Annotated in this window: 58 protein-coding genes and 1 riboswitch (2 of these 59 running past the window's edge); of the genes, 38 read left to right on the forward strand and 20 right to left on the reverse strand. The window is 64.3% G+C overall.

Annotated features, from left to right (window positions below; all coding sequences use genetic code 11):
• The 11 genes from ACIPV6_RS12345 to ACIPV6_RS12395 all read left to right on the forward strand — a co-directional run.
• A protein-coding gene (locus tag ACIPV6_RS12345; protein WP_400271158.1) for a hypothetical protein crosses the window boundary here: on the forward strand, positions 1-42 show its end. Its footprint begins 717 nt before the window's first position; only the last 42 of its 759 coding nucleotides appear in the window; its start codon lies off the left edge, out of view; it ends in the stop codon at positions 40-42.
• Positions 39-1559, forward strand: coding sequence for a phage baseplate assembly protein V (locus ACIPV6_RS12350; RefSeq protein ID WP_400271159.1), 1521 nt, complete (start codon positions 39-41; stop codon positions 1557-1559). The genes ACIPV6_RS12345 and ACIPV6_RS12350 overlap by 4 nt, the downstream gene beginning before the upstream one ends.
• Positions 1560-1566: 7 nt before the next feature.
• Positions 1567-1905 (forward strand): hypothetical protein, encoded by a 339-nt coding sequence (locus ACIPV6_RS12355; protein WP_400271160.1) that lies wholly within the window; start codon positions 1567-1569, stop codon positions 1903-1905.
• A 13-nt stretch (positions 1906-1918) separates the two neighbouring features.
• Positions 1919-2353, forward strand: coding sequence for a GPW/gp25 family protein (locus ACIPV6_RS12360; protein WP_400271161.1), 435 nt, complete (start codon positions 1919-1921; stop codon positions 2351-2353).
• Complete coding sequence (locus ACIPV6_RS12365) at positions 2350-4968, forward strand: putative baseplate assembly protein (RefSeq protein ID WP_400271162.1); 2619 nt, start codon at positions 2350-2352, stop codon at positions 4966-4968. Before ACIPV6_RS12360 ends, ACIPV6_RS12365 begins: the two co-directional genes overlap by 4 nt.
• Positions 4961-5551 (forward strand): phage tail protein, encoded by a 591-nt coding sequence (locus ACIPV6_RS12370; protein WP_400271163.1) that lies wholly within the window; start codon positions 4961-4963, stop codon positions 5549-5551. Before ACIPV6_RS12365 ends, ACIPV6_RS12370 begins: the two co-directional genes overlap by 8 nt.
• Positions 5544-6014: a hypothetical protein gene (locus tag ACIPV6_RS12375; RefSeq protein ID WP_400271164.1), complete on the forward strand. Its 471-nt coding sequence runs from the start codon at positions 5544-5546 to the stop codon at positions 6012-6014. The genes ACIPV6_RS12370 and ACIPV6_RS12375 overlap by 8 nt, the downstream gene beginning before the upstream one ends.
• A 36-nt stretch (positions 6015-6050) precedes the next feature.
• Positions 6051-6986 carry a PASTA domain-containing protein gene (locus tag ACIPV6_RS12380; protein WP_400271165.1) on the forward strand — a complete coding sequence of 312 codons (936 nt, stop codon included), beginning with the start codon at positions 6051-6053 and terminating at the stop codon, positions 6984-6986.
• Between the two features lie 43 nt (positions 6987-7029).
• A complete protein-coding gene (locus ACIPV6_RS12385) occupies positions 7030-8256 on the forward strand; it encodes a pyridoxal phosphate-dependent aminotransferase (protein WP_400271166.1) in 1227 nt (408 codons plus the stop codon).
• A 136-nt stretch (positions 8257-8392) separates the two neighbouring features.
• Positions 8393-8851 carry a carboxymuconolactone decarboxylase family protein gene (locus ACIPV6_RS12390; RefSeq protein WP_400271167.1) on the forward strand — a complete coding sequence of 153 codons (459 nt, stop codon included), beginning with the start codon at positions 8393-8395 and terminating at the stop codon, positions 8849-8851.
• Positions 8852-8867: 16 nt separating this feature from the next.
• The gene (locus ACIPV6_RS12395; RefSeq protein ID WP_400271168.1) at positions 8868-9743 is read left to right on the forward strand and encodes a sigma-70 family RNA polymerase sigma factor; all 876 of its coding nucleotides are present in this window, start codon (positions 8868-8870) and stop codon (positions 9741-9743) included.
• 97 nt (positions 9744-9840) lie between these two features.
• On the opposite strand, the gene ACIPV6_RS12400 is transcribed toward ACIPV6_RS12395, so the two are convergent.
• The 3 genes from ACIPV6_RS12400 to ACIPV6_RS12410 all read right to left on the reverse strand — a co-directional run bounded on the left by ACIPV6_RS12400 (position 9841) and on the right by ACIPV6_RS12410 (position 11792).
• Positions 9841-10647, reverse strand: a complete 807-nt coding sequence (locus ACIPV6_RS12400; RefSeq protein WP_400271169.1) for a hypothetical protein — start codon at positions 10645-10647, stop codon at positions 9841-9843.
• 82 nt (positions 10648-10729) lie between these two features.
• Positions 10730-11572, reverse strand: a complete 843-nt coding sequence (locus ACIPV6_RS12405) for a zeta toxin family protein (RefSeq protein WP_400271170.1) — start codon at positions 11570-11572, stop codon at positions 10730-10732.
• Positions 11529-11792, reverse strand: a complete 264-nt coding sequence (locus tag ACIPV6_RS12410; protein WP_400271171.1) for a hypothetical protein — start codon at positions 11790-11792, stop codon at positions 11529-11531. Before ACIPV6_RS12410 ends, ACIPV6_RS12405 begins: the two co-directional genes overlap by 44 nt.
• A gap of 75 nt (positions 11793-11867) precedes the next feature.
• On the opposite strand from ACIPV6_RS12410, the gene ACIPV6_RS12415 reads away from it, so the two are divergent.
• Positions 11868-12017 (forward strand): hypothetical protein, encoded by a 150-nt coding sequence (locus tag ACIPV6_RS12415; protein ID WP_400271172.1) that lies wholly within the window; start codon positions 11868-11870, stop codon positions 12015-12017.
• Here ACIPV6_RS12415 and ACIPV6_RS12420 read toward each other — a convergent pair.
• Positions 12009-12509: a hypothetical protein gene (locus ACIPV6_RS12420; protein WP_400271173.1), complete on the reverse strand. Its 501-nt coding sequence runs from the start codon at positions 12507-12509 to the stop codon at positions 12009-12011. The genes ACIPV6_RS12415 and ACIPV6_RS12420 overlap by 9 nt on opposite strands.
• A 2-nt stretch (positions 12510-12511) precedes the next feature.
• On the reverse strand, positions 12512-14473 hold the full coding sequence (locus ACIPV6_RS12425) for a primary-amine oxidase (protein ID WP_400271174.1): 1962 nt from the start codon (positions 14471-14473) through the stop codon (positions 12512-12514).
• A 121-nt stretch (positions 14474-14594) separates the two neighbouring features.
• Between ACIPV6_RS12425 and ACIPV6_RS12430 the strand changes: the two genes are divergently transcribed.
• Positions 14595-15185, forward strand: coding sequence for a TetR/AcrR family transcriptional regulator (locus ACIPV6_RS12430; protein ID WP_400271175.1), 591 nt, complete (start codon positions 14595-14597; stop codon positions 15183-15185).
• A 268-nt stretch (positions 15186-15453) separates the two neighbouring features.
• Positions 15454-16080: a hypothetical protein gene (locus ACIPV6_RS12435; protein ID WP_400271176.1), complete on the forward strand. Its 627-nt coding sequence runs from the start codon at positions 15454-15456 to the stop codon at positions 16078-16080.
• An 89-nt stretch (positions 16081-16169) separates the two neighbouring features.
• Here the strand turns inward: ACIPV6_RS12435 and ACIPV6_RS12440 are convergent, their stop codons facing one another.
• Positions 16170-16808, reverse strand: a complete 639-nt coding sequence (locus ACIPV6_RS12440) for a LysE family translocator (RefSeq protein WP_400271177.1) — start codon at positions 16806-16808, stop codon at positions 16170-16172.
• A 176-nt stretch (positions 16809-16984) separates the two neighbouring features.
• Here ACIPV6_RS12440 and ACIPV6_RS12445 point away from each other — a divergent pair, with 176 nt between their 5' ends.
• The 4 genes from ACIPV6_RS12445 (at position 16985) to ACIPV6_RS12460 (ending at position 20029) form a co-directional block, all read left to right on the forward strand.
• Positions 16985-18397, forward strand: a complete 1413-nt coding sequence (locus tag ACIPV6_RS12445) for an aldehyde dehydrogenase family protein (protein ID WP_400271178.1) — start codon at positions 16985-16987, stop codon at positions 18395-18397.
• A 146-nt stretch (positions 18398-18543) separates the two neighbouring features.
• Positions 18544-19401, forward strand: a complete 858-nt coding sequence (locus ACIPV6_RS12450; RefSeq protein ID WP_400271262.1) for a prephenate dehydratase — start codon at positions 18544-18546, stop codon at positions 19399-19401.
• A gap of 65 nt (positions 19402-19466) precedes the next feature.
• Positions 19467-19742 carry a type II toxin-antitoxin system Phd/YefM family antitoxin gene (locus ACIPV6_RS12455; protein WP_400271179.1) on the forward strand — a complete coding sequence of 92 codons (276 nt, stop codon included), beginning with the start codon at positions 19467-19469 and terminating at the stop codon, positions 19740-19742.
• A complete protein-coding gene (locus ACIPV6_RS12460) occupies positions 19739-20029 on the forward strand; it encodes a type II toxin-antitoxin system RelE/ParE family toxin (RefSeq protein WP_400271180.1) in 291 nt (96 codons plus the stop codon). Before ACIPV6_RS12455 ends, ACIPV6_RS12460 begins: the two co-directional genes overlap by 4 nt.
• 10 nt (positions 20030-20039) lie before the next feature.
• Here ACIPV6_RS12460 and trxB read toward each other — a convergent pair whose 3' ends face one another.
• Together trxB and ACIPV6_RS12470 are read right to left on the reverse strand one after the other, a co-directional pair.
• Positions 20040-21017: a thioredoxin-disulfide reductase gene (gene trxB, locus ACIPV6_RS12465; RefSeq protein WP_400271181.1), complete on the reverse strand. Its 978-nt coding sequence runs from the start codon at positions 21015-21017 to the stop codon at positions 20040-20042.
• Between the two features lie 81 nt (positions 21018-21098).
• Positions 21099-23264 carry an MMPL family transporter gene (locus tag ACIPV6_RS12470; RefSeq protein WP_400271182.1) on the reverse strand — a complete coding sequence of 722 codons (2166 nt, stop codon included), beginning with the start codon at positions 23262-23264 and terminating at the stop codon, positions 21099-21101.
• A 148-nt stretch (positions 23265-23412) separates the two neighbouring features.
• Between ACIPV6_RS12470 and ACIPV6_RS12475 the strand changes: the two genes are divergently transcribed.
• The 6 genes from ACIPV6_RS12475 to ACIPV6_RS12500 all read left to right on the forward strand — a co-directional run bounded on the left by ACIPV6_RS12475 (position 23413) and on the right by ACIPV6_RS12500 (position 27597).
• The gene (locus ACIPV6_RS12475) at positions 23413-23976 is read left to right on the forward strand and encodes a MarR family winged helix-turn-helix transcriptional regulator (RefSeq protein WP_400271183.1); all 564 of its coding nucleotides are present in this window, start codon (positions 23413-23415) and stop codon (positions 23974-23976) included.
• Positions 23977-24092: 116 nt separating this feature from the next.
• The gene (locus ACIPV6_RS12480) at positions 24093-24908 is read left to right on the forward strand and encodes a methyltransferase domain-containing protein (protein WP_400271184.1); all 816 of its coding nucleotides are present in this window, start codon (positions 24093-24095) and stop codon (positions 24906-24908) included.
• A gap of 91 nt (positions 24909-24999) precedes the next feature.
• On the forward strand, positions 25000-25359 hold the full coding sequence (locus tag ACIPV6_RS12485) for a YciI family protein (RefSeq protein ID WP_400271185.1): 360 nt from the start codon (positions 25000-25002) through the stop codon (positions 25357-25359).
• A 3-nt stretch (positions 25360-25362) separates the two neighbouring features.
• Complete coding sequence (locus ACIPV6_RS12490) at positions 25363-25953, forward strand: sigma factor (RefSeq protein WP_400271186.1); 591 nt, start codon at positions 25363-25365, stop codon at positions 25951-25953.
• Positions 25919-26605 carry an RNA polymerase sigma factor gene (locus tag ACIPV6_RS12495; protein ID WP_400271263.1) on the forward strand — a complete coding sequence of 229 codons (687 nt, stop codon included), beginning with the start codon at positions 25919-25921 and terminating at the stop codon, positions 26603-26605. The genes ACIPV6_RS12490 and ACIPV6_RS12495 overlap by 35 nt, the downstream gene beginning before the upstream one ends.
• A gap of 8 nt (positions 26606-26613) precedes the next feature.
• Positions 26614-27597 (forward strand): aldo/keto reductase, encoded by a 984-nt coding sequence (locus ACIPV6_RS12500; RefSeq protein ID WP_400271187.1) that lies wholly within the window; start codon positions 26614-26616, stop codon positions 27595-27597.
• On the opposite strand, the gene ACIPV6_RS12505 is transcribed toward ACIPV6_RS12500, so the two are convergent.
• Both ACIPV6_RS12505 and ACIPV6_RS12510 read right to left on the reverse strand, forming a co-directional pair.
• The gene (locus ACIPV6_RS12505; protein ID WP_400271188.1) at positions 27564-28037 is read right to left on the reverse strand and encodes a hypothetical protein; all 474 of its coding nucleotides are present in this window, start codon (positions 28035-28037) and stop codon (positions 27564-27566) included. The two genes, ACIPV6_RS12500 and ACIPV6_RS12505, sit on opposite strands and share 34 nt — an antisense overlap.
• Before the next feature lie 77 nt (positions 28038-28114).
• Complete coding sequence (locus ACIPV6_RS12510; protein ID WP_400271189.1) at positions 28115-29206, reverse strand: DNA polymerase IV; 1092 nt, start codon at positions 29204-29206, stop codon at positions 28115-28117.
• 171 nt (positions 29207-29377) lie between these two features.
• Between ACIPV6_RS12510 and ACIPV6_RS12515 the strand changes: the two genes are divergently transcribed.
• Positions 29378-30004, forward strand: coding sequence for a LysE family transporter (locus ACIPV6_RS12515; RefSeq protein ID WP_400271190.1), 627 nt, complete (start codon positions 29378-29380; stop codon positions 30002-30004).
• Between the two features lie 3 nt (positions 30005-30007).
• Here ACIPV6_RS12515 and ACIPV6_RS12520 read toward each other — a convergent pair whose 3' ends face one another.
• A complete protein-coding gene (locus ACIPV6_RS12520) occupies positions 30008-30991 on the reverse strand; it encodes a LacI family DNA-binding transcriptional regulator (RefSeq protein ID WP_400271264.1) in 984 nt (327 codons plus the stop codon).
• A 257-nt stretch (positions 30992-31248) separates the two neighbouring features.
• Between ACIPV6_RS12520 and ACIPV6_RS12525 the strand changes: the two genes are divergently transcribed.
• From ACIPV6_RS12525 to ACIPV6_RS12535, 3 genes are read left to right on the forward strand one after another with little or no spacing between them, the layout of a single operon-like run.
• Positions 31249-32271, forward strand: coding sequence for a nucleoside hydrolase (locus tag ACIPV6_RS12525; protein ID WP_400271191.1), 1023 nt, complete (start codon positions 31249-31251; stop codon positions 32269-32271).
• Positions 32271-33704, forward strand: a complete 1434-nt coding sequence (locus ACIPV6_RS12530; RefSeq protein WP_400271192.1) for an MFS transporter — start codon at positions 32271-32273, stop codon at positions 33702-33704. The genes ACIPV6_RS12525 and ACIPV6_RS12530 overlap by 1 nt, the downstream gene beginning before the upstream one ends.
• Positions 33701-34648, forward strand: a complete 948-nt coding sequence (locus ACIPV6_RS12535) for a ribokinase (protein WP_400271193.1) — start codon at positions 33701-33703, stop codon at positions 34646-34648. The genes ACIPV6_RS12530 and ACIPV6_RS12535 overlap by 4 nt, the downstream gene beginning before the upstream one ends.
• 80 nt (positions 34649-34728) lie before the next feature.
• Here the strand turns inward: ACIPV6_RS12535 and ACIPV6_RS12540 are convergent, their stop codons facing one another.
• Positions 34729-35040 carry a hypothetical protein gene (locus tag ACIPV6_RS12540; RefSeq protein ID WP_400271194.1) on the reverse strand — a complete coding sequence of 104 codons (312 nt, stop codon included), beginning with the start codon at positions 35038-35040 and terminating at the stop codon, positions 34729-34731.
• A gap of 99 nt (positions 35041-35139) precedes the next feature.
• On the opposite strand from ACIPV6_RS12540, the gene ACIPV6_RS12545 reads away from it, so the two are divergent.
• The 3 genes from ACIPV6_RS12545 to pabB all read left to right on the forward strand — a co-directional run bounded on the left by ACIPV6_RS12545 (position 35140) and on the right by pabB (position 38500).
• The gene (locus ACIPV6_RS12545; protein WP_400271195.1) at positions 35140-35748 is read left to right on the forward strand and encodes a TetR/AcrR family transcriptional regulator; all 609 of its coding nucleotides are present in this window, start codon (positions 35140-35142) and stop codon (positions 35746-35748) included.
• 107 nt (positions 35749-35855) lie between these two features.
• A complete protein-coding gene (locus tag ACIPV6_RS12550; protein WP_400271196.1) occupies positions 35856-36404 on the forward strand; it encodes a low molecular weight protein-tyrosine-phosphatase in 549 nt (182 codons plus the stop codon).
• Positions 36401-38500, forward strand: coding sequence for an aminodeoxychorismate synthase component I (gene pabB, locus ACIPV6_RS12555; RefSeq protein ID WP_400271197.1), 2100 nt, complete (start codon positions 36401-36403; stop codon positions 38498-38500). Before ACIPV6_RS12550 ends, pabB begins: the two co-directional genes overlap by 4 nt.
• Before the next feature lie 23 nt (positions 38501-38523).
• Here pabB and cls read toward each other — a convergent pair whose 3' ends face one another.
• Positions 38524-39996, reverse strand: a complete 1473-nt coding sequence (gene cls / locus ACIPV6_RS12560) for a cardiolipin synthase (protein ID WP_400271198.1) — start codon at positions 39994-39996, stop codon at positions 38524-38526.
• An 85-nt stretch (positions 39997-40081) separates the two neighbouring features.
• On the opposite strand from cls, the gene ACIPV6_RS12565 reads away from it, so the two are divergent.
• Both ACIPV6_RS12565 and ACIPV6_RS12570 read left to right on the forward strand, forming a co-directional pair.
• A complete protein-coding gene (locus tag ACIPV6_RS12565; RefSeq protein WP_400271199.1) occupies positions 40082-41023 on the forward strand; it encodes an aminodeoxychorismate lyase in 942 nt (313 codons plus the stop codon).
• 238 nt (positions 41024-41261) lie between these two features.
• Positions 41262-42755 (forward strand): amino acid permease, encoded by a 1494-nt coding sequence (locus ACIPV6_RS12570; protein WP_400271200.1) that lies wholly within the window; start codon positions 41262-41264, stop codon positions 42753-42755.
• Positions 42756-43037: 282 nt separating this feature from the next.
• Here ACIPV6_RS12570 and ACIPV6_RS12575 read toward each other — a convergent pair whose 3' ends face one another.
• The 4 genes from ACIPV6_RS12575 to ACIPV6_RS12590 form a co-directional block, all read right to left on the reverse strand.
• Positions 43038-43520 (reverse strand): carboxymuconolactone decarboxylase family protein, encoded by a 483-nt coding sequence (locus tag ACIPV6_RS12575; RefSeq protein WP_400271201.1) that lies wholly within the window; start codon positions 43518-43520, stop codon positions 43038-43040.
• 126 nt (positions 43521-43646) lie between these two features.
• Positions 43647-44711, reverse strand: a complete 1065-nt coding sequence (locus ACIPV6_RS12580) for a PLP-dependent cysteine synthase family protein (protein WP_400271202.1) — start codon at positions 44709-44711, stop codon at positions 43647-43649.
• Positions 44705-46318: an aromatic amino acid ammonia-lyase gene (locus ACIPV6_RS12585; RefSeq protein ID WP_400271203.1), complete on the reverse strand. Its 1614-nt coding sequence runs from the start codon at positions 46316-46318 to the stop codon at positions 44705-44707. Before ACIPV6_RS12585 ends, ACIPV6_RS12580 begins: the two co-directional genes overlap by 7 nt.
• Before the next feature lies 1 nt (position 46319).
• Positions 46320-47648 (reverse strand): NtaA/DmoA family FMN-dependent monooxygenase, encoded by a 1329-nt coding sequence (locus ACIPV6_RS12590; protein ID WP_400271204.1) that lies wholly within the window; start codon positions 47646-47648, stop codon positions 46320-46322.
• Between the two features lie 122 nt (positions 47649-47770).
• On the opposite strand from ACIPV6_RS12590, the gene ACIPV6_RS12595 reads away from it, so the two are divergent.
• From ACIPV6_RS12595 to ACIPV6_RS12610, 4 genes are all read left to right on the forward strand, one after another.
• Positions 47771-49462 carry a SulP family inorganic anion transporter gene (locus ACIPV6_RS12595; protein WP_400271205.1) on the forward strand — a complete coding sequence of 564 codons (1692 nt, stop codon included), beginning with the start codon at positions 47771-47773 and terminating at the stop codon, positions 49460-49462.
• An 81-nt stretch (positions 49463-49543) separates the two neighbouring features.
• Positions 49544-49657: riboswitch (SAM riboswitch) on the forward strand.
• 13 nt (positions 49658-49670) lie between these two features.
• Entirely contained in the window at positions 49671-49937 is a 267-nt protein-coding gene (locus ACIPV6_RS12600; protein ID WP_400271206.1) for a DUF1737 domain-containing protein, read from the forward strand.
• Complete coding sequence (locus tag ACIPV6_RS12605; protein ID WP_400271207.1) at positions 49934-50344, forward strand: rhodanese-like domain-containing protein; 411 nt, start codon at positions 49934-49936, stop codon at positions 50342-50344. The genes ACIPV6_RS12600 and ACIPV6_RS12605 overlap by 4 nt, the downstream gene beginning before the upstream one ends.
• A 2-nt stretch (positions 50345-50346) precedes the next feature.
• Entirely contained in the window at positions 50347-51555 is a 1209-nt protein-coding gene (locus ACIPV6_RS12610) for an O-succinylhomoserine sulfhydrylase (protein ID WP_400271208.1), read from the forward strand.
• An 85-nt stretch (positions 51556-51640) separates the two neighbouring features.
• Here ACIPV6_RS12610 and ACIPV6_RS12615 read toward each other — a convergent pair whose 3' ends face one another.
• From ACIPV6_RS12615 to ACIPV6_RS12625, 3 genes are all read right to left on the reverse strand, one after another.
• Positions 51641-52828 (reverse strand): glutamate--cysteine ligase, encoded by a 1188-nt coding sequence (locus ACIPV6_RS12615; RefSeq protein ID WP_400271209.1) that lies wholly within the window; start codon positions 52826-52828, stop codon positions 51641-51643.
• Between the two features lie 139 nt (positions 52829-52967).
• The gene (locus ACIPV6_RS12620) at positions 52968-54491 is read right to left on the reverse strand and encodes a UDP-N-acetylglucosamine 1-carboxyvinyltransferase (RefSeq protein WP_400271210.1); all 1524 of its coding nucleotides are present in this window, start codon (positions 54489-54491) and stop codon (positions 52968-52970) included.
• 119 nt (positions 54492-54610) lie between these two features.
• Positions 54611-55339: a siderophore-interacting protein gene (locus ACIPV6_RS12625; RefSeq protein WP_400271211.1), complete on the reverse strand. Its 729-nt coding sequence runs from the start codon at positions 55337-55339 to the stop codon at positions 54611-54613.
• A 102-nt stretch (positions 55340-55441) separates the two neighbouring features.
• Here ACIPV6_RS12625 and ACIPV6_RS12630 point away from each other — a divergent pair, with 102 nt between their 5' ends.
• Positions 55442-55663: the start of a penicillin acylase family protein gene (locus ACIPV6_RS12630; protein WP_400271212.1), read on the forward strand. 1902 nt of this gene lie beyond the right edge of the window; only the first 222 of its 2124 coding nucleotides appear in the window; the start codon lies at positions 55442-55444; its stop codon lies beyond the right edge, outside the window.

The raw sequence follows: 55663 nt of genomic DNA on the forward strand, positions 1-55663 counted from the left end.
AACGGACCCCTCGCAGTCCCGCCGGTCGGTGAGGCACCGTGAGGCAACTCCAGGGCCTCCCGGAACTCATCGTCACGCTCGGCAGGCGCAAGCTCACAACGGCCGAAACAGCGGCCATCGTGTCCGTCAACGTGCTCAGTTCCCTGGCGAGGCCGGCCCAATGCCTCATCACTTGGCGCCCGGGTCCAGGCAGGACCGCTGCCGCACGCGGCGGAGTAGACCCCGCGCCCGGCGATGCCCTCCGGGTTGAACTTGGCGGCCAACGTACGCCGCTGTTCGCGGGTGAGGTCACGGTGGTGGAGTACAGCTACGGAGCTGATCTCGGCCAGGAAATCCGCATCCGGGCCTACGACGCCCTGCATCGGCTGAGAAAACGCCAGTACACCCGGCTCCACGCGGACGCGGACCTCGCCACCTTGGCCAAGACCCTCTGCGACGGGACAGGACTGAACGTGGTGGGCGGCGGCGAGCGCCTGGGAAACGTCTACCAATGCGCCCGAACGGACCTAAGCCTGCTCGTGGAACAAAGCGCCCGCGTTGGCGCCTATCCCGTGGTCCACGATGGCACCCTGGCCCTCACCGGGCTCGACGGCGACGGCGAACCAGTGGATCTCATGCTCGGCTCCACGCTCCATTCAGCGGAGATCGAAGTGAGCCAGGAACCCGCCTACGCCAGTGCCGCAAGCAACGGCTGGCGCGCCGAGGGCGCGTCCACCCACCAGGCAACAACCAGTTCCTCCAACGCCAAAGCAAGTGTCTCTGCCGACCCGGGCCTGGCCAGCGTGGGCGCGGGCGGTCCCTTCCGGAGGGACAACGAACTCCTGGACAGCACTGCGCTCGCGGATGGCCTGGCCCACGCGGAGTTGGACACACGGATGGCCGGACAGGTGACGGGTGTTTTCGTCGCCGAGGGCAATCCACGGCTCAGGGCGGGCGGCAAGGTCAGAATCGCGGGCGTTGCCTCGAATATCGAGGGGACCTACCTGATCGCGAGCGCCGCGCACCGGCTGGACGGGACGGGCTACGAAACCACGGTGACCACCCGGCCACCCGCCGCAGCACCGGAACGCAGGCCCGATGTCTTCACGCTCGGGATCGTCGTGGACACCGAGGATCCCGAAGCGCGGGCACGAACGCAGGTCCGGTTGCCGGCCTTTCCGGACCTCCAAACAGCCTGGGCGCCGGTCCTCGCCCCCGCGGCCGGTCCGGACAAAGGCCTCGTGGCAACTCCCGCTCCGGGCGACACCGTCCTGGTGCTGCTCCCGGCAAGCGACCCGGCCCAGGCAATCATCGTGGGCGGCCTGTACGGCAGCGAACAGCCGCCGGACCACAACGCAGGGACGCCCCGGCACAGCCGCTACACCTTCCGGAGCGCTGACGGCCAGGAGTTAATGCTCGACGGCGGTGCCCGCACCATCAGCTTCACGGACGGGCACGGGTCATCCGTGGAACTGGGACCGGACAAACTTCGCATCACGGCAGCCACGGACCTGGTCCTGGAAGCCCCGGGCAAAGCCATGAAGATCCGCGCGAAGACCGTCGACTTCGAGGAGGCCTGAAGACACCATGAAGATTCTCGTCAAGGAAGCCATCCTCCGTTGTGGCCACGACGGCAAAGTGGAAAACGTCCCCTCCCAGGAATGGGTCCGCGTCAAGGACTCCGCGATCCTGGTAGCCACGGATCCACAAGGCCGGGACATCAGCATGTGCCCGAACGTCGGAATCAACATCAAGCCGTGCAACAAGACCTTGCCTGTGACCAAGGGGTACTCCACATTCATCAGGATTGCCGGCAAAGCCGTGTGCCTGGATACGGTGGAGGGTTTCACGGACGGGACGCCCCCAGGCGCGGTTAAGTACAACGTCCGCCGTCCGGGCCAAACGTTCGTGGAGGCCGGCTCATGACGAGGAGAAGGCCGTGAGCGCCCCCAGATACAAGTCCGTGGCGTTCATCCACCCGGACTTCGATGCCAGTACCGGACTGCCCGGGCTCAAGACCACCCCTGCGGGCAGGCTCGCGACGGTTACGGACGCGGCCTCGGTCCGGCAGGCCCTCCTCCTGCTGCTCAGCACGCGGCCCGGCGAACGGGTGAACCGTCCGAGCTACGGCTGCCACCTTTTCCGCCTCGCGTTCGCCCCCGCCGATGACACCACCGCCGGGCTCGCCATCCACTATGTGGCCAAGGCCGTGGAGCAGTGGGAACGCCGCATCACGGTCCTGTCCCTTGATGCCTCACGCTCAGCCGAAAGCCCCGAGATCCTTGAGGTCAGGCTGAAGTACCGGGTCAGGACGTCCCAGCTCGAGGACGAAATCGTCATCGCCTTGCCCGTGGAATCCGGAGGTGCAGCATGAGCCTTCCCGTGCCGAACCTGGACGATCGGAGCTTCGCCGAGCTCGTAGCGGGTGCCCGCGAACGGATCCAGCAGATCGCCCCGGAGTGGACCGACTTGTCGGTGCACGATCCCGGAATCACCATCGTGGAGGCCTTCGCCTACCTGACAGACACGCTGATGTATCGGCTGAACCGCGTGCCGGACAAGCTCTATGCCGTCTACCTGAACCTGCTCGGCACGTCCCTCTACCCGCCAAGCTCCGCGGAAACCATGCTCGAATTCAGCAGGGCATCGGCCGCGAACACGGACCAGGAAATCCGCATCCCCCGCGGCACCCAGGTCAGTTGCCCGCCCGGCGTCCCCGGCGCACCGCAACCGGTCTTTACGACGACGGCGGCAGCCACCCTGGCGCCCGGCCAGGCCAGCGTTGTGGTCCCGGCAGCCGATGTCACCATGTACGACGCCATCCCGATCGGTACGGGAACGGGCAGACCGGGCCAGAGCTTCGTGATCCCGAACGCCCCGATCGTTTCGGGCGCGGGCCTGGCTATCGCCGTCGAAGTTCCGGCAGGGACGCGCCTGGGCAGCGGCGAGGCGGTGCTGGTGGATGGCAGACCCTTCCGGTACTGCAAAGAGGTGGAGGCGTTCGCCGACGCGAGCCCTGGGGAGATGCCGGTACGGATCGACCGGAGTGCCGGCGTCGCAATGTTCGCCTGGTGGGATGAGGAGTCCGCAGGCCGGACGCCAACCGTGGTGCCGGATCCGGGTGCCGAGGTCCGGGCCTGGTACCGCAGCGGCGGGGGTGCCCCGGGCAACGTGGGAGCAGGGCAACTGACCGTGCTGCGGACACCCGTTCCCGGCGCGAAAGTCACCAATCCGGAGCCTGCTACCGGCGGCCGTGACGGCGAATCCCTGGAGAATGCGTTGCGGCGTGCGCCGCAGGACTTCCTGGCACGGGACCGGGCCGTAACCGTCCGCGATTACGAAGTCCTGGCCCGACGGCATGCCGGCGTTGGCCGCGCGCGTGCCTTCACACGCAAGGACCTGTGGGCCTTCGCTCAACCCGGCGAAGTCGAAATCGTCCTGGTCCCGTTCGTTCCGGGGAGCCGGGACGCCGCGGCGCAGCCCTTACGGGCCGCGGATCTGGAGGCCCACGCCCGCGACCAAGTGCGCTCTGACGTGGAACAATACCTGCGCAGGCGGTCCACGGTTGGCGCCGAGCCTGTAGTGCGCTGGGGCCTCTACAAGCAGGTGCTCGTGGACGCACGGATCGTGGTCCGTCCCGATGAGGACGCCGAGGCCGTGAAGTCCCGGATCGTGGGCCGCCTGTCTGAAGGCATCAGCCCGCTGAGCCCGGATTCGTCGTCGTACGGTTCAGGTTTCGGCAAGCCCCTCCGAGTTTCGAACCTGTACCGGGCCATGGAAGAAGCCGAGCCCGGCGTGCAATACGTGGACCGGGTCCGCCTGGAAGTGGACAAGGTTCCGGACACGGACGCCGTGGGGCTGGTGCAGGCGGAGGGCCAGGACAATACGTGGTTCGTGGCGCAGGACGGGATGCTGTTCAGGACCACCAACGCCGCCGACGGCTGGGAAGCCTGCGCCGAGTTCACTGCCGGTGACGCTGCGGCGGGCTCGAAGGAAACTGTCCGGGCCATCGCCCCCTTCCGCACACCCGCTCCAGGCCGCGCCGGGCCGGAACGGCATCCCGGAATGGTGGCAGTCAGCACGGTCACGGACACGGTCTCGCGCATCTACATCAGCGACGACCTCGGCGAATCCTGGCGCAAAGCAGCGGAACTGGGGTTCGTCGTCGCGGATTTGTGCTGGGTGGACCGCCAGGGTGAGCCACTGCTCCTGCTGGCCGGCGAGCGCGGCCTGTACGAACTTCCCGTCAGCGAAGGGGCCATTCCGGTCCAGAACGTGGTGGACACCTCGCAACCTGACCGTGGCTTTTATGCAGTGGACGCCTTGGTGGATATTCGGGGCCGGACCGGCGTGGTGGTGGCCGCCGAGGCCTCGGCCGGCGTGTGGCTTTCCCCCGACGCCGGAACCGCCGGGAGCTTCAAACAGGTGAAGGCGGCCGGCGAGGACATCCGCTGCCTGACGGTCCAGTACGACGGCGGCGCCAGCTATGTGTGGCTCGGCCGCGCGGTGCCGGAGGGCACCGGGACGGGATGCCTGCGGTTGAAGATCGACGAGTTGGGCCGCACGGACTTTGACCAGCAATTCATGAATTCGTGGGAGCAGTTCAGTGCAGGTTGGACCGGCGGCAGTTGTTGGGGTGTGCACGTGATGGGCAACGCTGCCTACGCGGCCACCCAGAGCGGCGGCGTACTCCGGCTTCAGCTCGGGCAAGCATCGGCGCAGTGGAGCGTTCCGGACGTCAACTGCAACCTGCCGTTGCGGGACCGGACCCGATTCGAACCCGTACGTTCGGTGTCCGGAGCGGTCCTGCCCGAAGGGGGCGCTTTGGTGCTCGCTGCCGGCCCCAAGGGCGTGTACCGGAGCAAGGACAGCGCTGTGTCCTGGGAGAGCTGCACTCGCCGGGTAGTGGAGGACGTCGTGACCCTGCCGGACACGTGGCTGTTCTGCTCCGGAGACCACAGGATCGAGGTGGTCCACGGCAATGGCTGACAGCTCAAAGCTCCTCCGGGTGCTGCCCGAAGTGTTCCAGGTGGCCGCCGACACCAGCCCACCCATGCAGGCCCTGCTTGCCGTGGCCGAGGACATGCACGCGCCCGTCCGTGAAGTCCTGGACCGCATCCATACCGTTCCGGATCCCGGGCGGGCTCCGGCGTCGTTAATTCCCTTCCTGTCCCGCTGGGTGGACCTGGACTGGCTGACCTTGCCCGGACCCGAAAGTTCGCGCACCGGCAGCATCCCCGTCGCCCGGCAGCGGGACCTGATCGCCGCTTCGGCGCAGCTGTCCTCACGCCGCGGCACGGTTGATGGGCTCACCCGGTTCCTGCACCTGGCTACGGGAGTTGCCGGGTTCGGTGTCGAATCCGTGCCCGGTGCTTTCCATATCAAAGTGCTGGTTCCCACTGCCGCCGCGGATCAGCTGGAACTGGTCGGCAGGATCGTGAAGGGCGTGAAGCCTGCGCACGTGACGGACGAGCTTGTTGTGCTGGCAGCAGGTGAAACCGGCGAGCCCGGCCAATCCGGTGATCCCGCCGTACCCAGCGCAGGCGGCCAGCCCGGTGATCCCGGTGAATAAGGAGAACCGGACTCCCATTCTGGTTGTCCTTGCCTGCGGAGTGATCGCCATCCTGGTGCTGGTGTTCGGCGTCAGTTGCGGCGGGAACAACAATGCGGCTGGTGACTGGCAGGCAGGCTTCTCCGGGGCTGCCGCAGGGGGACGGCTCACGGGCACGGATTTATTGGTGACCGGCGGATCCTGTTCCGTCTCCGACACACAGCTCACCGTCACCGGATCCTGTGTTCTCGACGTGAAGGAATTCGGTGGAGGCCTGTTCTACTTCGGACCGCCAACCAAGCGGGCACGACTGGTACCGCAGCAGCCGGTTACCGTAGCCCTCTTCATCCAGGGCACCCGCGCGGAGCAGGACTCAGGGCCCGGAAAGTCCGTGGACCTGACGTTTGGAACCTCGGGTGGACAACTGGGCGTAACGTGCCGTGCCATCGGGACGTGTGTTCTGCTGCTCCAGGAGGCGGGCTGACATGGAATTATCCACGCGGACAAGAGGAGTTAGGCCATGACCACCATCACCATGACGTTGAGCTCCCCCGATGTGATCCTGAAGGACGGCAAAGGATCACTGACGGCCTCCGTCACCAACGGCTCACCCGGACCCGAACGGGTGGTCCTCGGCGCCTTCCCCGGGCAGGTGACCAATCCGCCGTCGAAAACGTATACCACCATCCCCAACCCGTTGCGGACCATCGCGGCCGGGGCTACCGAACAATACGTGGTCAACTTTGACACCGCCGGCGCTGCCGCGGGAAGCTACCCCGTCAAGCTGATCGCCTACTCGGCAGACGACGCACCGGAGGACTACGCCGATCAAGCCCACGTGGTCACGCTTAACGTGCCCGCGGCGGAGGCACCCAAACCGGCGCCGAAGTTCCCGTGGCTATGGGTGATCATCGGCGGGGTGGTGCTCCTGGCGATCATTGGCGCGATCCTGTTCTTCATCTTCAAGGACGCCAACGTGCCGGACGTGAAATCCAAGCCGGAAACCGAGGCCGTCAAAATCCTCACGGACGCCGGCTTCAAGGTCTCCACCAACCCAACAGAGAGCGCTGAAACGGAAGGCACGGTGGTCACCCAAACCCCCGCCGGTGGCGAGAAAGCCGGCCGTGGGAGCACGGTGAACCTGCAGATCGCCGAACCCGCCAGACCGACTGTCCCGGATGTCCTGGGCAAACGGATCGAGGATGCCAAAGCGGCCTTCCAAGCAGCGAAGATCCAGCTGGACTTCACCCAGGGATCGCAGTGCTTCGGCTCCGCCTTTGAGCCGCTGTTCCGGCCGTGCATTGTGGTGGGCGTGAACCCGGACGTCGGAACCAAAGTCAACGTCAACGCGCTGGTGCTGGTGCGGACCGAGCCCCGGTCCATCATCGTGGTCGATCCCCTGCCCAATATCTGCATGGTCAATCCGCAGTTCTGCGTCCAGAGGCTGCAACCTTGAGACGGGTTTACGCGCACGGGCCCGGGACATGAAAAGATCAACCATGCGTCCGATGCAGCACTCCAGCAAACTCCAGAACGTCCGGTACGAACTCCGTGGGCCCATCCTCCAAGCAGCCAAGGCCATGGAGGCTGAGGGTCACCGCATCCTCAAGATGAATCTCGGGGACACCGCACCGTTCGGGCTGGAAGCGCCGGAGTCCGTGGTGGTGGACATGATCCACCACATCCGCGGCGCGCAGGGGTACAGCGATTCCAAAGGCATCTTCTCCGCCCGGACCGCCATCTCGCAGTATTACCAAACCCGCGGGCTGATGAACATCGGTGTTGAAGACATCTTCATCGGCAACGGGGTCAGCGAACTCATCTCCATGACGCTGCAGGCCTTCATGGAGAACGGCGATGAAATCCTCATCCCCGCGCCGGACTACCCACTCTGGACGGCCACCGTCACGCTTACGGGTGGCAAAGCAGTGCACTACCTCTGCGACGAGGACGAGAACTGGTGGCCGAACATGGCCGACGTCGAGGCCAAGATCACCCCTCGCACCCGCGGCATCGTCATCATTAACCCGAACAACCCCACGGGCGCGGTCTACCCCCGGCACATCCTGGACCAGTTCGCTTCCTTGGCGCGAAAGCATGACCTGGTGCTGTTCTCGGACGAAATCTACGAGAAGATCCGCTACGTCGATGCCCCACACATCCACACGGCCTCCATCGCGGACGACATCTGCGTACTCACCTTCAGCGGACTCTCGAAGGCTTACCGCATGCCCGGGTACCGCGCCGGATGGGTTGCCGTTACAGGTCCGTTGGCCGCCACCGCCGCGTACCGCGAATCGCTGGAACTCCTGGCGTCGCTGCGTTTGTGTTCCAACGTTCCGGCCCAGCACGCCATCCAGACTTGCCTGGGCGGCTACCAAAGCATCGAGGCCCTCATTGCTCCGGGCGGGCGCCTCCGCGAACAGCGGGATCTCGCCTGGAAGTTGCTCACTGCCATCCCCGGAGTTTCCTGTGTACCTGCGGCCGGTGCAATGTACCTGTTCGTGCGGCTCGATCCCGAGATCTACCCCATCGAATCGGACGAGAAGTTCGTCCTCCAACTCCTCCAGGAACAGAAGATCCTGGTCTCCCACGGCACGGCCTTCAACTGGCCCACCCCGGACCACTTCCGGTTCGTGATCCTGCCCAACGTGCGGGACATCGAAGAAGCCGTGCGCCGGATCTCCCACTTCCTCGCGGCGTACCGCAACCGCCCCGCGGACTAACCCAACTAAGTCGCAGTTCAGGTCGTTCCCAGCGCTGGGAACGACCTGAACTGCGACCCAGTTGGGCAAGCTGTCACACTTCCGGGCTCCCTTCCGACATCCCTGATGTAAGGAACCATTGAGGAAAGGGAACACCATGCCACGCATCAACATGGGCCGGAGCAACAAACTTGGCTATGCCGCCGTCATCGGTTTGGAAGGCTATGCCCGCAAATCCGTCGATCCGGAACTCTACGAGCTCATCAAGCTCCGCGCCTCCATCCTGAACGGCTGCGGATTCTGTGTGGACATGCACGCAACCGAGGGCGCCAAGCGCGGCATCCCGTCCCGTAAGTTGCACGCCGTCGCAGCCTGGCAGCATTCAAAAGTCTTCTTCGATGCCCGCGAACAGGCCGTGCTCGCCCTGACCGATGCCGTCACCCAACTGGGACCGGACACCGTAACCGACGAGATCTGGAACGCCGCAGCAACGCACTTCGACGACGGCCAAATGGGCGCTCTGATCCTGGCGATCTCCACCATCAACGTGTGGAACCGGATTGCGATCAGCACACAGATGGAGCCACCGCTGGACGAGAAGAACCCCTTGGTCTGAGCGGTAACGTGGCAGCATGACGCTTGCAGTCTCGGCCACGGCGGCGTGGCAAAGCGAACGCAACCGCCTCCTGGGCATCGCTTACAGGATGCTGGGCGATTTCGGGCATGCCGAGGACGTCGTCTCGGAGGTTGCGATGGACGCAGTCCGGCAGGAACGGCGTTCCAGCGTGGACTCGTGGCCGGCCTGGCTGACCACGGTGTGCGTTCGGCGCTCCGTAGACCGGGTGCGGCAGCTCGCGGCAATCCGGGAGGACTACACCGGGCCTTGGCTGCCCGAACCGGTTGACACGGCCCAGCTTCCGGAGGAGACACTCGCCAACCGCGAGCTGTTGTCGCTGACCTTGCTGCATCTTGCCGAGCAATTGGCACCCGAGGCGCGGGCGGCCCTGGTGCTGCACCGCGCCTTCGGGATGTCCGCCCCGGAGATCGGGGAAATCCTGGACAAGACGCCCGCTGCCATACGGCAGATGATTTCGCGCTCCGAACGCCGTTTGGACATCGACCCCAACGCACCCGCCCCTCGGGCCAAGGACCGCGCCGCCTTGGAGAAGCTGGTGATCGCCATTGAGAACGGCGAGATTGACACTGTGGTTGCGATGCTGGACCGGGATGCCGTGCTGTGGGCCGACGGCGGTGGCAAGGTCAAGAGCGCCATGAACCCACTGTTCGGTGCAGCCCGGATCGCACGGTTCTTCGTGGGCATCCTCGGAAAGGCCGCCGCCACGCAGCCCGTCACCGCGGACCTCATCGATGTGAACGGCGGGCCGGCGCTCGTGCTCAGGCATTCGGGCCGCGCCGACGTTTTAGTGCTCGACGGCGGCCCTGACGGCAGCATCCGCGGGTTGCGGCAGGTCTCGAATCCGGACAAGCTGACGCGGGTTTCGCTGTAGCTCTGCCGCGAAACCGCGGGAAAGCTGCCTGCTCGCACGGAAACTTCCAGACGAACCAGCAGGCTTCCCGCGAACCCGGCACTCCAATCCCCTGAGATCAGTCCCCCGCCGAACCACTCACCCGCAGCGCATTGATGATCGCCGGAATGGATCCGATCAGCATGATCAATGCCCACACCAGCGCAACCACCACGGTCACCAGGGCCCAAAACTGGTCGCCGACGGACACCAACGGCCCCGGCAGGAACCCGTGGATCAGCCCAAGGACCACCTGCAGCAGCACCGAGATCACCAACAGGATCACCAGCCCGGTAACTTTGAGGAACTTCGGCTGGCTCAGGATCAGCAGCACCGCGAACACGATCTTCAGCAGCAGCAACAGCCCGAGGATGGCCGCGGCCTGCCCCTTGGGAAAGCTCCCCCACAGCGCCAGGTAGGCAATGGTTCCGAAGGGCGTAGCCACGAACAGGCCGATCATCAGGAAGAGTTTGGCCAACGCGAGCAAAGCCGTGAGGAACGCAGCGATCACCCACAACAGCGTCACGATCAGCGTTGCAATTCCCTGCACCCGCCCGTACGTGCGCAGGTTCATCATGAGGCTGAGCCCCAGCATCACCACCGTGAACAGCAGCAACCCATCCAGGAACGCGAGAAAGCCGATGCCCGCCCCCGGAGGATCGGCATCGGCTTTCTGTGTTTTGAGGAACACCTCCAGCGGGACGCCCAGCTTGTCGGCGTCCCCCGGGGAGACAGGGTCGACGGCGGTCTGGCCCAGGACCAGGGCCATGCCCACCTCGGTCAGGACTACTACAGCGAAGACCACCAGGGCCGCGATGAAGAATGGACGACGCAACGCATCCGTGTCCGGCCCGCTGCGGATCCCCTCACGAATTGACCCCGCCATGGCTCAATTGTGGCACCAGGGATTTTCGTGGCAAGGGGTGACTGCCAGCCCTGCGCCCTGATCTGTCCTCCAGTTGACGGTGCTATTCGAAGGTGATTACGTTGCTGGGCCTGACCTTGCCGGTGGCTTGGTCGACATCGAAACGCCGTAGCGTACCGCGGCCGACGGTATCTGCGGCCATCTTCGCCAGTTTCAGTGCATTGGCTGCGCAGATCGACTCTGGGCCGCTGGCGTAGCAGTGCTCGATGACAGCATCCGGCACGAATCTTCCGCCCATCACAGGATCTTGCAACCTGCCTGACCACCACCGCTGTCGCGCTCGTTCGATCGCGGTTTCCCTGATTGTCTCGACATCAACAATGTCCACTTCCTCGTAGCGGGACACGAAGAGCTCGTCAATGTACTGCGCGGGCAACTTTTCCCAAGACAACGTGCCGTCGATGATGACGTTCTCGCCTGTAGCGAGTGCCATCTGTCTGACGAGGTTGGTTGTTCTCGTGGAAATAGTATGAACGTGGGAGGCCAGCTCCCGTACTCCTACGGGCTTGCCGTCGGGCAGTGTGTATTTGTGGCGGTAACCCAACAGACCGTGACGTTCAGCGTCGTCCAGGATCAGGTCTTTGGCATCGTCGGGGTCAATAAGGCGGTAGCCCTTGAGGTCCAACGTCTTCAACGCCTCGGTCTTGCCTGCGCCAGGGGGACCGGCGGCGATAACAACCGCATGGCCCGCCGTCATAACATCCTGCTGCCGGGCCATGAACGCCTTTGCCAAGCGGACCACTGTTGCGTCGTCAAAGTAGGCCAAAAGAAGGTCCGGAGCTTGCTCCAGATCATTACCCGGACCATATAGGTCGGTCAGCGCGGCATGAACAGCCTCCCTTTCAGCGGCCAACAGCCGCCCTGACCTCATTGAACTCGGACTCATTCAGAAGATCCTGAGCGAACGCTCCTACAACCTGGTCCCATGTTCCGGGAAGCCGGCCCTCATGCGGGTACGGGGCATCCTCACCATCCGTGTAGGTCAGGGATTTCAACTTTTGGAGAAGTTCCGCCCTAGGGGTGTCGTAAGCGAACGCGCGAAGGATGAGTTCCTCCGGCTCGTCGGCCGACAGGACCTCCGGGCGACGTTCGATGGCCTTCAGCATTCGATGCACTTTTGCCTGACTGGTCACCAGGACATCAGCGATCTCACGCTGGTTCATCCCCCGCGAGGAGGCGTTGTGAACCGCACGCAGTTCATCAAGCAGATCCACGCGCTGCCGGGCCTGACGCTGCAACGCGCCTCGGTGCAAAGCAGCAATATCGTTGTTCATCACGATCACGGCGACCTTCTTTCCTCTTACTCAGTCTATGCCCTTGATTCAAGGTGAATCAATCACTCGGACAACAGACGAAACGGCAGAACCAGGACGGCGGCCAATCTCGAGGCCTCCACAGCCGGCCCGGCGCCTAAGCCGGGCCACGAGCGTTGCGGCGAGCAACGCCGTCGTGATTTCCAGGCCGATCACCAACAAAAGTTGGGCGGCCCCGTTGGTATCAACAGCGCCCGACGCCGGCCTGCCGCCGTGCGCGTGTCCGGAACCGCCCGCTCCGAGCAGCAACACGGCGTGCAGGGCAACCATGGCAAGGGCTGATCCGGTCACTTGGTGGAGGGCACCAAGCCGGCTGTGGCGCCAAATGTGGACCGTGCAGGGCACGCAGACCGCCGCGAGGGCCACCATAACCAAACCGATCCAGGCGTCGTGGTGACCCGAGGCAGCGAGCCAGAGGTGGGTCACACAGGAGACGGCAGTGATGGCGGCGCAGATCCGGGGGTGAAGGACGGGTCCGGAGGTGCGGACCCTTCCAATACTGATGGCCATGGCTAGTGGCAGTGCCCGGAGGCTTCGCCGTGCGCTGTCTCAGCAGCAGTCTCAGCGGGAGCCGTGTGGCAGCTCGATCCGGAGCTGTTCGCGGGCACGTCCAGCACGGGGCTGCGGTCAAAGAAGCCCTCGGGGCGCAGCTTGAAGCCGACAGTGTCCACGGGCATGATCGGCCAGTCCTCGACGCGCGGGAAGTGGGTCAGGCCGAAAGTGTGCCACACCACGATGTCCTGGCCATCGATGTCGCGGTCCTGGGCCACGTAGGCCGGGAGTCCCGCGCCGCCCGAGTGCTGGTTGACGAAATCGCCCGTGGGGTAGCGCTCCTCGTCCGCGTAGCGGGTGACCCAAACGTCCTTGGTGGCGAAGGCCGCGCGCTTGGCAATCGAGGAACCGGGGTCGGCCAAGAGCGTGGGCTGGTTCTCGGCGTGGAGCTTGTAGCCAACGGGTTCACCCAGGCGGTTCTTCGATTCCGGGTTGGAAATGATCCAGGTGCGGCCAACCTTGGCGTCGGATTCGCGGACACCCTCGGATTCCTTGGCCAGCAAAACGCGCTTGCGGGAGAAGGCGTTGCCGCGCTCGTTGCCCGGCCCCATGGCCTGGCGGACCACGTCTTCTTCCTCCACGCGGTTGGTGAAACCGTCGATGGCCATATCCAGGCGGGCGCTGAAGAGGTGCTGGTGGAAGGGTGCGCCCAGGCCCGGAGCGAGCTGGGAGATGTTGTCCGAGCCGCCTTCCGGGAACGCCGAGGTGAAGACGATGCCGGTGGCCTTGGCTTCGAATTCGATGGTGCCGTCCAGGTAGAGGTACCAGTAGAAGCCGTAGTCATAGTTGCCGATGGTGGTAAAGAAGGAGATCACCAGGCGGCGGTTGCGGCGGGTGTAATTGATGCCCGTCCACAGGTCCGAGTGCTTGGAGAGGATGCCCCAGTCTTCCTCGTGCATGCAGATGCCGTTGCGGATTTCGCGGGGGTTGCCGAAGGCGTCGCTGATGACCGGGCTCAGGTAGGTGATGTCGCCCAGGCAGTCGCAGCCCAGTTCCAACGAGTTCGCGTATTGGCCCACCAGGTATTCGCCGGTGTCGAAGTAGTTCTGCCACGACCGGATCGGGGACGGATCTCCGTAGGGAACCACCATCTCCGCGATCGACGCGCGGTTGATGATAGGGCGCTTCTTGTCGCCGTCCTTGAAGGCCAGGTTGTGCAGGACCACACCTTCGCGGACGTCGAAGCCAACATCGACGCTCCACTTTTCCCACTCCACGTGGTTGCCGCCCGTGACGGTGAAGCTGGGGCCTTCGGGCTGGGTTATGTTGATGGGCTTCTGCGTTTCGCGGAGGGGCCCGGTCAGCTCTGGATCGGTGTAGTTGCCGTGCTCAGCAGGGATCGGCATCACGCCGAGGTCGATCACCTGGGTGACTTCCTTGTTCACCACGTCCACGTAGGCCACCAGGCCGTCAACGGGATGGGCCCAGGCGCTGTCTTCCGGGAAGTCCTGTACGAAGGCCAGGCCACGGAGGATGCGCCGGCCGCGTTCTTCTTCGTACTCAAAAACGCCCGCGGACAGCGGGGCAACGCGTACCTTTGCCACGTCGAGGTCGCGGGCAGCGAGGGCAGCCAGCCACCGCTCATCCGTCGTCAGGAGCGTCTCCACAACCTCGAACTCTTCCTCGAGGACCGGCAGTTCGCCGGAGAGTTTGGTATCGAGTTCGACGGCGGACAGGACCTCCCCGCGGGTGGCGGAAACGAGTACGTCGGTAGGAGCTCCACCGGAAATGTCGTGGATGAACACGCGGAACCGGCGGTCGGGTTCCGAGGCGCCGCGGGACGGATCCACCAGGCCGAGATAGGCGATCCGCTTGGCATCACCGAAGTGTCCGGCGGCCTGGAGGATGCCCTGCACGGTGGTGATCTCTTCAGCTGTGGCCAGGCCGTATTGGGTGGAAACGTGAGTTGCTGTGGGCGTCATGGCTGCCTCTTGTTTGGACCCCTGAAGGTCAGCGGTTTATTTTCTATAGTTGTAGAGAATAATCAAAACGTAAGATGGGTCACAAGACCTTTCGCCAATATTTTTCCCAGGAGCCCACGCCGTGCCAAAGATTGTGGACCACGATCAACGACGCCTCGAACTGGTGGACGCAACCTGGCGGATCATCGCAAGGCTGGGCATGGAGGGCGCCACCATGCGGGAAATCGCCGAGGAGGCAGGCTTCGCCAACGGCGCCCTCAAACCATACTTCCCCACCAAGGACCTGCTGCTAACTTCCGCCTTCGGGCACGTTTTCAATCGAACCAACCAGCGCATCGCGCTCGTGACGGAGGGACTCTCAGGGCTTGCAGCGCTGCGGGCTTTCTGCACGGAGGTACTCCCGCTGGACGAGGAACGCGTCAATGAAGCCCGCATCGTGATCCCGTTCTGGCAAAAGGCACTCAACGACGCCGACATGGCCGCCTTGCATAGCGAATCCATGAGCCAATGGCACACCACCATCAGTGCCCATGCGGCAGCAGCCCGGGCGGCCGGCGAGATCGCCACCCCCATCGGGGACACCGCCGTCGCCGACCACCTGCTCAACATGATGCTGGGCGCCCAAATCGTGGCAGCGCTGTCCCCGGCGGAACACTTCTCAAACGATCTCGAGGGGCAATTGGACAACTATCTGGCGCTGCTGGCCGCCTGAGTCAGGTTCAGCCCGTCCCGGGATTACACATTCCTGGCGGAAACGCTACGAATCTGTAATTACCTCATATGGGCGCGGCGACCTAGTGATAAGGGGTCTCGGCTCATATCCAGTTTCCTCGTCCGCGTCATAAACCAAGCTGCACCTACTTGCATCCACGGCTTGCGTATATGGTTCGAAAGGACTTGAACGGCGCCCTGTTATGTCCACGGCAGACAGAGCACTCTACGGGCATTTCGACATCAAACAAACTGGGGACTGAATCGTCATGAAATTTTTCAGAGCAAAGGTTCTGCTCTGGCCTCTGGTGCTGATCATCATGCTGGTTATTGCGGGAATGGGCACGGCTTTCGCTTCCGGCGGGCTGAACGCTTTGGCTCTCAGTTCGCTGTTCTCAAGCAGTTCCACCGAACGCGATACCCAGGTAGTCCAAGCCGTGACACGTGTACAAGAAGTTGCCCTTGTCAGTCTTCACATTGAGGGCGTCGCGAGGCACGAAAGCACAGGAGAGATTCTCGGCGTCGCGGTACCTGCAAGTGAGAAAACGACACTAATCCAGTACAAATTCGACGCGAAATTGGGCCTAGATGGGTCACAAGTGAAGATCGTGCGCACCGGCACAGACTCGTACCGGGTGACTATCCCCGAATTCATCGGCATCGGTTTCGACGACCCCGTTTTCGAAGATCCTATGGAAAGCAGCGAAGCTCTTAGTTGGCTAACGCCTTCAGCCGTTCAAACCCGCATAATCAACAATATTCTCAGCGACGAGAACAAGCGAAAGTACATCACCCAAAACGAAGCGGCACTGAAAGAGCAGGCACAGGCGTTCTACTCCGGGATCATCGCAAGCGTCGATCCCGATGTAGACATTGATTTTGAGTTCCAAAGGTAGCGTCCAAAGCGCCCGGTCCTGCGCGCCTGACGCGATACTTTTCGTCCCCTGCAGTTGAAGACGCGACTCCTACGCGGAGAAAACCGAGCCTAGCTCGTAGCCCCCGACGCCACTACTCCCACACCCAGTCCCGCAATGATTCCGCTGGACGTACGTTCGACGACGGTGCTCACCTTCGGCTTCTTCAGCCACCGCATCGCCTTGAACGCCACCACGGCGATCATCGAGAGATACGCGAAGGCAATCACGGCCACCACGACGCCCAGGATGAGGGACGTGCCCATGGTGTCGCCACCGTGCGGGATGAACTGCGGAACCACGGCCAGATAGAACAGGCCCACTTTGGGGTTGAGGAGCGTCGAGAGCGCACCCGCCCCGAGGGCCGAAAGGCGGTTGTACGGCAGCGGCTCTTCGGCCGACCCGGCGGCACCGGCTTTCGCTGCGCGTCGGGACTTGATGAACGAAGAGATCCCCAGGTACAGCAGGTACAGGCCGCCGGCAATCTTGATCCAGCGGAACAACTCCGCCGACTGCTCCAGGATCGCGGCGAGGCCAACCCCCACCAGCGCGGCCCAGACGATCGCACCGATGGCCGAACCGGCTGCCGCGGCAATCCCCGCCGACGGTCTGTTCAGCGCGATGCGAAGCACCGGGAAAGTGTCCGGACCGGGAGTCACGGACAGAACCAGGCAAAGACCGGCAAATGCAGCGAGGGAAGCGAGAGTCACAAGATCGATTGTGGAGCATACCGGCAGGTAGCGAAAGCCAAGGGAACCTAAAGCGTTCGCTTGCCGTCAAGGCCTGTTCGTCCAATGACAAGACCACTCCACGTGACGCCAACCACACTGGAAACATCGTCGCGCGCCTCACCGGCCGCCAAGACTTACTACCGAGCGGAGTACCAATGGAGACTTACGACGCCCTGCTGGCCTCGATCACCGCAGCCCCTGGCCAGAGCAGCCGCACCATTTTCGATCCCGCCACGGGCGAAGCCGTCGGCGAGGCCCCGGTCCACACGGTCGAGGACCTCGAAGTCGCCATCGCTACTGCCGCTGCCGTCCAACCCGCGTGGGCTGCGCTGGGCCACGACGCCCGGTCCGCTGCGCTCCTGAAAGCAGCCGACGCCGTCGAACGCTCCGCCGAAGAACTCGCCCAACTGCTCTCCCGCGAGCAGGGCAAGCCGCTGAACGGCCCGAACGCCCGCTTCGAAGTCGGCGCCTGCGCCGCCTGGCTGCGCGCCACGGCCGGCACCCCGCTGGAACCGGAAGTCGTAGTGGACGACGGCGAAACCCGCGCCGAGCTGCATTACCGGCCCATCGGCGTCGTGGGTGCCATCGGCCCGTGGAACTGGCCCATGATGATCACCGTCTGGCAGATCGCCCCGGCCCTGCGGATGGGCAACTCAGTGGTGGTCAAGCCCTCGGAATACACGCCGCTGTCCGTGCTCGCGCTGATCTCGATCATCAACCAGGAACTGCCCGAAGGCCTGGTCTCCGTAGTCTCCGGCGGCCGCGACGTCGGCGAGGCGCTTGCTTCCCACAAGTCGATCGGCAAGGTCATGTTCACCGGCTCCACCGCCACGGGCAAGGCAATCATCCGCTCCTCCGCGGACACCGTCAAGCGCCTCACGCTCGAGCTTGGCGGCAACGACGCCGGCATTGTCCTGCCGGACTCGGACCCCAAGGCCATCGCCGAGGGCCTGTTCTGGGGCGCGTTCATCAACACCGGCCAAACCTGCGCGGCGCTGAAACGCCTCTACGTCCACGAGTCCCAGTACGAGGCCGTGTGCACCGAACTCGCAGCGGTCGCCGCCGCGATGCCCATGGGCAACGGGCTCGATGAGAACAACGTCCTGGGCCCGCTGCAGAACCGCCAGCAGTACGACATCGTCGCCCGCCTGGTCGATGCGGCCCGCGATTCCGGCGCCCGGATCCTCGTCGGCGGGAACCCCGACGCCGACCAGCCGGGCAACTTCTACCCCACCACCCTCGTGGCGGACATCGACAACGACAACCCCCTCGTAGCCGAGGAACAGTTCGGCCCGGCCCTGCCGATCATCAAATACAGCACCATTGACGAGGCCGTCGCCAAGGCAAACGCGCTCGACGTCGGACTCGGCGCCTCAGTCTGGTCCGCCGACCCGGCCGCCGCCCGCGAAGTCGCCGCCCGCATCCAGGCCGGAACGGTCTGGATCAACAAACACGGCGCCGTGGACCCCCGCGTCCCGTTCGGCGGAGCCAAGCAATCCGGCTACGGCCTCGAATTCGGCGCCGAAGGCCTCAAGCACCTCGGTGTTCCGCAGATCATCAACGGCTAATTGCCCTTCCGCGTCACCCAACTGGGTCGCACTTGAGGTCGTTCTGAGCGCTGGGAACGACCTGAACTGCGTCCCAGTTGGGTGCCGAAGGCCATACGGTGGACGCTTTTGCGCAGCCCTATGCCCCGCATGAAACCATGAGCACCATGTCCCAGAAGATCGCGTACCAAGGCGAGCCCGGAGCCAACTCGGACCTCGCTTGCAAGGAAATGTTCCCCGAACTCGAAAGCGTGCCCTGCGCCAGCTTCGAGGACGCTTTCGAACTCGTCTCCACCGGGGAAGTAGATCTTGCAATGATCCCGATCGAGAACTCCATCGCGGGCCGCGTGGCGGACATCCACGTCCTGCTTCCACAGTCGAACCTGCAGATTGTTGGGGAATACTTCCTTCCCATCCGCTTCGACCTGCTGGGCGTTCCCGGCAGCACCATCGAGGACGCCACGGAGGTCCACAGCCACATCCACGCGTTGGGCCAGTGCCGGCGCATCATCCGCGAAGCAGGCCTGAAGCCCGTGATCGCCGGGGATACCGCAGGGTCTGCCCGCGAAGTCAGGGACTGGAACGATCCCCGCAAGCTCTCACTCGCTCCACCGCTGGCCGCCGGGCTGTACGGACTCGACGTCCTGGCCTCCGGCGTCGAGGATGATCCCACCAACACCACCAGGTTCGTGGTCCTGGCCCGCGAGCGCGCGCTTCCCACCAAGGAAGAACTGCCGGGTCCCGCGATCACCACGTTTGTGTTCCGCGTCCGGAACGTCCCCTCGGCCCTCTATAAGGCGCTGGGCGGGTTCGCCACCAACGGGCTCAACATGACCCGCCTTGAGAGCTACATGGTGGGCAACGAGTTCGCCGCCACCATGTTCATCTCCGACGTCGAAGGCCACCCCGAGGATGCCCGCCTCCGGCGCGCCCTGGAGGAGTTGGAATTCTTCACCACCGAGGTCCGCGTCCTTGGTGTTTATGCCGCGGACGGCTATCGCGAGCGGAGCACGGTCAGCGCCTGATGGCCCAGGCAGAGCAGGCCAAACATTAGGCTAGTTATTGGCCTAATGTTGGCTAGAATCGTGTCATGAAGACTATTCCCCTCAGCGAAGCCAAGGACAAACTTTCGGCTTTGGTTGAAGAAGCCGACACCACCCACGAAATCATTCAGATCACCCGACACGGGCACCCTGCCGCTGTCCTGATGTCTGCAGATGATTTGGAATCACTTCAGGAAACCATCCACTGGCTGTCCCAACCTGGCATTCACGAAGATCTGGCCCAGGCTCGTCGCGATATTGCAGAAGGCAACACGATCAGCGCCGATGATCTGCGCCGTGAATTCGGGCTGCCACCCCGGTGAGCGATAGCAACACAGGAAAAGAGCATTGGAAAGTCCAGATCACGAGTCCGGCACTAAAGACTTTTCGTCGGCTTCCTGAGAAGGCCGCGGCCGCAATCGTGGAATTCGTTTCCGGGGCTCTGGCGGCCAACCCCCACCGGCTCAGCAAACCCTTGACCAATGAGCTCATCGGCATGCGCACGGCCCGCCGTGGTGACTACCGCGTGTTGTTTACCCTCGACATCGAGGAACACGTGCTCTACATCCATCGAATTCAGCACCGTGCTGACGTCTACAAGCCTCGCTAACACGCCGGTACTAGAAATGCGTCGGCTCCTCAACCAGCGCCGTCGCGATGCTGTCCGCATCCTCCAACGCAGCCAGGTAACGCTCGGCATCCAAAGCCGCTGAACAACCCGTGCCCGCCGCCGTGATGGCCTGGCGGTAACGGTGGTCCACGGCGTCCCCGCAGGCAAAGACGCCGGACAGGTTGGTGCAGGTGGTGGGCGAGTCCACTTTGATGTACCCCTCGGCGTCGAGGTCCACCTGACCGTCCAACAGTTCCGTGCGTGGCAAGTGCCCGATCGCCACGAAGATGCCCGTCGCGGCTTGTTCCCGGGTTTCCCCGGTGCGGGTATCCGTCAGCGTCACGCCCGTAACCTTGGCATCACCATGGATGGCCGTGACCGCCGAGTGCCACGCGAAGCCGATCTTCGGGTTGTCCTTGGCCCGCTGAGCCATGATCCGGGAGGCGCGCAGCTCACCCTTTCGCACGACGACGGTCACCGACTTTCCGAACCGCGTCAAGAAGGTCGCTTCCTCCATGGCGGAGTCACCGCCGCCCACCACGACGATGTCCTGCTCGCGGAAGAAGAAGCCATCGCATGTGGCACACCAGGAAACACCGTGTCCGCTAAGCTTCTTCTCTTCCGGCAGGCCGAGCTCCTTGTAGGCAGAACCGGTAGCCAGGATGACCGCCGTAGCTTCGTGCGTCTCCCCTGCTCCGGTGACCACCGACTTGAGGTGGCCTCGCAGCGAAACGGAAGTGACGTCGTCGAACACTATCTTTGCGCCGAACTTTTCCGCCTGGGCCTGTAGTCCGTCCATCAGCTCCGGCCCTTGAATCCCCTCAGGGAAGCCGGGGAAATTCTCCACTTCCGTGGTGTTCATGAGCGCCCCGCCGGCGGTCACCGATCCTGCCAGGACCAGCGGTTCCAGCCCGGCCCGCGCGGCGTAGATCGCGGCCGTGTAACCGGCAGGACCGGACCCGATGATGATCAGCTGTTCCTTGCTCACGAGAATCTCCTTGGCTGGGCAGGCATGACGCCGGGCGGGTACTTGTTCAAGTGCAACAAGTACCCGCCCGGCAATCAAGGGCTAGCGGACGCCGGACGCCTCGCGCTCCTTCACGGAAGCGGCCGACGCACTACGCCCCAGCTTGCTCGGCCACCAGATCTTGTCCCCGATGTCGTAGGCCAAGGCTGGAACCAGCAGCGAGCGCACCAGCACGGTATCCAGCAGCACGCCGAAGGCCACGATGAACGCCAACTGCACCAGGAACATGATGGGAATGACACCCAGGGCAGCGAACGTCGCGGCCAGGACCACACCGGCGGAGGTGATCACCCCACCCGTCACGCCGAGTCCCCGGAGGATGCCCGGCCGCGTTCCGTGCTTGAGCGATTCCTCGCGGACACGGCTCATGAGGAAGATGTTGTAGTCCACGCCCAGGGCAACGAGGAACACGAAACCGAACAGCGGAACCGTGGCATCGGCACCGGAGAACTGGAAGATCCCGTTGAACACCCATGCCGAGACGCCCATGGCCGCGCCGTAGGAGAGGACCACGGAAAGCACCAGGAGCACCGGCGCCACCACCGACCGGAGCAGGAGCATCAGGATGAAGAGGATGACCACCAGCACGATCGGGATGATCACTGTCAGGTCTCGCTGGGCCGTGGTGTTGGTGTCCAGGGCAGTAGCGGTGACGCCGCCAACCAACGCTGCGGAATCGACGTCGCGCACAGCAGAACGCAGCGACTTGACCGTGTCTTCGGCTTCGATCGAGTCAGCGGCGCTGTTCAGCGTGGCGTTGATGAGCACACGGCCGTCACGGACTGCGGGATCAGCCGGTGCGCCCGGTGCGCCGGTGATCGGCACGCTGCCCTCGCCCAGCAGGTAGGCGTCGCCTACGCCGTTGGTGGCCTTGACCTTGTCCAGCACCTGCTGCGCGGCGCCTTGGGAGGCAACCACGACGACGGGGCTGCCGCTGCCGGCGTCGAAATGCCTCGCCAGCGCGTCCTGGCCGTCGACGGCGTCGGACTTGGCCAGGATGACGTCGGTCTGCGGCACGCCGTTGGCCTTCAGCTGAAGGACACCCGCAGAGGCCACGGCCAGGAGCAGCACGGAGACGATCCACACCACGCGGGGTCGGCGTGAGACCAACGAACCCACGCGCCGCCACAGGCCCTTTTGCCCCTCGAGGCCGGTGACCAGCTCGGGTTCGCGTTCGTCGTCGGCCAGCAGCTTGGGACGGAACGGCCAGAAAGCTGCGCGGCCCAGCAACGCCATGAACGCCGGCAGGAGGGTAAGCGCGGCGAAGAGCGAACAGACGATGCCCGCCGCGGCCACGGGACCGAGGGCCTTGTTGGAGTTCAGGTCGGAGAAGAGCAAGCAGAGGAGCGCGATGATCACGGTGGCACCGGAAGCGAGGATCGGCTCGAAAGATGCCTTCCACGCCGTCAACACCGCTTGCGTCCGGTTGGTGGTGTGGGTGAGGGCCTCACGGAACCGGGCAACAAACAGCAGGGCGTAGTCCGTGGCGGCACCGATCACCAGGATGGACAGGATGCCTTGGCTTTGCCCATTCAGTTGGATCCACCCGAGCTTGGCCATGCCGAAGACCAGCAAAATCGCGGCGCAGAGGGCGAAGACGGAGGTCAGGAGCACCGCGATCGGCAGCACGAGCGAGCGGTAGACGAGCAGCAGGATCACGAACACCGCGCCGAGTGCCACGAGCAGGAGGATGCCGTCGATGCCGCCAAAGGCGTTGACCAGGTCCGCCGTGAGCCCGGCCGGGCCGGTGACATAGGCCCGCATGCCGTCCGGAGCGCCGGGCTGCACCACATCCCGGAGCTCCTTGACCACGTCACGGAGCTCGTCGGATTTGGCGATGGGCACAATGTACTGCACCGCCTTGGCGTCTTGCGAAGGGATGGGTCCGACGACGGCGCTCCCCAGCTTGAGTGCCTCGATGTCGGCTTTCAGCTGGGCTGCTTCGCCCAGTTGGGCCGGGGTGAATGCGGTGTCGCTTTCGACGATCACCACCGCGGGGATTTCGTCGGAGTCGCGGAACTTGGCCTGCCAATCACCGGCTTCGGTGGCTTCTGCACCGGCTGGCAGGAACGAGGCTTGGTCGTTGGAGGACACTTCCTCCAGCCGACCGAACGTTGGGCCGCCGACCCCTGCTATTCCGAGCCAGGTGATGACCAGCACCACCGGGATCAGCCACCGCAACCAGAACGGCACTTTCTGCGTCTTCATGGGTCCTTACTTTCCGAGGCACGAGTATTTATTAGACTATAGAGTATCTCTATCATGGAACTAATCAAGCGGTAGCCGACTCCGATGCACTGCAGTGCGGAGACGGGGAGTAGTATCCGGAAGGCAGCAAAGACGTAAGGAGGCGCTGATGTCGGATACGTGGGACGAGCGCCCAAAGGATTCCACTGTGGACGCGAGTGGCCGCGCCTCGGTGGGTGGCGCGCCGGAAGGTGCCGGGCCGCCGTCGGGCCTTCCCCAAGACCTGGTACGGCTCCTGCAGGACTTCACCCTCGAAGCCAACCACTACGTGGACGCCGCTGGCGGCCGCAATGACATGCACAGGACCGACCTCAATGCGCTGGCAGTGGTCATGCGCCATTCGGCTGCCGGTCGCGTGGTGACGCCGGGCGTGCTGCGCAGCGAACTGCGGCTCAGCTCCCCCGCGACCACCGCATTGGTCGATCGCCTGCACGCCTCCGGGCACCTCACCCGCGAGCGCCTTGGCACGGACCGCCGCCAGGTCCAACTGCACATGACTCCCAAGGCATATCGTGACGGCAGCGCCATGTTCCTTCCCTTGGCCATGCGGATGGGGAAGGCCATGGACGCTTACAGCCCGGACGAGCTGGAACTGGTCCGGCGCTTCATGACGGACATGGTGGAGGCCACTATCGACGCGCGCCACGAAGCCACCAGCCCCGAACCCAACTAAGGGACACCAAACGTCCCAGTGAGCGCTCAGTGGAGCATGTGCTGTCCCCCAGTTGGGCGCCGCGTTCCACCCGCGCGTTCCACCCAAACACACAGGCCAAGCTGTAGCGTTTCCCTATGAACGAGCAGCAGCCTGAAGATGTCTATACCCACGGGCACCACGAGTCGGTTGTCCGGGCCCACGCCTCACGGACAGCCGAGAATTCGGCCGCGTTTGTTATCCCCCATCTCACGCCCGGGACGTCGGTGCTCGACGTCGGCTGCGGACCCGGCAGCATCACGTGCGATTTCGCGGGGCTGGTTTCGCCCGGGCACGTGACGGGTTTGGACCGCTCGGCGGACATCATTGCCCAGGCCACCGAGCTGGCGAAGGACCGCGGCGTAGAGAACGTCGACTTCCAAACGGGGAACATCTACGATCTCGACTTCGAGGACGAAACGTTCGATCTGGTCCACGCCCACCAGGTGCTCCAGCACCTCACCGACCCAGTAGCAGCCCTGCGGGAGATGCGCCGCGTGGCCAAACCGGGAGCCATCGTTGCCGTGCGGGACGCCGACTTCCATGGCATGAGCTGGTACCCCGAGGTCCCGGAACTCGACGACTGGATGGAGCTCTACCAGAGGATCGCGCGCCGCAACGGAGCAGAGCCCGACGCCGGTCGCCGCCTGGTCTCTTGGGCGCAGCAAGCCGGGTTTGCCCAGGTTTCCCCGAGCAGCAGCAACTGGCTCTACGCCACGGCCCAGCAACGTGCTTGGCAGTCCCGGGTGTGGAGCGAACGGGTGCTGCACTCCGCCTTCGCCGAGCAGGCCTTGGAGTATGGCTTCGCCAATGAAGCCGACCTCGCCAGGATTGCCGCCGGTTGGCATCGTTGGGGCGCCACGGAGGATGGCTTCTTCCTCATCCCGAACGGGGAAGTCATCGCTAGGGCCTAGAAACTTCTGAGCACCATGTAGAAATGTCCCACCCGGTTCCGACCTGTGAGTGAAGGCACCCACAAGGGAGCCCCTCAACAAGGAGTTCGAGATGAAATACATGATCATGATGTTCGGTTCGGCCGAGGGCATGATGGAAACCGCCGATCCGGAGTGGGTCAAGGAAATGATCGGATTCATGATCCAGATCGACAAGGACCTCACGGAGTCCGGAGAGCTCGTGTTCAACGCCGGACTCGCCGATGGCAGCACGGCGAAGCTCGTCAAGCAAACCCCGGACGGTGTTATCACCACCGATGGCCCGTTCGCGGAAGCCAAGGAATCCCTGGTGGGGTACTGGGTGGTGGACGTCGCCAGCGAGGAACGGGCCGTGGAGATCTGTTCCAGCATTGTGAAGTACTCGCAAGTGGTGGAGCTCCGCGCCATTCCGGACGGCCCGCCGGAGGTCTAGCCTTTGATCCAGTCCTCGCGGGACACGCGAGTCGAGGACCTGCTGCGCACGCTCGCGCCGCAGGTCCTCGGCGTGCTGGTCCGTAAGCACGGGCAGTTCGATGCCTGCGAGGACGCCGTTCAGGAAGCCCTCCTCGAAGCCGCGCTGCAGTGGCCGTCCGGAATGCCGGATAACCCCAAGGGCTGGCTGTTGTCCGTCGCGTCGCGAAGGCTGATCGACGCCTGGCGCAGCGACTCCGCCCGGCGTGCCCGCGAAGACCGCGTGGCGGCCATGGAGGTCGACGTGACCGTTTCAGCTGCCGACGACACCCTCACCCTCATGTTCCTCTGCTGCCACCCGGCGCTCTCGGCACCGTCGCAGCTCGCCTTGACGCTGCGGGCAGTAGGTGGACTCACGACGGCGGAAATCGCCTCCGCTTTCCTGGTCCCCCGAAGCGACCATGGGACAAAGGATCAGCCGCGCGAAACAAACGATCCAGAAGGCCGGCGGCCGCTTCGAGCAACCGGCACCCTCCGAGCGGAAGGCGAGGCTCGGCGTCGTACTTCAGGTCCTGTACCTGATCTTCAACGAAGGTTACGCCGCCAGTTCCGGTGAGTCGCTGCAGCGTGAGGACCTGACGACGGAGGCGATCCGGTTGACCCGCCTGCTGGTTGCCGCGGTGCCGGGTGAACCGGAAGCTGGGGCGCTGCTGGCCCTGATGCTGCTCACGGATTCCCGCCGCGCTGCTCGAGCTCTGCCGGATGGGACGCCGGTGCCGCTGGCCGAGCAGGACCGGAGTCTCTGGAATGGCAGGCAGATCACGGAGGGAATTGCGTTGCTGACCTCCGTCCTGGGCCGTGGGCGTCCCGGTCCATATCAACTGCAGGCCGCGATCGCCGCTGTCCATGCGGAGGCGGCCTCTGATGCGGAGACGGACTGGTCGCAGATCGTGGCGCTGTACACGGTCTTGGAAGCTCTGGCCCCCAGCCCTGTGGTGACGTTGAACCGGGCCGTCGCCGTGGCGCGTGTCGAGGGGCCGGCTGTGGCGTTGAAGCTGCTGGAAGGGCTGGATTCCGCACTGGGCCGTGGGCACCGGCTGGACGCCGTGCGCGGGCACTTGCTGGAGCTGGCCGGGCTGCCTGACGAGGCCCGTTCTGCGTACCTCTCAGCCGCTAAGAAAACCGGGAGCCTGCAGGAGCGTCGCTATTTGATGGGGAAGGTGGCGGATTTGGACGCCGCTCAAAACAACGGCGGCGACAACATATAGTCGAACGCATGGAACAGCGCATTCTTGGCAAAACCGGCCGGTCCGTTTCCACCGTTGGACTGGGCACCTGGCAGCTCGGGGCCGACTGGGGCTCCGTCACGGAAGAGGACGCAGTAGCGGTCCTTGAGACCTCTGTGGAAGAGGGCGTCAACTTCTTCGACACCGCCGATGTCTACGGTGACGGCCGGAGCGAGCAGATCATTGGCCGCTTCCTCGGCATCAACCCGGACCTCAACATCACCGTGGCCACCAAGATGGGCCGCCGAGTGGACCAGGTCCCCGAGAACTACACGCTGGCCAACTTCCGTACCTGGACCGACCGTTCGAGGCGCAACCTGCAGCAGGACACCCTGGACCTGGTCCAACTGCACTGCCCACCCACCGCGGTCTATAGCCGGGCCGAAGTGTACGACGCCCTGGACACCCTGGTCAGCGAAGGGGCCATCCGCAACTACGGCGTGAGCGTCGAGCGCATGGACGAAGCCCTCGAAGCGATCAAGCGCGGCAACACGGCCACCGTGCAGATCATCCTCAATGCCTTCCGACTCAAGCCCCTCGACGAGGTACTTCCGGCGGCGCGCGAAGCGGGCGTGGGCATCATCGCCCGCGTGCCGCTGGCCTCGGGTTTGCTCTCCGGAAAGTACACCACGGAGACGACGTTTGCCGAGGACGATCACCGGAACTACAACCGTTCAGGCGAGGCCTTCGATGTCGGGGAGACCTTCTCGGGCGTCGACTTCGCCACCGGTGTCAAGGCCGCGCAGGAGTTCAGCCAGCTGGTTCCCGACGGCGTCACCACCTCACAAGCGGCCCTCGCCTGGGTCATCGCGCAGGACGGCGTCACCTCCGTCATTCCCGGGGCGCGTTCGGCTGAGCAGGCCGCTGCCAATGCCGAAGCTGGTTCGTTGTCTTCCCTCGGGGCGGGGCTCTCCGCGGGAGTGCTCAAGATCTACGATCGCTACTTCCGCGAAGCGATCCACCCGCGCTGGTAGGCGGCAGGCCGGCGTCGAACGTTCACGCCGCCGGCCCGGCTGCTCATCACGTCAGCCAAAGTGGCAGCCATCAGCCCTAAGGTCAGTGGTGATGTGCCGCCGTTGACGAACGCCATCGCAAACAGGTTCGTCCTGGTGATGTGGATTGCCTCGTAGAACACCAGCGACAGAACCGCCGTGGCGACAAGGGCAGCCGACGCCAGAATCTTTGTGGCGCGATCGTTGGCAACCCTGCGGTAGACCATGACAGCCATGAAGGCGACCAGCAGGATAGCCAGCTGCAGTTCCCACGGATACCGCTGGGCGATATTGATGGACGGGACGCCGCCGAAGTCGAACAGGAACCCCTTCGAGATTCCTTCCGATTGCAGGGTGAGATAGCCGACCACTAACACCAGCAAAACGGCCAAGATGGGCGTGAAAATCTTCGTTTTCTGCATTTTCCCTCCAAACGCATGGCGGGAACCCCACGCCGAGAATAGTTCGATCGCGCACAGCATTCAAGGTTGGCGCCGATTTACCAGCCGCTGCGTGTGGGGGTGTGGCCTTGGCGGGCGCCGTCGGGCATGGCCATTTCTGCCCTGAGTCCGAGCAGGCGGATGGGCCTGTCCGGTTCCATTTTGCCGGTGAGGTTCAAGGCTTGGGTGAGGACTTCGTCGCGGTCGAAGGTCTCCGGAATCTTCTTCGCGTAGGTCTTGGTGAAGAACGGCTTGTAGCGGACTTTGAGTGTCAGGCCAACCACCGGGCGCCCCTCGGCGGCAACATCTTCGAGGACCCGGGCGGTGAGTTCCTTGATGGCGTCCTCGATTTGGACCGCCTCTGTGAGGTCCTGCTGAAAGGTGGTTTCGCGGCCGTGGGCGCGGGCAACCCACGGGGTATCGTCCACCTCCGTGGCGCCATCTCCCCGCCCGAGTTGCGCATACCACGGCCCCATCTTCGGACCGAACTCCTGAACCAGGTCATCCGGGTCGGTGGCGGCGAGTTCGTTGACGGTAGTGATGCCGTGGGCCGCGAGCCTCTTGGAAATCTTGGGTCCGACTCCCCAGAGCCCGATGGTCGGTTTGTCCCCCATAACTTCGAGCCAGTTCTCCTTGGTCAGACGGAAAATGCCGGCGGGTTTGCCGAAGTCGGTGGCGTTCTTGGCGCGGACCAGGTTGTCACCGATGCCGACGCTGCAGTGTAGTTGCGTGTTTTCAAGGACTGCCGCTTGGATTTGTTTGGCATAGGCCTCGGGATCCTCCGTGGTGACCCCCACGAAGGCTTCGTCCCAGCCGAGGACCTGGACGGTGGCACCGGGTTGCTCGCGGAGGGTTTGCATGACGACCTCCGATGCCGCGAGGTACGCCTGGTGATCGACCGGAAGAATGATCGCGTCAGGGACTTTGCGGGCCGCGATGCGCAGCGGCATACCCGACCCGACGCCGAAAGCCCTCGCTTCATAGGATGCCGTGGAAACCACTGCCCGTTCCGTCGGATCTCCCCGACCACCCACAATGAGGGGTTTCCCGGCGAGTTCAGGCCGCCGCAGGATTTCGACGGCAGCGATGAACTGGTCGAGATCGACGTGCAGGACCCACGGGATTCCGCTCACGGGATTAGTCTGCCCCATTGCTGGCTGGCTTGGCTGTACCTCCACGACCTTCTTTGGGATACCCAGCGGCGGAAATCAACCTGATTGGGGTGCATTCCGTGGCTGGCGCCGGCAAAGTGGGTCGTGGCGGTACGCAGGCCCGGCCTAGAGGCCCAGTCCAGACCACCCACCTCACCGGCATAAGCTGAGATGGTGCAATTTTCCCTTTGGCTGGCCTTGGTTGGTGCCGGCACCCTGATCAGTTTCACTCCCGGCGCCGGGGCAATCTTTACCATGAGCAACTCGCTCAATTCGGGGTTCCGACGCTCCATTTGGGGCATCCTTGGCCAGCAGGTGGCTTTGGTCATCCACATCGTGATCGTTGCCCTCGGCGTGGGAGTCTTGGTTTCCAATTCGCCGCTGATCTTCAACGTCATCCGCTACGCCGGTGCCGCCTACCTCGTGTACTTGGGCATCCGGCAGTTCCTCCACAAACCTGATCTGGACAAGGAAGAAGTCCAGGACAAGAAGAACGAGCCGGCACTCTCCATGTTCCAACGCGGTATCTGGGTGAACCTGCTGAATCCCAAGGCGATCGTGTTCTTCCTGGCGTTCATGCCCCAGTTCATCCGCCCGGACCAGCCCTTGGTGCAGCAATACGTGGTGCTAACGGTAACTGTGCTGGCCATCGACATAATGGTGATGTGGTTCTTCTTCGCCCTCGCCGCCCGGTCATTCCAGCGCTTCACCCACAACGAGCATGGCCAGAAGGTCCTGAACCGCATCTTCGGCTGCCTCTTCGTCCTGGTGGGCATCCTGCTGGCGGTCATCCACTAACGCTCAGCCGGAAACCGTGGATCCGCGCACCACCAATGAGCTCTCCAGCGTCACGTGGGGCTCAGTCAACGGCACCCCTTCCATGAGTCCCCTCAGTTGCTCCCCAGCCTTGCGTCCCAAGGGGGTCGCCGGCAAGTGCACGCTGGTAAGGCCCGGATGGCTCGTGGCGGAATACGGCAGGTCGTCGAAGCCGGCGACGGCCAGCTCACCCGGGATGCGCACACCCTCCACCCGCGCTTCCTGCAGCACGCCATAGGCGTGCGTATCGGTGCCACAGACGACGGCGGTCACCCCCTCACGCTGCCACGCAGGCCACGCTTCGGCAAAGGCAGCCGCGGCAGCCCCGACGTCGATCGATGTGCTGATGATGTGCTCCTCAGAAACAGCAAGCCCGCAGGCTAAAGCTTCGTCAAGGAACGCCTCGCGCCGAAGTTGGAAGGTGGCCGTTCCTGTGATGCCGTCCACGTACGCAGTCCGGGTGTGCCCCGCCGAAGCCAGGTGCCGCGCAAGCTCACGGGCACCTTGGGCGACGTCGAGGTTCACCGAAGGGGCGTACGATTCCAGGCCCGGTGCATCGAGCAGGACCAACGGTCCTGCCGCAGACAGGTCCTGGAGGAATTCCGCGCTGGGGGCACCAACAAGAAGCCCGGCCGGCCGGAGCGCAAGGAGTTTCCGCACGTCATCGGCCTGCGGCGACTCGCCGGCATCCGTGACGGAGAGCAGCAACTGGTACTCGGAGCCCAGGGATTCCCGCACGCCTGCGATCACGTTGGCGAAGAAGGGGTTGGACACGTCAGGAGTTACGAGAATGACAATCGAGCTGACCCCGCGGGCCAACGAACTGCCGATGCTGTCCACAATGTAGCCAAGTTCGGCGATGGCGGTCCGGACACGCGAAATGTTGTCCTCGGACACGCGACCCTGGGTCTTCCCGTTGGCCACCAGCGAGACTGTCGCCGTCGAGACCCCTGCACGGGCGGCAACCATTGCCGCCGTGACTCGTGGCGCGCGTTTGCCGAGGTGATCCGGGGTATCCATGCATCGATCTTAACGTTGTTGCACCCGCCTCGCGCAGTTCATGGCATCAAGCGCTTGACGTTCTTCACGTTAAGCGTTTGACGTAACCCGGAAAGAGGTGCCATGATTCCCCTGAATGCTTAGCGCCCTGTCCGGCGCCGGCGCTGCGCCAAGGCGCTGAGTCACCGAAGCCCAAACCGGACAGGCCCCAATGACGTGGAGAGAACGTGGAAACGAACACCCGCAAAAAGATCATTCTTGATTGCGACCCCGGCCATGACGACGCAGTGGCATTGCTGCTGGCTCACGGCAACCCTGACATCGAACTGCTGGCCGTGACCACCGTCGTGGGCAACCAGACCCTCGAAAAGGTCACCCGCAACGCGCTTTCCGTAGCCACGATCGCGGGCATCACGGGCGTTCCCTTCGCTGCCGGTTGCGACCGCCCCCTGGTCCGGACCATCGAAACAGCACCGAGCATCCACGGCGACTCCGGCATGGACGGCCCGGAGCAGCCCGAGTCCGCCATCGAGCTGGACCGGCGCCACGCCGTCGACCTCATCATCGAAACTGTCATGGCGCACGAGCCGGGCACGGTCACCCTCGTTCCTACCGCGGGCCTGACCAACATCGCCATGGCCGCCCGCAAAGAGCCGCGCATCGTGGAGCGCGTGAAGGAAGTCGTCCTCATGGGCGGCGGCTACCACGTTGGCAACTGGAGCGCGGTGGCAGAGTTCAACATCATCATCGACCCCGAGGCCGCCCACATCGTGTTCAACGAGAAGTGGCCCGTGGTGATGGTGGGCCTGGACCTCACGCACCAGGCGCTGGCCACGGACGAGGTGGTCGAGAACATCGCAAAGATCGGTACCAAGCCGGCCAAGTTCGTCCTTGAACTGATGGAGTTCTTCAAGAAAACCTACAAGGATGCCCAAGGCTTCGACTTCCCGCCGGTGCACGATCCCTGCGCCGTCGCCTACGTCATCGATCCCACGGTCATGACCACCCGCAAGGTCCCCGTGGACATCGAACTGCAGGGCAAGCTCACCCTCGGCATGACCGTCGCCGACTTCCGCGCGCCCGCCCCAGAGGACTGCCACACCTCGGTTGCCGTGGACCTGGACCACAAGAAGTTCTGGGATTTGGTCACTGACGCGATCGAACGGATCGGCGAACCAACGCTCCACGGCGGCACCCCCGCAAGTGCGCAGGTCACCGCCGGAAACCTCGTCACGGAAGAGGCAAAGTAATGACCACGTCCACAACAGCCAAGGGGAACGTCACCGCCCTCATGGTCGCCCTGCTGGCAGCCTGCGTAGCTTTCCAGCTCAACGCCTCCATGCTCAGCCCGGCACTCGTGACCATGGGCAACGAGCTCCAGACAGACCAGGCAACCATCGGCCTTTCGCAGACCTGGTTCTTCACGGCCGCAGCCCTGTTCTCCCTGTTCCTTCCGCGCCTCAGCGACATTATTGGCCGCAAGAAGATCCTGCTGGGAATGATGGTCCTGATGGCCGTCGGTTCGGTCATCGCCGCCCTGGCTCCGGATGTGACCTGGCTGTTCGTCGGCCGCATCATCCAAGGAGTCAGCGGCCCCACCGTCCCGCTCTGCCTCATCATGCTCCGCTCCGCGGTGAGCAACCCGCGCAAGTACGGCGCACTCATGGGCCTCATTACGGCGGTCAACGGTGGCGTGGCCGGCGTCGACTCCTTCGTGGGCGGCTACTTCGCTGAGAACTTCGGCTTCCGCAGCATCTTCTGGCTCATGGTTGCCTTGGCTGTCGTGGCAACGGCCCTGATCGCGTTCCTGGCCAGCGAGAGCAAGCCCGCCGCGGGCACCACCATGGACTGGCTCGGCGTGTTCTTCATCGTCATCGCCGTGGGCGCCCTGCTCACCGCCCTGAACGAGGGCTCCAAGCTCGCCACGGCGTTCGACGGCGGCATCCTGGCCCTCGCCGTCGGCCTCACCGTCGTCGCCGTGGCCGCGTTCGCCGCGTTCTGGGCCGTCGAGAAGCGCGCCAAGCAGCCGATGGTGGAAACCGTGCACCTGCGTCAGCGCTCCACGTGGGCTCCCCTGCTGACCACTACCCTGACCATGACCGGCATCTTCGCGGTGATCAACGGCATTGTCCCGGCGTTCGTGCAGGCGGCGGATCCGGGCTTCGGCGTCGGCCCCACGGAAATGTCCCTCATGATCCTGACGCCTTACGCACTGCTGGGGTGGGTCTTCGGTCCGATCAGCGGCCGCCTCGCCCCGGTGCTTGGCTACACCAAGGTGCTTCGCATCGGCCTTATCGGCAGCCTCGTTGCCCTAGCAATCATCGCGTTGTTCGGGCTCAACAACCTCCCGATGATGATCGTTGGCACGGCCTTGCTGGGCATCATGTACGCAGGTACCGTCAACATCATGCTGAACGGACTTGGCGTGGTCCTCTCCCCGAAGGGCAATCCCGGCTTCCTGCCCGGCATGAACGCGGGCGCCTTCAACCTGGGCGCAGGGCTCAGTTTCCTGGTCCTGCCTGCCGTCCTGGTGGCGACCTCAGCGCTGGGTGACGCCAAAGCGTCCTACCTGACCGTCGTCGTCGTTGGTTTTGCCATCACCTTCGCTGCGTTCGCGGCGTCGCTGCTGATCCCGAAGCCCGTCGACGCCGAGGTGACCGAAGACCAAGAGGTGGCTGCGTGAGCAAGTCCGGAATCGTCGTCGTCGGTTCGCTCAACGCGGACTTGACCATCTACACCGAGCGGCTCCCGCAGCCCGGCGAGACAGTTCACGGCAACGGCTTCGCCGTGAACCCGGGCGGCAAGAGCGCCAACCAGGCAGTGGCTGCGAGCAAGCTGGGCGGCGAAGTGGCGCTGATCGGTGCCGTAGGCGATGACCCCAACGGCACCATGCTCCTTGAATCGACGGCGGGTGCCGGCGTCGACGTTTCGCGCGTCCGCCGTTCGGACACAGCAACCGGCGTGGCCGTCATTTCTGTGGACGCGAACGGCGAGAACAGCATCATCATCTCTGCAGGCGCCAACGGCACGTTGTCCCCGATGGACATCGACTTTGATGCCTTCCGCGACGCGGCTGTGGTGTGCCTTTGCTTGGAGGTTGGCATCGATACGGTGGTGGCAGCCGCCCAGGCCGGGCACGACGCCGGAGCAACGGTCCTGCTTAACCTCTCTCCCTACGCTGAGGTGCCTGGGTTGTTGGCGGAGTTGAGCGATGTGCTGCTGGTGAACGCCCATGAGGCAGCCTTGTTCCTTGGTTCCGAGGCGGGTATCCCGGATGCTGACGCATACGCCGAGGCGTGGGAGCCGGTGCGCAGCCAGTTCGCCGACCGCGGCCTGCAGCGTGTACTCGTGACGCTGGGCTCGCAGGGTTCGGTGGTTTTGGATTCGCTGGCCGTTGGTTCCCAGGATCAACTCACGCGGATCGCTCCCACCCGGGTCTCCGCCGTGGACACCACCGGCGCCGGCGACGCCTTCACGGGTGCCGTGGCCGCACGCCTGGCTGCGGGTGATTCACTGGCCGATGCCGCGTCCTTCGCTTCCGTGGCCGCAGCCCTCGCCGCCACGAGGAAGGGCACCCAAGCGGCGTACGCAAACCTCGAGCAAGTCGAGGCTGCGCGCACGTCCTGACCCAGCGCACCCCGCCCAACTAGGGGACAGCACATGTCCTACTGAGACCTCAGTGGAACGTGTGCTGTCCCCTACTTGGGTTAAGCGGAGTTGCGGGCTGCTCGTTGTGCGGCGCGTTCTACGGCCCTACGGGAAAGGTGCCCCAGGCCTGCCATGAGTCGCGGGACCACCACATACACGGCCATCGGGACCACGAGCGCCGTCAACAGGAGCGCCCGGAACACGGGGTGCCACGGTTCCATGATCGGGCCAAGGGCGAGCATGCCGATCGAAACCAGCGGGAAGATCGCGAGCCAGGTGATGAGGGCGCGGCTGTGGATCGAGGGCATCGGCGGACGGGCCGGCGCGGCGCCGGGTGCGGCAGTGGTTTCGGGTGCGGCAGGGGTGGTCATCTAATTCTCCAACCAGATAGTTGCAATTGGCTTGGGACAACCATAACCGCGCATCGAAACAATTACAACCACCTAGTTGGAAACTGGTAATATGTCCCTATGGCGTGGGACACGGAACGGACCAAGGGACTACTGCTGGAGGCTGCAACGTCCGAATTCTGTGCGCGCGGATTGGCCGGGGCCCGCATCGACCGGATCGCCACGGAGGCCGGGGTCAACAAGGAACGGATCTACCAGTACTTCGGCAACAAGAACGCCCTCTTCGACGCCGTAATCGTCAACGCCCTGAGCACGCTGATGGACGAGGTCCCCATCGAAGGCGCGGGTCCTGAGGCCATGGCAGACTATGCCGGGCGGCTCTTCGACCATCACCAAAAGGACGCTACCGCCCCACGCCTCTTGTTCTGGGAAGGCCTCGAGCGGGGAACCGAAGTGGTGGGACTGCCCAAGCGGATGGCCAACTGCGCTTCCAAAGTGAACAGCACCATCACCGCTCTTCCGGGGGTCTCACGGGAGGACGCCGGAGACCTCCTCATCACCATCGTGAGTCTCTGCGACTCCGCGCCCGTGCTGCCCGCGCTGGACGGACTGATGGTTGGCGATGAGCCGGGCAGGGCGCAAAAGCGGCGTGCCGCCGTCGTACGGACCGTCTACCTGGCTGCCTCCGCGCTGGCCGCCGAAGCAGCGGAGAGTACGTCGGTTTCCTAGGGTCCACTACCACTTGTCACCCCGTATGACAGATTAGTCACTGAAAATGACTTTCGTGTGGACTAACCCACTAGCCAAGCAGGGCCTCCATGAATCATGCTTGCTCCATGTACTCAACGACGAGCCCATACCGCATCATTACGGTCTGCACCGGAAACATCTGCCGCTCCCCCATGGCAGCACTCATGCTGGCCGAAGCCTTCGAAGCGGAGGGGCTCGGCGACCTGGTTGAAGTGGACTCCGCAGGCACCACAGGGTACGAGGTGGGGCACCCCATTGACCCCCGCGCAGCCCGCGTCCTGGCAGCCCAACACATAGCCTCCGAGGACCATGTCGCCCGTGAATGGCGGCGCGAATGGTTCTCCGAACGCCACCTCATCCTTGCGCTGGACGTTGACCATTTCGGCTGGCTCCAGGAAGGCGCACCGGACCACGAATCGTTGGAAAGAGTCCGGATGTTGCGGAGCTTCGACCCCCTCATGGCAGGCCGGAGTTCCCTCGACTTGGGCATTGAGGACCCCTGGTACGGCGGCCACACCGACTTCGACAACACGTGGACCCTCATCAAGGGCGCACTGCCCGGAATCGTGCGCCATGTCAAGGCAGCGCTGGCCAACCAAGGAAGCGAGCACCAGCAGGTAACCTCTATGTCATGACCCCTGCACCCGTGATCATTGCTGTCGACGGGCGGTCCGGCGCAGGCAAAACAACGCTCGCCGTCGAGTTGGCCGCACGCCTTCGGGAGCACCACAAGGTATCCCTGTTCCACCTCGAGGACATCTACCCGGGATGGAACGGGCTGGCAACGGGCATCGAACGTTATGTGGACACCGTCCTTGGGCCGCTCCGTGACGGCCAAGCCGCCGAATGGGTCAGCTGGGACTGGGAAAACCACGCGGACGGTCGGGCGCAAGTCACGCTGCCCGCGGAAATCGTCATTGTCGAGGGCGTCGGTGCCGCCGCCGAAGCCGCCCGGCCCATGCTGGACGCCGTTGTGTGGGTGGAGTCGCCGGGTGAGGACCGCCGTCGTCGGGCGTTGGACCGGGACGGCGGCACCTACGAGCCATTTTGGGACACGTGGGCCGCGCAGGAAGACGCCTGGCTAACTACGGATCCCGTCGCCGAGGCCGCAGACATTCGCGTGCAGAACTCCGCCGACGGCAGCGCCCCGACCGATGTCCTGCAGGCCATGACGTACCTTTCACCGCTGGCCGGCCTCCTGTCACCGGAGCTGAGCGCCCGGCGCGGCCTCCGGCTCCGATCTGAGATGATCCCGGCATCCCCTGATGCCGAGGCGCTGTTCCACGAGTTGTACGGTTCCTCGGACAACGCCGTCTGGCTGGACTCCTCCAACGCGGCGACGGCGATCACGGGTGGAACGCAGGCCGCCTCTCGCAGCCGCTTCAGCATCCTAGCGGACGACGGCGGGACGTTCGGCCAGTCCGTCCGGCACTGTTCGGGGATTACCTCGGTAACGGCCGGCTCGGCCACCGTCAGGACATCAGGACCGTTCTTCCGCTGGCTGGATACGGTCTGGGGCCGCCGCGCCGTGCGTGCCCCCGAGGGATACGACGGCCAGTTCACCCTCGGCTGGCTCGGCTACCTAGGCTACGAACTCAAACGGGAAACGGGCGGTAACGACATCCGCGCGGACACCCCTGACTCGGCCCTGCTGTTCGCCGGACGTGCCGTGGTCCTGGATCACCGGGAGCACACCGTATGGCTGCTCGCCCTGGACGCGCCCGACGCCGATGCCTGGTTCAGCGCGGCCCGCACCGCCGTCGCGGCTGCTTCGGCAGGACACGGCGGGGGTGTGCATCCAGCCACGGTCCATCCAGGCCACGGACGCCGTGCGGCAGGCGTCCCCATAACGCCAGGCGGGCAGGCCGCCGTCGTGGGTTCCGCGTTCGAGTGCCGCGACTCCGCCACCGACTACAAGCGCAAGATCGGCGAAGCCCAGCATGAAATCGGCGAGGGCAACTCGTACGAAATCTGCCTCACCACCACGCTTGAGGCGTCGGCGGGAGAGCTGGATCCGTGGCAGGCCTACCTGGCGTTGCGGCGCCGGAACCCGGCACCGTTCGCCAGCTTCCTGCGGTTCGGCGGCTTGGCTATTGCCAGCACCTCGCCGGAGCGTTTCCTTCGGATCCTGTCCGACGGCGGCATGCGCGCCGAACCGATCAAGGGCACCCGGCGCCGGTCCACCGATGATGGCGAAGACATCCGATTGCGGCACGAGTTGGAGGCCTCACTCAAGGACCGCGCCGAGAACATCATGATCGTTGACCTGCTGCGGAACGACCTCAGCCACTATGCCGTGCCTGGTTCGGTGACTGTGAGCAGGCTGTGCGCGATCGAAAGCTACGCCACCGTGCACCAGATGGTCAGCACCATCGACGCCCAGCTGAGGCCCGGAGCTCCACGCGCCGAAGCCGTTGCCGCCGCGTTCCCCGCCGGTTCCATGACGGGTGCACCGAAGATCAGCACCATGGACATCCTCGATCGACTGGAGGCTGGCCCGCGCGGGGTCTACTCGGGTGCCGTGGGCTATTTCTCGATGAACGCTGCGACGGACCTCGCGGTGGTGATCCGCACGCTGGTGGTCAATCCCGACGGCGGTGGCGGACGCACGCTGAGCTTGGGAGTTGGCGGGGCCATCACGGCCGATTCGACGCCGGACGACGAGTACGAGGAAATCCGGACCAAGGCGTTCGGTGTGCTCTCGACGCTGGGTGTGGAGTTCCCCTCCTAGCGGGATCCTGGCCTCCTGGCCGGTTACTGGAGGGTCGCGGTCAGCCTCGCCACGTTATCCACATACTTGGCCAGCGGGGGCCTGTGCACCCAATCCTCGAGGGTAAGCTCACGGGACACCTCGCGATATGTGGATTCCACGGCCCGCATGAGGTCCACGGTTTCGGAGCCCAGGAGCATCACTGAAACCTCCATGTTCAAGGAGAAGGAGCGCATGTCCATGTTGCTGGAACCCAGGACGGCCACCTCGTCGTCGATGGTGAAGTGCTTGGCGTGGAGGACGTACGGGGCACGGTACAGGTAGATGCGGACACCGGCGTCCAGCAGGGCTTCGTAATAGGAACGCTGGGCGTGATGGACCAGGAACTGATCGCCCTTCTCGGACACGAACAGCTCCACGTCCACTCCGCGCTGGGCAGCCGTCGTGATTGCGTAGAGCAGGGAATCGTCCGGGACGAAGTACGGGCTGCAGATGGAGATCCGGTGCTGCGCAGAGTAGATCAGGGTGTTGAACAGGCGCAGGTTGTTCTCCGTTGAGAACCCGGGGCCACTGGGGATCACCTGTGCCGTGACGTGCCCGGGGTTGGGCTCTGTGGGCAGTCGTAGCTGGTCCTCCAAGGACTCGTCCGTTTCGCTGAGCCAGTCCGTTGCGAAAACGACGTTGAGCGTTGGGACGATCGGCCCTTCCAGACGGGCCATCAGCTCAATCCATTGGCGGCCCGCCCTGCGGTGCTTGGGGTTGTTATATGACGGTTCGATGAGGTTCTGCGATCCCGTGAAGGCCAGCGTGCCATCGATCACCAGGATCTTCCGATGGTTACGGAGGTCGGGCCGGCGCCACTGGCCGTGGATGGGCAGCAGCGGCAGCATGGGCCTCCACTGGATCTTGCTGGCCTTGAGCCTTCGCACCAAGCGGCCGTACCCCCTGATCCGGAGCGTGCCGATGTGGTCAAAGAGCAGCCGGACCGTAACTCCGCGTTCGGCCGCTTTCTCCAGCTCAGTCAGCAACCCGTCCGTCACTGAGTCGCTGCTCATGATGTAGAACTCCGCGTTGACGTAGCTCGTGGCACTCTTGATTGCCTCGGTCATCGCTTTGATGGATTCCTGGTAGCCGGGAATGAGCTCCACCTTGTTGCCGTCCACCATTGGCAGCGAGCCGAGCCGGTGGTTCAGTTCGCTGGCAGACTTCACCCATTCCGGGCCGGAGTACACGCTGGCCGGGTCCGCCAACTCCGAGGTGACCGAACGTACCCGATGGTTGACGGCTTCCTGTTGTTCCCGCCTGCGCTTGGACAATTTGAAGTTGCCGAACAGCAGGAACAGCACGAACCCCACGGATGGCACCAGGAAGACGGCAAGGAGCCAAGCCATGGCTGTAGTTGGCCGACGGTTGCCGGGGATGATGCCCAGCAGGATGATGCGCATGATGACTTCCGCGATGGCCCACACACCCAGAAGCCATGTCCACTCAGGGCCAAGCGGAAACGGAAAAAGCACTCGAGAAACCCCCACGGTCCAACAACCAACGTTGACCACAGCCTATCCGCCAGCCCGCGCGGGACGGCGCCACTAAGCTGGGAACATGACTTCTCCAGCGCCGACGGTCCTCGTTTTCCTTGATCCCGCCTTCGAAAACGGCCGGATTGCCGATTCCAGCCAACCCCAACTCATGGCTACGGACCTGGGAGCAACCCGCGGCGATGGAGTCTTTGAATCGCTCCTGGCAGTCCAGGGCCGGCCGCGCAAAGTCCAGGCGCACCTGAACCGTTTGGGCAGTTCCGCAGCGGCACTGGACTTGGCCCTTCCTGACCAGGAATCGTGGCGCAAGGCCATCGGGACCGCAATCACCGAGTTCCGTTCCACGCACCCCGCTCCGACGCCGGAAGAGGACGAGGTAGTCGTCAAGCTGCTGGTCACCCGGGGTGTGGAGGGCGCCACGAGCCCCACCTGCTGGGTCCAGGCTTCGCCCTCACCCGCGGGCAGCCGCCGACAGCGGGAGACGGGTATCGACGTCGTTCTTCTTGACCGCGGTTTCGACACGGAGGCCGGCGAGCGCGCGCCTTGGCTGCTGCTGGGTGCCAAGACGCTGTCCTATGCCGTGAACATGGCCGCCCTCCGGTACGCCCACAAACAGGGCGCGGACGATGCCATCTTCACTTCGACGGATGGTCGCGTCCTGGAAGGCCCGACGTCCACTGTGCTGCTGGCCCACTTGGAGACAGTCGACGACGGCGACGGTTCATTCCGTACGGTCCGTCGCCTCATCACCCCGCAACTGGACAGCGGCATCCTGCCGGGTACGTCGCAAGGCGCGTTGTTCGCAGCGGCGAAGGCTGCAGGCTGGGAGCTCGGCTACGGGCCGCTGGAGCCGCAGGACCTGTTTGACGCCGATGCTGTGTGGCTGATTTCCAGCATCCGGCTGATCGCGCCCGTGAACCACATCAATGGCAAGGAGATCGGTTCGCCGGCCATTCGCAAGCAGCTGACGGCCGAACTCAACGAGTTGTTCGCCGGCATCGAGTAGACCGTGGGTGAGGACTGCCCGCTTGGAACTTAGCAGGCAGCAAGTAGAGTAATCGCTCGCGTTACCTTTTGATGAGGAACTCTTATGCTCAGCAATAGCTGCCGCATGCGTTCATTCGCGTTTCTTATCCTCCTTGAACCGGGTCGTCCCCATGTGATGAACCTTGTTCTCGTGTTAGTTGGGTCACTCCACACTGGCACTGCCTTCAGACTTTGCCGTCTAACTTCCCGGAGGGAATATGGGACTCAGCTCCCCCACACAAGCCGAAACATCGGCAACCGAGGTGTCCTCGGAAAAAGGCGCCTCCACCGCAGGCCTTCGCCGGTCCATGGAGGCCCGGCACTTGGTGATGATTGCCATGGGAGGCGTCATCGGCTCAGGCCTGTTCGTCAGTTCCGGGTACACCATCGCCACCGCCGGGCCGCTGGGAGCCGTGATCGCGTTCCTTGTAGGCGCCCTGGTGGTCTACCTGGTCATGGCCTGCCTCGGGGAACTCGCCGTTGCGTTCCCTGTTTCCGGCGCCTTCCACATCTACGCTGCCCGGACCATCGGGCCTGCCACCGGTTTTGCCACGGCCTGGCTCTACTGGCTCTGCTGGGCCGTGGCCCTCGGCTCCGAGTTCACTGCGGCTGGGCTGCTAATGCAACGCTGGTTCCCCGGGGTCGACGTCTGGATCTGGTGCTTCGTGTTCGCCACCGTCCTGTTCACACTGAATGCCATTTCATCGCGGGTCTTTGGCGAATCGGAGTTCTGGTTCGCGCTGATCAAGGTTGCCGCCGTCGTCGGCCTGATCATCCTGGGCGGCGCCGCCCTGTTTGGCTTCCACCCGATGGCCGCCGGTGATTATCCGTCCCTGACCGAGAACTTCTCCACGGATCAGGGGTTGTTCCCCAACGGCTTCACGGGCGTGTTCGTGACGTGCCTCGCGGTCTTCTATGCTTTCTCGGGCTCGGAACTGATCGGGGTCGCTGCCGGTGAAACGGCCGACCCCGCCAAGAACATCCCCAAAGCCATGCGCACCACGGTCATCCGGCTCCTGATCTTCTTCGTCGGTGCCATCACTGTCATCGCCGCCACCATCCCCTATGAGAAAGTGAGCGTGGACGAGAGCCCGTTCGTCACCGTCTTCTCCATGCTTGGGATTCCGTTCGCCGCGGACATCATGAACTTCGTCATCATCACGGCGTTGTTGTCGGCGGGCAACTGCGGCCTGTTCTCCTGTGCCCGGATGCTCTTCTCGCTCGCTGACGAAGGCCACGCACCCAGGGCCTTCCGGAAACTAACAAAGAGGGGCATCCCGCTCGTGGCCCTCTGCGTGAGCATGCTCGGTGGCCTGGCTTCCCTGATCAGCAGCATCGTGGCCCCGGCGACGGTGTACTTGGTGCTGGTGTCCATCGCAGGCTTCGCCACTGTGGGTGTGTGGATGTCCATCGTGGCATCCCACTTCATGTACCGGCGGACCTTCGTGCGGAACGGCGGCGACCCTTCCACCCTCGCCTACCGGGCACCGTTGTTCCCGCTGGTGCCGATCGTGGCCTTCGCGCTCTGCGTGGTCTCGTTGGTGGGCATCGCGTTCGACCCCAACCAGGTGGCCGCCCTGCTGTTCGGCGTCCCCTTTGTTGGCGCCTGTTACGGCTTCTTCTACTTCAAGTACGGACGACGGCGGAAGCTCGCCCTGGTGGGCACGGAGAAGGACCTGGAGGCTGCGGCGAAGGAGCAAGTGGACTCCTGACCTTCCGGGCTGCGGAAAAGGACCAAGTAGGCTCCCGACGTTGCCAGCCCAAACCAAGCTCTGCGGAGCATGGGCTTTCTTCGCTGCGAAGCAGCCCCTGTGCAACCTTTCCAGGTTGTGCAGGGGCTGATGCTGTTTGAAGCAAGGCCACTACACCACTGAATGCGTGCCGCCACGACCCACTTTGCTGCAGAAAATGCCCAACACGCCGGGAAACCTCGGCTTTGAGGCGCGGTCGGCGCCCAAAGAAGGTCGTGGCCGCACACCCCTAAGGCCCAGCCGCTACTTCTTGGCCGCCCTCACGGGGTGCTCGCTGAGGATGGAGAGCCGGTTGAAAGCATTGATGCCGATGGCTGCCATGCAGAGCACACTGATTTGCCCGTCCGAGTAGTGCTGGCGGGCCTCGGCGAACAGCTCTGCGCTGGGCCGGGATGAGCTCATCCGCGTAATCTGCTCGGCCATCTTCATGGCCACAACCTCGGAGGGCTCGAACAGTGGGACTTCCCTATACACGGCCACCAAGGACAGTCGCTGTTCCGTTTCGCCGTACTTCAAAGCCCGACGATGATGCAGGTCCAGGCAGAATGCGCAGCCGTTGATCTGCGAGCACAGGTAATTGATGAGTTCCAAGGTACGGCGTGGGATACCAATGCGGTCGGCTTCATCAACCAACTGCTGGGAGTACTGGGTGAGCGTCGCGTAAAGCTCGGGTTGTTGCTTGTCCAGATAGCCTGCAAGGCGCGGCGTTGTTTCCTGTTCGGGCATATGTGGAGCCTAACGCAGCGAGAGAGCATCCGCAGGAACGGGCGGTAAGGCGAGAGAGCGTCCGCAGGAACGGGCGGTAAGGCGAGAGAGCGTCGGCGGAAAGGGGGGATTTGGTGAGAGAGGGTCCTAGTCGCGGGGGTTGGGGGTGTCCGCGGCGAGGCGGATGTGGTTCTCGGCCAGCCACGACGGGTTGAACGCCTTGCTCAGGTAGTTCGTGCCGGCGTCGGGGGCTATGGCAACCACCACGGAGCCGCGCGGCGCCGCGCGCGCCACCCGCAAAGCGGCAGCCACGGTGAGCCCGGACGACGGCCCCAGGGACAGTCCTTCCTCGTCGAGGAGCCGGTGGACCACGGTGTACACCTCGTCGTTGGGAATGCGCAGGAAACGGTCCACGATGGAGCGGTCGAACGCCTTGGGCCACTCAGACTGCGGCCAGGAGTTACCCACGCCGTCCACCAGGATCTCTCCGGGGTGCCCGCCACTGTAAGCGGAGCCATAGGGGTCGGCGCCCACCACTTCAACATGCCCGCCCGGCCGGAAACGCGCCACTTGTTCCTTCAAATATCGGCCATTCCCGCTGATGGTCCCACCGGTACCAATGCCCGCGACGAAGTGCGTGATCAACCCACCGGTCTGGTCCCAGATCTCCGGCCCGGTGGATTCATAGTGAGCCAGCGGGTTGGCCGGGTTGTCGAACTGCATGGGCCGCCACGCGTCAGGGGTCTCGGCGGTGATCCGGGCAGCCACTGCCCGGGCGTTCTCCGGCGATTCCGAGGGCGCGTTCCAGTCAGTCAGGATCACGCGGGCGCCATAGTTGTGGAGTGCGGCGAGCTTCTCCTCGGAAATAGTGTCCCCGGTTACCACCACCACGGGATGTCCGGTCAGGTGTCCGATCAGTGCAAGGCCAATTCCCGTGTTGCCAGACGTACTCTCCACAATGGTGGCTCCGGGCCGCAGTTCACCGGATCTTTCGGCCGCCCGAACCATGCTCAACGCGGTGCGATCCTTGATGGATCCGCCGGGATTCTCCGACTCAAGCTTGACGTGGATGCTGCTGCCCAGGCCCCTGCCCAGCTTCTCCAACTTCACCAGCGGGGTATTTCCCACCTTTTCCAACACGGAGGCGTCGAGCCCGTCGGGCGCCTCCATTGCAGCATGCACCCCGTGCCTGCGGGCTGCCGTGGTCACCATGTTCCGCCTCCTTCCGCTGGGGCAACGTCCGTGTCCCGGAAGCTGCGCACCTGGTCTGGCCTCTGCCCCACCCGTACCTCCGCCACTGCCTCGCGCAGCCCACGCCATGCCCGTTCAACGAGTTCAGGCGCCGACGGCCGCTCCGCCAGCACATCAGCCAAGCGACCCACGACGGCGGCAGTCCCTTTCCCGAGCGGTTGCGCGGCTCCCGCTTCGAGCAGCAGGTATGACGCCGTCAGGGCTTCAATGGCCAGGAGTTTCTCCAAGGCGTCGAGTGACTTTTCGAGTTGCTGCAGGGCAAGTGGCGCGAGCGTCGAATGGTCTTCGACGTCGGCGGACAGGGTTGGCGCTCCAAGGGTGGCCGGAGCCGCGAGGAACTTGAGTTCGGCCAGCAGACCGGCCGCGGAGTACCACAGCAAGCCTGGAAGCTCTTCGTGTGCCAGCCCGGATCCGGCGGCCGCGGCGGCCAGGTGCTTGGCCCGGATGGAACGCTGCGGCGGGTACAGTTTGGCGATCCGGCGTTCGCTGGAGATCCCCACATGCGCCAAGGCCAGGCGAAGGCCTTCGAAGGACAAAGCAAGCTGCATCGGCTGGAAGTTCCCACCGGAGACCATCTGTCCGGACTCAATATCCACCAAGGGATTGTCACCGCGGCCGTTCAACTCCACGTCGAGCGCCGAGCGAAGCTGCGAAACCAGGGCCCGGAACGCCCCGTGGGTTTGCGGCGCGGCCCTGAAGGACAGGGCGTCCTGCACGGAGACCTCGGGACGGACGTCTTCCAACCACCCACCGGCCAAGAGCCGGCGGACAGCGGCGGCCGATTCGCGCTGCCCGTCCACCGCCTTGGCCGCCTGGATGACCGACGAAAAGGGACTCAGGTTCCCGCCGCCGTCGTACCTTGCGGTGGTTTCCAGGGACAGCGCAAGCCCGACGTCGGCAAGCTCCGCCAAGTGCTGCAGGCGCAACAGCGCGAGCGCTCCGGCTCCGACAGAGTAGCTGTTTGCGCTGACCAGGGCCAACGCCTCCCCCGCCGCGAGCGTGAGTGGCTGCAGCCCGGCGTCGGCGAGCGCCTTGGCGCCGGACATCAGGGTGCCGTCGGCGTCGAAGGCTTCGCCTTCACCGATGGCGACGGCGGCCACGGCGGCAAGCTGGGTCAGATCGGAAGAACCCACTGAGCCCTCGCTCGGGATCGCGGGATGCACCCCGCGGTTCAGGAGTTCGGCGTAAAAGCCGGCCGTTTCGGGACGGACGCCGGAACCGCCGCGGCTGAAACCGATGAGCCGGGCGAGGATGACGGCCCGGGCGGCGGCAAGGTCCAGATACGGGCCCACTCCGCTGTTGTGGTAGCGGACCACCTGCACTTGGTAGCTGAGGACGGACTCCTCCTCCACAACAGTGTCCCGCCCGGAACCCAGCAGGGTGTTGAGCCCGTAGACGCGTTGCCCGGATGCGGCCGTCCGTTCCACGACTTCCCGTGAACGGCCCATCAATGTCAACGCATCGTGGTTGAGTTTCACGTGAAACGCAGGATCAGAGGCGACATGGGCCAAGCGCTCGGGAGGCAGCGCGGCGGCCCCAATCACCAGTTCCTTGGGCTCGGGTGCCATGTCAGAAGTCCAGGAGGTTTTGGCGGAAGCCACCGTTGCCGTAACTGCTCCTCAACAGTCCGCGGCGCCGAAGCTCCGGCGTGAGTTTGTCCAGCACGGAGTGGACCGTCACCGGATCCACGAACCCGGAGAAGAGGAAACCGTCGCCGCCAACAGCTTCGCCGGTCTCTTCGAGGTAATCGGCGATCTCCGAGGCAGTGCCAATGATCGAGTCTCCCGCTCCCCCGCTGCGCGCTTGAAGGATCTGGCGCAACGTGGACCCTGGAGGGGCTGCCTTGGAGAAGTGTTCCAGTGTTCCTTGGTTGCTGTTGGTGCTCAGGGTGGGGAGGGGCTCGTCGAGGTCGAACTTCTTGAAGTCGATCACGGAGAGGTAGGAGATCGAGTTGAGTTGGCTGTCGATGTCCCGCTGCGTGAGCTCCCGGCGCTGCGTCCTCAGGTCCTCCGCCTCTGCCGTGGACCCCACCACGGTGGGCTTGAGGACGAAAAGGACCTTGACGTCGTCGGGATTCCTCCCGGCTTTCGATGCCTCGGCCCGGATGGAATCGCGGTAGGCCTTCATGCCGTCCACTCCGCGCGCCAAAGCGATCGCCACGTCCGCGTTTCCGCCGGCGAAGGCCTTGCCGCGGGGCGAGGCCCCGGCCTGCACCAGCACCGGTTCCTCCGGCAACGGCGCCGTGTTGAGCGGCCCACGAACCTTGAAGAAATCCCCCTGGTGGTTGATTGGGTGCACCTTGGTGTGGTCGGCAAAGACACCAGCAGAGACGTCCTCCAGCACAGCGCCGGGTTCCCAGCTCCGCCACAGCCGCCTGACGACGTCGACGAATTCCTCCGCCTTTTCATAACGGAGGTCGTGTTCGATCTGCTGGTCCAGCCCGTAGTTCTGGGCGGCAAGGTCGCTTCCCGAGGTCACCACGTTCCAGCCAAGCTGGCCTTCGGAGAAGTGCTGGAGCGTAGCCAGGAGGCGGGCAGCGGTGAAGGGAGGGTAGAAGGACGCGCTGACAGTGGGGACTATGCCCAAATGCTCCGTAGCAGAGAGCAGGTACGGGACCAGGGCCAGGGGGTCGTGCTTCGGCGCGAAGGACGCGTGGGCCAAGGACACCTCAGCCGTGCCGCCGTACGTATCCGGGACGGTGAGGGAATCCTCGATGATGAACAGGTCCAGCCCGGATCGCTCAAACGCCCTCACAGCCTCCTGGTACAGCGCGGGTTTCTTCCAGTCGTAGCCCAGGCCGTAGCCGGGAGTCCCCCAGCCCTGGACTCCGAATCCGTGGCCCACGAACCATCCAAAATGCAGCATGGGCTTGAGTGTAGAACTGCTGTGTCCGTTCACCGCGACCTGATTTCATGCGAAGTTACAGGGGGTCGTACTGCGTCAATTATGCTCCCGCGGCGTCACATTTTGGGGCCCTCCCCGGCCTTCCCCCGGCACGCCCCGTCCGGAATGATCTGTGTATGGGCGCCTCGGCCAACGTGCACTCAGCCATGAAGCGGCTCGGTGGTTTCCGGGCCCACAAGGGCTACAAACGCGAATGGATCCGCCACGATATCGTGGCGGGCGCGGCCCTGTTCGCGCTGTTGGTCCCCGCGGGCATGGCGTATGCGCAGGCAGCCGGGCTGCCGCCTGTCACCGGGCTCTATGCAACCGTCGTTCCCCTCCTCGTGTACGCCGTCGTGGGTCCTTCCCGCATCATGGTCCTCGGGCCCGACTCCGCCCTGGCGCCCCTTATCGCAGCGGCGGTGATCCCTTTGGCGGCCGGGAGCAGCGAAAGATCCGTGGCTCTGGCGGGACTTCTGGCGTTGCTGGTGGGAGCCATCATGTTGGCCGGCTCCGCAGTGAAACTGGGGACCATCACCGGCCTGCTCTCCAAGCCCATCCGGCTGGGGTACCTGAACGGGATCGCGCTGCTGGTGGCCCTCTCGCAGCTGCCGGCTTTCCTGGGGATAGAGGCCGACGGCGACATCTGGCAGAAGCTGGCACAGGTCACCTCCGCGGTAGTCACCGGAGGTGTCAACGTCCCCGCACTGCTGCTGGGGGTTGGTTCGCTGGCGCTCATTTGGATCCCGAAGCTCATGAAGTGGAAGGTGCCAGGGGTCTTGTTCGCCGTTGTGGGCTCATGCGTGGCTACGGCTGTGCTGGGCCTGGGTGGTGCCGTAAAGGTGGCCGGGGTCCTGCCGCAGGGAGTGCCGGCGCCCGCGCTGGTGGGCCTTGAATGGGCCGACGTCCTTATGCTGCTGCCGGCGGCGGCAGGCATTGCCCTCATGGCTTTTGCGGACACCGGCGTCCTGTCACAGTCGCTCGCAGCCAAGGAGGGCAAGCGGGTGTCCGGCAACAGGGAGATGGCAGCACTCGGAGCGGCCAATGCTGCCACCGGGCTGCTGGGCGGCTTTCCCATTTCCGGAAGTTCATCCAGGACCCCGGTAGCCGTGGATGCCGGCGCCAAGTCCCAGATGACCGGGGTGGTGGGCTCGGTGTTGGTACTGGCCTTTATGCTCCTGGCCCCGGGAGTCACCCAATACCTGCCCTCGGCGACGCTCGCCGCCGTCGTCATAGCGGCCGCCATAGCACTCGCGGATCCCTCCGGAGTCAAGCGGCTGCTTGTCCTAAGCCGCAGTGAGTCCGTGGTGATGCTCGCTGCGTTCCTGGGCGTCCTGACGCTGGGCGTCCTGCAGGGCATAGTGGTTGCGATCGCGTTGGCGTTGCTGGACTTCGTCCGCCGGGCGTGGGATCCGTACCGCGTGGAGCTCGGTGCCGAGAAAGGCCTTCCCGGCTACCACGACCTCGACCGGCACCCCGAAGGCCAGCGGATTCCGGGACTCCTCATCCTTCGCTTCGATGCTCCCCTTTTCTTTGGAAACGGCCAGGTACTGGCAACTTTCGTCCGGGAGGAACTCGGCGACGCACCCCAAGGCATCACCCACGTTGTCCTGGCGTCCGAACCCATCACCGGGATTGATACCACCGCCTTGGATGACCTTGTCACCTTGGATGAGTGGCTTGCGGTGAAGGGCGTCAACCTGGTCTTCGCCGAACTCAAGGGACCGGTCAAGGACAAACTCCTGCGCCTCGGCTCTGCGGCGCGGTTCACACCGGACCATTTCTTTCCCACCATCGGCGCTGCGGTCCGCTCGCTGCGGAGCGGGTGAGCCACGCCGGTTACGCAACATGACGACGGCGGCATCGTCACCAAATGCGGGGCCATGGCTGTGGATGTTACGTTTTTCTTGAGTAATGAGCACCAGCGTTAAGCCCTGACTTGCTGGTCGGCAACCCTCTCCCGCGGCGGGGTGCCTCAGGTGACTACTCGGCGTATTCGACACTTCGAACTGCAAGCGTGACTGAGGAGCACCACGAATGCCTGAAACTACTGAAGAAAAACTCTCGTACCGCCTGATCACAGGCCCCGACACCCGTGAATTCTGCGAACGGATCAGCAATGCCCTGGCTGAGGGCTACGTCCTGCACGGAAATCCCGCAGCGACGTTCAATGGCACTGACGTGATCGTTGCACAGGCCGTCATTTTGCCCGCTGCAGTGGCCAGTGCGGACGCGGCCGTGGCGAGCGCCGTGGACGAGTTGGACAACTACGAGGACGAGGAAGCATTCGAGGGCCACGCATGAGCTACGCAGGTGACCTGACCCCGCAGGACGCATGGGCAAAACTTGAAGACGGCGCCATCCTGGTGGACGTGCGCACCGAGGGCGAATGGGCCCACATCGGCATCCCGGACACCAAGGCCACGGAAAACGATCCCTTGTTCATCCAGTGGAACCTCGCCGGTGGCATCCCGAACTCGCGGTTCCTCGAGGACCTGCTGCAGCAGGCCCCAGAGGGCGACGGCGTGGAGCTCGTTTTCATCTGCCGCTCGGGCCAGCGCTCCATCTCAGCCGCGATCGCCGCCACCCAGGCCGGTTTCACTGCCTACAACGTCCTTGAAGGCTTCGAAGGCGAACCCGACCGTTACGGCGAACGAACCGTGAACGGCTGGAAGAACCGTGGCCTGCCTACGAACCTGGGGAACGACTAAAAGTGACTTTCAATCCTGACGCCGCCGGCTGGAGCCCAGACACCCAGGCCGTCCGCGGTGGCCTTGACCGTACCAACTTCCAGGAAACCGCAGAGCCGGTTTTCCTGAACTCCGGCTTCGTGTACGAATCCGCCGCGGCCGCCGAACGCGCCTTCACGGGCGAAGACGAGCGCTTCGTCTACTCGCGCTACGGCAACCCGACCGTGGCCACCTTCCAGGAGCGTTTGCGCCTCCTCGAAGGCACCGAAGCTTGCTTTGCGACGGCGTCCGGCATGTCCGCGGTCTTCACGGCCCTGGGTGCCCTGCTGGGTGCCGGCGACCGTGTGGTTGCCGCCCGCTCGCTGTTCGGCTCCTGCTTTGTGATCCTCAACGAGATCCTGCCACGCTGGGGTGTGGAGACCGTCTTCGTGGACGGTCCGGACCTGGACCAGTGGCGCGCTGCGCTCTCTGAACCCACAACCGCCGTCTTCTTCGAATCCCCGTCCAACCCGATGCAGGAGATCGTGGACATCGCGGCCGTCAGCGAACTGGCCCATGCCGCGGGGGCGACTGTCGTCGTCGACAATGTCTTCGCCACTCCCCTGTTGCAGCGCTGCGGCGACCTGGGCGCGGACGTTATCGTCTACTCCGGCACCAAACACATCGACGGCCAGGGGCGCGTCATGGGCGGGGCGATCCTGGGCACCAAGGAATACATCGACGGCCCCGTCAAGCAGCTCATGCGCCACACCGGGCCTTCCCTTTCCTCGTTCAACGCGTGGGTGCTCACCAAGGGCCTGGAGACCATCGGCCTGCGCGTGAACCACAGCTCGGCTTCCGCGCTGAAGATCGCCGAGTGGCTTGAGCAGCAGCCGGCCATCAGCTGGGTCAAGTACCCGCTGCTGAAGTCGCACCCGCAGTACGAGCTCGCCACCAAGCAGATGAAGGCCGGCGGAACCGTGCTCACGTTCGAGCTCTCTCCGTCCGGTGGCCGCACAGCCAAGGAAGCTGCATTCGCGCTCCTGGACGGGCTGGGCGTCATCGACATCTCCAACAACCTGGGCGACTCCAAGTCCCTCATCACCCACCCGGCCACCACCACGCACCGCGCCATGGGACCGGAGGGTCGCGCAGCGATCGGGTTGAGCGATGGTGTGGTCCGGTTGTCCGTAGGCCTTGAGGACGTGGACGATCTCATCCTGGATCTGGAGAAGGCCCTCAAACAGGTCTAACCTTCATGGACCGGCGAACCCCAGCCAACAGCGGGGCAGACGAAGCCTGCGAGGCCCTGGACGCGCTTGGCCACGCCTGCGCGCCCTAGAGCCGCCGGACTCTTGTGAGCACCGGCCCGGGTTCCTTGTGCGCGTCGGCTGAGGCTCCGCGCACGGTCACCCTGGCGGCATGCCCGACGGCGGCCGCGAGGGCTTCCGGGGTTGGCGGGCTCTCCGGGTGCCCCTGGTGCTTGCGGTTGAAACGCGTCACAGCCTCTCGTTGCTCGTGGGCACCGTTTCCGCGCTCCAGGATGTCCGCGATCCCGGCTTTGACCAGGCCCAGCTCGCCCTGATCGTCAAGGACCGGGCTCAGGTAGTCCACCAGGGCCCACACTACTTCGGCAGCCGGTTCGGGACGGAACTCCCCGAAGTCCAGCAGGTCTCCACGGAGGCCTACATTGCTGGCCTGCCAACTGGCCATGCGCAGCAGCGCCGTGGGCACCGAGGAGGGCTCAACGCCGTCGAGCATTTCCAAGGAGGCCGTTTCCACCAAAGCCCGCACCAGTACCGCAACCAGGGCCGCGTCCTCTGACCGAAGGCAGACGTCGGCCACCCGGACCTCGACTGTGGGGTGGTTCCGCGAGATACGCGCATCGAAGTAGATCATGCCTTCGTCAAGGAGCACGCCGGTGTCCAGCAACCGGTTCACCATTCGGCGATAGGCCGTCAACGAACCGAACACTGCGGACGGACCGGACGTGGGCCACCTGTTCCACGCCTGGATGCGGTAGCTGTCAAAGCCCGTGGGAAGGCCACGCCAGTAGGGAGAGTTTGCGCTCAGGGCCGTGAGGACCGCGAGCTTGTCGCGGATATGGTCCAGCACCACCACCCCTTCCTCCGGCGACTCAACCGAGGTGTGCACATGGAAGCCGCACGTCAATTGTTCATGGGCCGTCAACCCGAACCGCTCCAGCATCTCGGCGTAGCGGGGATCGGGCGTGGTGTGCGTCGCGGAGGCCAAGGGGGACGTGCCGAGGGCTGCTATGCGGGCGCCGTGTTTCCGGGCAGCTTCGCTGGCCATGGCACGGCCGCGCCGGATCTGGTGCAGGAGGTCTGCGTAGCTGTGGCACGGCCGCGTTTGGGTTTCGATCTGCTCGAGCTTGAGTTCGTAGCTGAGCCCGGTACTTGCTTGTTGCGGGTGGCTCCCATTGAGCAGTGCATCCGCGAGGGCCAACGGCTCGCCCGTCACGGGATCGACGATGAGCAGTTCTTCCTCAACCCCGAATGTCCGCATGCTCCATTTTGCGCTCCGCGCTCCGGCCGCGCACCCCTTCCCGCCGGTCGCACCAGGTAGACCTGGTGCGACCGGCGGAAACCGGCGCGGCCGGGCCGAGCCAAGGGAGCGAATGGCGCGAACGGGTGCGCCAGCCTGGCTAGTCCTGGAAGTACTCCACCTTCGCGCCAATGGTGTTCAATCGCTCGGCCAGGTCCTCGTAGCCGCGCTCGATCACGTAGATGTTCCGCAGCTCGGAGGTTCCACGGGCCGCGAGCATGGCCAGGAGCAGGCAAGCCGCCGGACGGAGGGCCGGCGGGCAGCCGATTTCCGCCGCACGCCACTTGGTGGGTCCATTGACGTAGATCCGGTGCGGGTCCAGGAGCTGCACCTGGGCGCCGAGCTTGTTGAGCTCCGTCAGGTAGATGGCGCGGTTCTCGTAGACCCAGTCGTGGATCATGGTCTGGCCTTCGGCGTTGCCAGCGATCACGGCGAAGAACGGGAGATTGTCGATGTTCAAGCCAGGGAACGGCATGGGGTGGATCTTGTCCTGGGGAGCCCGGAGTTCCGAAGGCTTGGTAGTCACATCCACCAAGCGGGTGCGGCCGTTGCGTGCCTTGTACTCGCCGGAGACCTCAAGCTTCTGGCCCATCTGCTCCAGCGTGGCGAGTTCGATCTCCATGAACTCGATCGGCACGCGGCGGATGGTCACCTCGGAGTTGGTGACGATGCCGGCGGTGATGAGGGACATGGCCTCGATGGGGTCTTCAGACGGGAAGTATTCAATGTCCACGTCAATGCTGGGACGGCCGGTGATCCGCAGCGTGGTGGTGCCGATGCCATCGATGCCTACGCCCAACCCCTGCAGGTAGAAGCACAGGTCCTGGACCATGTAGTTGGGGCTGGCGTTGCGGATCACGGTGGTGCCCTCGCGGTGCGCGGCGGCCATGATCGCGTTTTCCGTCACGGTGTCGCCACGTTCGGTCAGCACGAAGGAGCGGTGGTGCCCGTCAGCGGGAGGAGCGGCCACGGAGTAGAAACCGGACTTGGCCTCCACGGTCAGTCCGAATTCGCGCAATGCCTGCATGTGGGGTTCCACAGTACGGGTGCCAAGGTCGCAACCGCCGGCGTAGGGCAGTTGGTACTCGCTGGTTTCATCCAGGAGCGGGCCGAGGAGCATGATCACGCTGCGGGTGCGGCGGGCCGCGTCCACGTCCATCGATCCAAGATCCAGGACCTCGGGCCGGCGGATGCGGAGGTCGCTGCCGTTGAGCCAGGTGCATTCGACGCCGATGGACGTCAGCACTTCGACGATGCGGTTGACCTCTTCGATCCGGGCCAGGCGCCGGAGCGTAGTGGTGCCACGGTTGATGAGGCTGGCACAGAGCAGGGCGACGCCTGCGTTCTTGCTGCTGTTGACGTCCACTTCCCCGGAGAGGGTGCGGCCGCCTTCAACCCGGAGGTGCGTCATTTGGGGCCGGCCCACTTTGACGATGGACCGGCCAAAGATTGCTTCGAGTCGTTCGATCATCCGGAGGCTCAGGTTTTGCCTGCCTTGTTCCATGCGAGCAATGGCGCTCTGGCTGGTTCCCAGCTCAGAAGCGAGTTGTCCTTGCGTCCAGCCCTTTTCACTGCGGGCGTTGCGGAGCAGGAGGCCTACGTGTTCTGGCGTAGCTTGCGTCATACCCAAGAAATATCACAAATGATCTATAAGAGCCGATCAAAACGCCGATTCAAGGACAAACATCACACCGTACCCGGACTGTGCGATATAGAAGCACGACGGCGGAACTCACCAAAGCGTCAGGCCCGCCAGTATCCCAGCGCGTCGATGCGGCGCTTGTCCACGCCCAGAACCTTGCGCAGGTGTTTCACGATTGCCCGCGTGCTGGAGGCTTCGCACGCAATCCAGAAGAAATCGTCCTCGAGCGAGACACTGTCGTGCGAGAGCGCCGAGCAAACTTCCGCAACCAGGGACGCGCCGTCGCCCTTGCGCGGAACCCAGGTGACCACGTCGGAACCGGACGTGCGAACCTCAAGCGAGGGGTCGGCGTCGTGCTGGTACTCAAGCCACAGCGTCGCGGGCGCGGTGACGCCGGACGCGGGGCGCGCGTCGAGCAACGAATTGATCGCAGGGATGGAGGCCGGATCGCCCACAACCCAGAGGTGCCGCGGGGCGGGCGGAAAGTCAAAAGCACTCCCCTGGACGGTGGCCTCGATGGTGGTTCCCGGCTGGACAGTGCGTGCCCAGTCGGCGGCAATGCCATCATGCATGGCGAAGTCCATGCTGAAGGTCCCGGCGCGGGCGTCAGGGTTGACCAAGGTGTATGCACGCTGATGGCCCTTGCCGGCGTCGTCGAACCAGAGGCGGATCCACATGGTGGGGTGGGGTTCGCTGTCGATCAGCAACCCGCCGTCCCGGACGTGGATGCGCAGGAAATCCGGTGAGATTTCCTCCCTGCCCGTGACTTCCAGCGTGAAGTCCTTGGCGCCCATCACTTTGAGGACCACGCCTTCCCAACTGCGCTTCACGCAACACTCCTTCACGAACAGCGCGGATTTTGAGAACCCGGCACGAGGGACCTATCTTGAACTTAACTAAGCCTAACCTAAGCTCGAAAGCAGTCCTTTATTATGACGTCTGCCCCGACGCTAAACCCCGCCCCGGCAGGCGGCACCGGAACCTACCGCGATGAGTGGGGAATCCCGCATCTGTGGGCGGACTCCGCCAACGAACTCGCTTTCCTGCAGGGATACAACGCAGCAGCGGACCGATCGTGGCAGATCGAGCTGGAACGGTGGCGGTCCGAGGGCCGCACGGCCGAACTGCTCGGTCGAGACGCCGTCGCGTGGGAC

Origin of the sequence: Paenarthrobacter sp. NPDC089988 (assembly GCF_044748465.1) — a bacterium.
Classification (GTDB): Bacteria; Actinomycetota; Actinomycetes; order Actinomycetales; family Micrococcaceae; genus Arthrobacter.

Excerpts from the sequence above, each read along its gene's own strand:
- ACIPV6_RS12355 (WP_400271160.1), top strand. The coding sequence starts at position 1,567 with ATGAAGATTCTCGTCAAGGAAGCCATCCTCCGTTGTGGCCACGACGGC.
- ACIPV6_RS12365 (WP_400271162.1), top strand. The coding sequence starts at position 2,350 with ATGAGCCTTCCCGTGCCGAACCTGGACGATCGGAGCTTCGCCGAGCTC.
- ACIPV6_RS12370 (WP_400271163.1), top strand. The coding sequence starts at position 4,961 with ATGGCTGACAGCTCAAAGCTCCTCCGGGTGCTGCCCGAAGTGTTCCAG.
- ACIPV6_RS12380 (WP_400271165.1), top strand. The coding sequence starts at position 6,051 with ATGACCACCATCACCATGACGTTGAGCTCCCCCGATGTGATCCTGAAG.
- ACIPV6_RS12385 (WP_400271166.1), top strand. The coding sequence starts at position 7,030 with ATGCGTCCGATGCAGCACTCCAGCAAACTCCAGAACGTCCGGTACGAA.
- ACIPV6_RS12390 (WP_400271167.1), top strand. The coding sequence starts at position 8,393 with ATGCCACGCATCAACATGGGCCGGAGCAACAAACTTGGCTATGCCGCC.
- ACIPV6_RS12395 (WP_400271168.1), top strand. The coding sequence starts at position 8,868 with ATGACGCTTGCAGTCTCGGCCACGGCGGCGTGGCAAAGCGAACGCAAC.
- ACIPV6_RS12400 (WP_400271169.1), bottom strand. The coding sequence starts at position 10,647 with ATGGCGGGGTCAATTCGTGAGGGGATCCGCAGCGGGCCGGACACGGAT.
- ACIPV6_RS12405 (WP_400271170.1), bottom strand. The coding sequence starts at position 11,572 with ATGAGTCCGAGTTCAATGAGGTCAGGGCGGCTGTTGGCCGCTGAAAGG.
- ACIPV6_RS12410 (WP_400271171.1), bottom strand. The coding sequence starts at position 11,792 with ATGCTGAAGGCCATCGAACGTCGCCCGGAGGTCCTGTCGGCCGACGAG.
- ACIPV6_RS12420 (WP_400271173.1), bottom strand. The coding sequence starts at position 12,509 with ATGGCCATCAGTATTGGAAGGGTCCGCACCTCCGGACCCGTCCTTCAC.
- ACIPV6_RS12425 (WP_400271174.1), bottom strand. The coding sequence starts at position 14,473 with ATGACGCCCACAGCAACTCACGTTTCCACCCAATACGGCCTGGCCACA.
- ACIPV6_RS12435 (WP_400271176.1), top strand. The coding sequence starts at position 15,454 with ATGAAATTTTTCAGAGCAAAGGTTCTGCTCTGGCCTCTGGTGCTGATC.
- ACIPV6_RS12445 (WP_400271178.1), top strand. The coding sequence starts at position 16,985 with ATGGAGACTTACGACGCCCTGCTGGCCTCGATCACCGCAGCCCCTGGC.
- ACIPV6_RS12450 (WP_400271262.1), top strand. The coding sequence starts at position 18,544 with ATGTCCCAGAAGATCGCGTACCAAGGCGAGCCCGGAGCCAACTCGGAC.
- ACIPV6_RS12455 (WP_400271179.1), top strand. The coding sequence starts at position 19,467 with ATGAAGACTATTCCCCTCAGCGAAGCCAAGGACAAACTTTCGGCTTTG.
- ACIPV6_RS12470 (WP_400271182.1), bottom strand. The coding sequence starts at position 23,264 with ATGAAGACGCAGAAAGTGCCGTTCTGGTTGCGGTGGCTGATCCCGGTG.
- ACIPV6_RS12475 (WP_400271183.1), top strand. The coding sequence starts at position 23,413 with ATGTCGGATACGTGGGACGAGCGCCCAAAGGATTCCACTGTGGACGCG.
- ACIPV6_RS12480 (WP_400271184.1), top strand. The coding sequence starts at position 24,093 with ATGAACGAGCAGCAGCCTGAAGATGTCTATACCCACGGGCACCACGAG.
- ACIPV6_RS12485 (WP_400271185.1), top strand. The coding sequence starts at position 25,000 with ATGAAATACATGATCATGATGTTCGGTTCGGCCGAGGGCATGATGGAA.
- ACIPV6_RS12500 (WP_400271187.1), top strand. The coding sequence starts at position 26,614 with ATGGAACAGCGCATTCTTGGCAAAACCGGCCGGTCCGTTTCCACCGTT.
- ACIPV6_RS12505 (WP_400271188.1), bottom strand. The coding sequence starts at position 28,037 with ATGCAGAAAACGAAGATTTTCACGCCCATCTTGGCCGTTTTGCTGGTG.
- ACIPV6_RS12510 (WP_400271189.1), bottom strand. The coding sequence starts at position 29,206 with ATGGGGCAGACTAATCCCGTGAGCGGAATCCCGTGGGTCCTGCACGTC.
- ACIPV6_RS12515 (WP_400271190.1), top strand. The coding sequence starts at position 29,378 with ATGGTGCAATTTTCCCTTTGGCTGGCCTTGGTTGGTGCCGGCACCCTG.
- ACIPV6_RS12520 (WP_400271264.1), bottom strand. The coding sequence starts at position 30,991 with ATGGTTGCCGCCCGTGCAGGGGTCTCGACGGCGACAGTCTCGCTGGTG.
- ACIPV6_RS12530 (WP_400271192.1), top strand. The coding sequence starts at position 32,271 with ATGACCACGTCCACAACAGCCAAGGGGAACGTCACCGCCCTCATGGTC.
- ACIPV6_RS12540 (WP_400271194.1), bottom strand. The coding sequence starts at position 35,040 with ATGACCACCCCTGCCGCACCCGAAACCACTGCCGCACCCGGCGCCGCG.
- ACIPV6_RS12545 (WP_400271195.1), top strand. The coding sequence starts at position 35,140 with ATGGCGTGGGACACGGAACGGACCAAGGGACTACTGCTGGAGGCTGCA.
- ACIPV6_RS12550 (WP_400271196.1), top strand. The coding sequence starts at position 35,856 with ATGTACTCAACGACGAGCCCATACCGCATCATTACGGTCTGCACCGGA.
- pabB (WP_400271197.1), top strand. The coding sequence starts at position 36,401 with ATGACCCCTGCACCCGTGATCATTGCTGTCGACGGGCGGTCCGGCGCA.
- ACIPV6_RS12565 (WP_400271199.1), top strand. The coding sequence starts at position 40,082 with ATGACTTCTCCAGCGCCGACGGTCCTCGTTTTCCTTGATCCCGCCTTC.
- ACIPV6_RS12570 (WP_400271200.1), top strand. The coding sequence starts at position 41,262 with ATGGGACTCAGCTCCCCCACACAAGCCGAAACATCGGCAACCGAGGTG.
- ACIPV6_RS12575 (WP_400271201.1), bottom strand. The coding sequence starts at position 43,520 with ATGCCCGAACAGGAAACAACGCCGCGCCTTGCAGGCTATCTGGACAAG.
- ACIPV6_RS12580 (WP_400271202.1), bottom strand. The coding sequence starts at position 44,711 with ATGGTGACCACGGCAGCCCGCAGGCACGGGGTGCATGCTGCAATGGAG.
- ACIPV6_RS12585 (WP_400271203.1), bottom strand. The coding sequence starts at position 46,318 with ATGGCACCCGAGCCCAAGGAACTGGTGATTGGGGCCGCCGCGCTGCCT.
- ACIPV6_RS12595 (WP_400271205.1), top strand. The coding sequence starts at position 47,771 with ATGGGCGCCTCGGCCAACGTGCACTCAGCCATGAAGCGGCTCGGTGGT.
- ACIPV6_RS12600 (WP_400271206.1), top strand. The coding sequence starts at position 49,671 with ATGCCTGAAACTACTGAAGAAAAACTCTCGTACCGCCTGATCACAGGC.
- ACIPV6_RS12605 (WP_400271207.1), top strand. The coding sequence starts at position 49,934 with ATGAGCTACGCAGGTGACCTGACCCCGCAGGACGCATGGGCAAAACTT.
- ACIPV6_RS12615 (WP_400271209.1), bottom strand. The coding sequence starts at position 52,828 with ATGCGGACATTCGGGGTTGAGGAAGAACTGCTCATCGTCGATCCCGTG.
- ACIPV6_RS12620 (WP_400271210.1), bottom strand. The coding sequence starts at position 54,491 with ATGACGCAAGCTACGCCAGAACACGTAGGCCTCCTGCTCCGCAACGCC.